52 protein-coding genes, 1 tRNA gene, 3 rRNA genes and 1 riboswitch (2 of these 57 only partly in view) are annotated in these 57,671 nt (G+C 29.6%); of the genes, 5 read left to right on the top strand and 51 right to left on the bottom strand.

The genetic code is table 11. The features are described 5' to 3' along the window. The 23 genes from cobK to JNUCC81_RS01430 all read right to left on the bottom strand — a co-directional run. A protein-coding gene (gene cobK / locus JNUCC81_RS01540) for a precorrin-6A reductase (protein ID WP_454095013.1) crosses the window boundary here: on the bottom strand, positions 1–147 show its start. The gene continues 603 nt to the left of window position 1, outside the view; the window shows 147 of its 750 coding nt (coding positions 1–147); it begins with the start codon at positions 145–147; its stop codon lies beyond the left edge, outside the window. Further along, positions 144–869, bottom strand: a complete 726-nt coding sequence (gene cobJ, locus JNUCC81_RS01535; protein WP_454095012.1) for a precorrin-3B C(17)-methyltransferase — start codon at positions 867–869, stop codon at positions 144–146. Before cobJ ends, cobK begins: the two co-directional genes overlap by 4 nt. Further along, positions 866–1,948, bottom strand: a complete 1,083-nt coding sequence (cbiG, locus tag JNUCC81_RS01530; protein ID WP_454095011.1) for a cobalt-precorrin 5A hydrolase — start codon at positions 1,946–1,948, stop codon at positions 866–868. The genes cobJ and cbiG overlap by 4 nt, the downstream gene beginning before the upstream one ends. Beyond that, positions 1,932–2,684, bottom strand: a complete 753-nt coding sequence (locus JNUCC81_RS01525; protein WP_208333607.1) for a cobalt-precorrin-4 methyltransferase — start codon at positions 2,682–2,684, stop codon at positions 1,932–1,934. Before JNUCC81_RS01525 ends, cbiG begins: the two co-directional genes overlap by 17 nt. After that, entirely contained in the window at positions 2,677–3,249 is a 573-nt protein-coding gene (locus JNUCC81_RS01520; protein WP_454095010.1) for a decarboxylating cobalt-precorrin-6B (C(15))-methyltransferase, read from the bottom strand. Before JNUCC81_RS01520 ends, JNUCC81_RS01525 begins: the two co-directional genes overlap by 8 nt. Next, a complete protein-coding gene (locus JNUCC81_RS01515; RefSeq protein ID WP_454095009.1) occupies positions 3,239–3,847 on the bottom strand; it encodes a cobalt-precorrin-7 (C(5))-methyltransferase in 609 nt (202 codons plus the stop codon). Before JNUCC81_RS01515 ends, JNUCC81_RS01520 begins: the two co-directional genes overlap by 11 nt. After that, entirely contained in the window at positions 3,844–4,989 is a 1,146-nt protein-coding gene (gene cbiD / locus JNUCC81_RS01510) for a cobalt-precorrin-5B (C(1))-methyltransferase CbiD (RefSeq protein ID WP_454095008.1), read from the bottom strand. Before cbiD ends, JNUCC81_RS01515 begins: the two co-directional genes overlap by 4 nt. 9 nt (positions 4,990–4,998) lie before the next feature. Further along, positions 4,999–5,631, bottom strand: a complete 633-nt coding sequence (locus JNUCC81_RS01505; protein ID WP_454095007.1) for a cobalt-precorrin-8 methylmutase — start codon at positions 5,629–5,631, stop codon at positions 4,999–5,001. Beyond that, the gene (locus JNUCC81_RS01500) at positions 5,607–6,506 is read right to left on the bottom strand and encodes a GHMP family kinase ATP-binding protein (RefSeq protein ID WP_454095006.1); all 900 of its coding nucleotides are present in this window, start codon (positions 6,504–6,506) and stop codon (positions 5,607–5,609) included. The genes JNUCC81_RS01505 and JNUCC81_RS01500 overlap by 25 nt, the downstream gene beginning before the upstream one ends. A 1-nt stretch (position 6,507) precedes the next feature. Then, positions 6,508–7,578 (bottom strand): pyridoxal phosphate-dependent aminotransferase, encoded by a 1,071-nt coding sequence (locus tag JNUCC81_RS01495; protein ID WP_454095005.1) that lies wholly within the window; start codon positions 7,576–7,578, stop codon positions 6,508–6,510. Between the two features lie 15 nt (positions 7,579–7,593). After that, on the bottom strand, positions 7,594–8,541 hold the full coding sequence (gene cbiB / locus JNUCC81_RS01490) for an adenosylcobinamide-phosphate synthase CbiB (protein WP_454095004.1): 948 nt from the start codon (positions 8,539–8,541) through the stop codon (positions 7,594–7,596). A gap of 1 nt (position 8,542) precedes the next feature. Further along, entirely contained in the window at positions 8,543–9,907 is a 1,365-nt protein-coding gene (locus tag JNUCC81_RS01485) for a cobyrinate a,c-diamide synthase (protein ID WP_454095003.1), read from the bottom strand. A gap of 25 nt (positions 9,908–9,932) precedes the next feature. Next, complete coding sequence (locus JNUCC81_RS01480) at positions 9,933–11,447, bottom strand: cobyric acid synthase (protein WP_454095002.1); 1,515 nt, start codon at positions 11,445–11,447, stop codon at positions 9,933–9,935. A 154-nt stretch (positions 11,448–11,601) separates the two neighbouring features. Then, positions 11,602–11,778: riboswitch (cobalamin riboswitch) on the bottom strand. 12 nt (positions 11,779–11,790) lie between these two features. Beyond that, positions 11,791–12,393 (bottom strand): histidine phosphatase family protein, encoded by a 603-nt coding sequence (locus tag JNUCC81_RS01475; protein WP_454095001.1) that lies wholly within the window; start codon positions 12,391–12,393, stop codon positions 11,791–11,793. A gap of 19 nt (positions 12,394–12,412) precedes the next feature. Then, positions 12,413–13,177: an adenosylcobinamide-GDP ribazoletransferase gene (gene cobS / locus JNUCC81_RS01470; protein ID WP_454095000.1), complete on the bottom strand. Its 765-nt coding sequence runs from the start codon at positions 13,175–13,177 to the stop codon at positions 12,413–12,415. Between the two features lie 3 nt (positions 13,178–13,180). After that, complete coding sequence (cobU, locus tag JNUCC81_RS01465; protein WP_454094999.1) at positions 13,181–13,741, bottom strand: bifunctional adenosylcobinamide kinase/adenosylcobinamide-phosphate guanylyltransferase; 561 nt, start codon at positions 13,739–13,741, stop codon at positions 13,181–13,183. A 14-nt stretch (positions 13,742–13,755) separates the two neighbouring features. Continuing rightward, complete coding sequence (cobT, locus tag JNUCC81_RS01460; protein ID WP_454094998.1) at positions 13,756–14,808, bottom strand: nicotinate-nucleotide--dimethylbenzimidazole phosphoribosyltransferase; 1,053 nt, start codon at positions 14,806–14,808, stop codon at positions 13,756–13,758. A gap of 207 nt (positions 14,809–15,015) precedes the next feature. Continuing rightward, positions 15,016–16,311: a glutamate-1-semialdehyde 2,1-aminomutase gene (gene hemL / locus JNUCC81_RS01455; RefSeq protein ID WP_454094997.1), complete on the bottom strand. Its 1,296-nt coding sequence runs from the start codon at positions 16,309–16,311 to the stop codon at positions 15,016–15,018. A gap of 19 nt (positions 16,312–16,330) precedes the next feature. Continuing rightward, the gene (gene hemA / locus JNUCC81_RS01450) at positions 16,331–17,566 is read right to left on the bottom strand and encodes a glutamyl-tRNA reductase (RefSeq protein WP_454094996.1); all 1,236 of its coding nucleotides are present in this window, start codon (positions 17,564–17,566) and stop codon (positions 16,331–16,333) included. A 177-nt stretch (positions 17,567–17,743) separates the two neighbouring features. Then, a 5S ribosomal RNA gene (gene rrf / locus JNUCC81_RS01445) occupies positions 17,744–17,860 on the bottom strand. Positions 17,861–17,869: 9 nt separating this feature from the next. Then, a tRNA-Gly gene (locus tag JNUCC81_RS01440) sits at positions 17,870–17,943 on the bottom strand. Positions 17,944–17,997: 54 nt separating this feature from the next. After that, positions 17,998–20,899, bottom strand: a 23S ribosomal RNA gene (locus JNUCC81_RS01435). A gap of 303 nt (positions 20,900–21,202) precedes the next feature. Continuing rightward, positions 21,203–22,705, bottom strand: a 16S ribosomal RNA gene (locus tag JNUCC81_RS01430). The 16S, 23S and 5S rRNA genes sit together here with 1 tRNA gene alongside, the layout of an rRNA operon. Positions 22,706–23,189: 484 nt before the next feature. Here JNUCC81_RS01430 and trhA point away from each other — a divergent pair. Continuing rightward, a complete protein-coding gene (gene trhA, locus JNUCC81_RS01425) occupies positions 23,190–23,837 on the top strand; it encodes a PAQR family membrane homeostasis protein TrhA (protein ID WP_454094995.1) in 648 nt (215 codons plus the stop codon). Positions 23,838–23,883: 46 nt separating this feature from the next. Here the strand turns inward: trhA and JNUCC81_RS01420 are convergent, their stop codons facing one another. The 8 genes from JNUCC81_RS01420 to JNUCC81_RS01385 all read right to left on the bottom strand — a co-directional run bounded on the left by JNUCC81_RS01420 (position 23,884) and on the right by JNUCC81_RS01385 (position 33,231). After that, positions 23,884–25,302 carry a sensor histidine kinase gene (locus JNUCC81_RS01420; RefSeq protein ID WP_454094994.1) on the bottom strand — a complete coding sequence of 473 codons (1,419 nt, stop codon included), beginning with the start codon at positions 25,300–25,302 and terminating at the stop codon, positions 23,884–23,886. 18 nt (positions 25,303–25,320) lie between these two features. Then, positions 25,321–26,037 carry a response regulator transcription factor gene (locus tag JNUCC81_RS01415; RefSeq protein ID WP_454094993.1) on the bottom strand — a complete coding sequence of 239 codons (717 nt, stop codon included), beginning with the start codon at positions 26,035–26,037 and terminating at the stop codon, positions 25,321–25,323. Positions 26,038–26,209: 172 nt separating this feature from the next. Continuing rightward, positions 26,210–26,965, bottom strand: a complete 756-nt coding sequence (locus JNUCC81_RS01410; RefSeq protein WP_454094992.1) for a hypothetical protein — start codon at positions 26,963–26,965, stop codon at positions 26,210–26,212. A gap of 2 nt (positions 26,966–26,967) precedes the next feature. Then, positions 26,968–27,855: an ABC transporter ATP-binding protein gene (locus JNUCC81_RS01405; protein WP_454094991.1), complete on the bottom strand. Its 888-nt coding sequence runs from the start codon at positions 27,853–27,855 to the stop codon at positions 26,968–26,970. Positions 27,856–27,877: 22 nt separating this feature from the next. After that, positions 27,878–28,906 (bottom strand): hypothetical protein, encoded by a 1,029-nt coding sequence (locus JNUCC81_RS01400; RefSeq protein WP_454094990.1) that lies wholly within the window; start codon positions 28,904–28,906, stop codon positions 27,878–27,880. A 174-nt stretch (positions 28,907–29,080) separates the two neighbouring features. Continuing rightward, on the bottom strand, positions 29,081–30,265 hold the full coding sequence (locus JNUCC81_RS01395) for a hypothetical protein (protein WP_454094989.1): 1,185 nt from the start codon (positions 30,263–30,265) through the stop codon (positions 29,081–29,083). A gap of 216 nt (positions 30,266–30,481) precedes the next feature. Then, entirely contained in the window at positions 30,482–32,851 is a 2,370-nt protein-coding gene (locus tag JNUCC81_RS01390; RefSeq protein ID WP_454094988.1) for a heavy metal translocating P-type ATPase, read from the bottom strand. An 11-nt stretch (positions 32,852–32,862) separates the two neighbouring features. Further along, the gene (locus JNUCC81_RS01385; protein ID WP_208334757.1) at positions 32,863–33,231 is read right to left on the bottom strand and encodes an ArsR/SmtB family transcription factor; all 369 of its coding nucleotides are present in this window, start codon (positions 33,229–33,231) and stop codon (positions 32,863–32,865) included. A 201-nt stretch (positions 33,232–33,432) separates the two neighbouring features. On the opposite strand from JNUCC81_RS01385, the gene JNUCC81_RS01380 reads away from it, so the two are divergent. Beyond that, positions 33,433–33,972, top strand: coding sequence for a hypothetical protein (locus JNUCC81_RS01380; protein ID WP_454094987.1), 540 nt, complete (start codon positions 33,433–33,435; stop codon positions 33,970–33,972). A 239-nt stretch (positions 33,973–34,211) separates the two neighbouring features. Here JNUCC81_RS01380 and JNUCC81_RS01375 read toward each other — a convergent pair whose 3' ends face one another. After that, positions 34,212–35,294, bottom strand: coding sequence for a hypothetical protein (locus JNUCC81_RS01375; protein WP_454094986.1), 1,083 nt, complete (start codon positions 35,292–35,294; stop codon positions 34,212–34,214). Positions 35,295–35,572: 278 nt separating this feature from the next. Here JNUCC81_RS01375 and JNUCC81_RS01370 point away from each other — a divergent pair, with 278 nt between their 5' ends. Both JNUCC81_RS01370 and JNUCC81_RS01365 read left to right on the top strand, forming a co-directional pair. Further along, positions 35,573–36,301 (top strand): HAD family hydrolase, encoded by a 729-nt coding sequence (locus tag JNUCC81_RS01370; protein WP_454094985.1) that lies wholly within the window; start codon positions 35,573–35,575, stop codon positions 36,299–36,301. 73 nt (positions 36,302–36,374) lie between these two features. After that, on the top strand, positions 36,375–37,148 hold the full coding sequence (locus JNUCC81_RS01365) for a hypothetical protein (protein ID WP_454094984.1): 774 nt from the start codon (positions 36,375–36,377) through the stop codon (positions 37,146–37,148). 48 nt (positions 37,149–37,196) lie between these two features. Here the strand turns inward: JNUCC81_RS01365 and JNUCC81_RS01360 are convergent, their stop codons facing one another. The 16 genes from JNUCC81_RS01360 to splB all read right to left on the bottom strand — a co-directional run bounded on the left by JNUCC81_RS01360 (position 37,197) and on the right by splB (position 50,786). Then, the gene (locus JNUCC81_RS01360; RefSeq protein WP_454094983.1) at positions 37,197–37,688 is read right to left on the bottom strand and encodes a hypothetical protein; all 492 of its coding nucleotides are present in this window, start codon (positions 37,686–37,688) and stop codon (positions 37,197–37,199) included. Positions 37,689–37,695: 7 nt separating this feature from the next. After that, positions 37,696–38,139, bottom strand: coding sequence for a hypothetical protein (locus tag JNUCC81_RS01355; protein WP_454094982.1), 444 nt, complete (start codon positions 38,137–38,139; stop codon positions 37,696–37,698). Next, positions 38,132–38,968, bottom strand: a complete 837-nt coding sequence (locus JNUCC81_RS01350) for a DUF5685 family protein (protein WP_454094981.1) — start codon at positions 38,966–38,968, stop codon at positions 38,132–38,134. The genes JNUCC81_RS01355 and JNUCC81_RS01350 overlap by 8 nt, the downstream gene beginning before the upstream one ends. A 61-nt stretch (positions 38,969–39,029) precedes the next feature. Continuing rightward, positions 39,030–39,536 carry a metallophosphoesterase family protein gene (locus JNUCC81_RS01345; protein WP_454094980.1) on the bottom strand — a complete coding sequence of 169 codons (507 nt, stop codon included), beginning with the start codon at positions 39,534–39,536 and terminating at the stop codon, positions 39,030–39,032. Between the two features lie 98 nt (positions 39,537–39,634). Next, the gene (gene bioF / locus JNUCC81_RS01340; RefSeq protein WP_454094979.1) at positions 39,635–40,786 is read right to left on the bottom strand and encodes an 8-amino-7-oxononanoate synthase; all 1,152 of its coding nucleotides are present in this window, start codon (positions 40,784–40,786) and stop codon (positions 39,635–39,637) included. 62 nt (positions 40,787–40,848) lie between these two features. Further along, positions 40,849–41,613 (bottom strand): 6-carboxyhexanoate--CoA ligase, encoded by a 765-nt coding sequence (locus JNUCC81_RS01335; RefSeq protein ID WP_454094978.1) that lies wholly within the window; start codon positions 41,611–41,613, stop codon positions 40,849–40,851. A 26-nt stretch (positions 41,614–41,639) separates the two neighbouring features. Further along, positions 41,640–42,143 carry a hypothetical protein gene (locus JNUCC81_RS01330; RefSeq protein WP_208334535.1) on the bottom strand — a complete coding sequence of 168 codons (504 nt, stop codon included), beginning with the start codon at positions 42,141–42,143 and terminating at the stop codon, positions 41,640–41,642. Positions 42,144–42,167: 24 nt separating this feature from the next. Continuing rightward, positions 42,168–43,526 (bottom strand): adenosylmethionine--8-amino-7-oxononanoate transaminase, encoded by a 1,359-nt coding sequence (gene bioA / locus JNUCC81_RS01325; protein ID WP_454094977.1) that lies wholly within the window; start codon positions 43,524–43,526, stop codon positions 42,168–42,170. A gap of 12 nt (positions 43,527–43,538) precedes the next feature. Continuing rightward, positions 43,539–44,240, bottom strand: coding sequence for a dethiobiotin synthase (gene bioD / locus JNUCC81_RS01320; RefSeq protein WP_454094976.1), 702 nt, complete (start codon positions 44,238–44,240; stop codon positions 43,539–43,541). Between the two features lie 68 nt (positions 44,241–44,308). Then, positions 44,309–45,259: a biotin synthase BioB gene (gene bioB / locus JNUCC81_RS01315; protein ID WP_454094975.1), complete on the bottom strand. Its 951-nt coding sequence runs from the start codon at positions 45,257–45,259 to the stop codon at positions 44,309–44,311. A gap of 143 nt (positions 45,260–45,402) precedes the next feature. Next, on the bottom strand, positions 45,403–45,666 hold the full coding sequence (locus tag JNUCC81_RS01310; protein ID WP_454094974.1) for a hypothetical protein: 264 nt from the start codon (positions 45,664–45,666) through the stop codon (positions 45,403–45,405). A gap of 297 nt (positions 45,667–45,963) precedes the next feature. After that, positions 45,964–46,395, bottom strand: a complete 432-nt coding sequence (locus tag JNUCC81_RS01305) for a hypothetical protein (RefSeq protein WP_208334531.1) — start codon at positions 46,393–46,395, stop codon at positions 45,964–45,966. A gap of 82 nt (positions 46,396–46,477) precedes the next feature. Next, positions 46,478–47,179 (bottom strand): DUF4367 domain-containing protein, encoded by a 702-nt coding sequence (locus JNUCC81_RS01300; protein ID WP_454094973.1) that lies wholly within the window; start codon positions 47,177–47,179, stop codon positions 46,478–46,480. After that, positions 47,172–47,714 carry an RNA polymerase sigma factor gene (locus JNUCC81_RS01295; protein WP_208334529.1) on the bottom strand — a complete coding sequence of 181 codons (543 nt, stop codon included), beginning with the start codon at positions 47,712–47,714 and terminating at the stop codon, positions 47,172–47,174. Before JNUCC81_RS01295 ends, JNUCC81_RS01300 begins: the two co-directional genes overlap by 8 nt. A 136-nt stretch (positions 47,715–47,850) precedes the next feature. Beyond that, a complete protein-coding gene (locus JNUCC81_RS01290) occupies positions 47,851–49,617 on the bottom strand; it encodes a sensor domain-containing diguanylate cyclase/phosphohydrolase (protein WP_454094972.1) in 1,767 nt (588 codons plus the stop codon). Positions 49,618–49,754: 137 nt separating this feature from the next. Continuing rightward, a complete protein-coding gene (splB, locus tag JNUCC81_RS01285; RefSeq protein WP_454094971.1) occupies positions 49,755–50,786 on the bottom strand; it encodes a spore photoproduct lyase in 1,032 nt (343 codons plus the stop codon). 168 nt (positions 50,787–50,954) lie between these two features. On the opposite strand from splB, the gene JNUCC81_RS01280 reads away from it, so the two are divergent. Then, complete coding sequence (locus JNUCC81_RS01280; RefSeq protein ID WP_454094970.1) at positions 50,955–51,227, top strand: hypothetical protein; 273 nt, start codon at positions 50,955–50,957, stop codon at positions 51,225–51,227. 43 nt (positions 51,228–51,270) lie between these two features. Here the strand turns inward: JNUCC81_RS01280 and JNUCC81_RS01275 are convergent, their stop codons facing one another. The 3 genes from JNUCC81_RS01275 to purD form a co-directional block, all read right to left on the bottom strand. After that, the gene (locus JNUCC81_RS01275) at positions 51,271–52,557 is read right to left on the bottom strand and encodes a conjugated bile salt MFS transporter (RefSeq protein ID WP_454094969.1); all 1,287 of its coding nucleotides are present in this window, start codon (positions 52,555–52,557) and stop codon (positions 51,271–51,273) included. A 238-nt stretch (positions 52,558–52,795) separates the two neighbouring features. Next, the gene (locus JNUCC81_RS01270) at positions 52,796–56,599 is read right to left on the bottom strand and encodes a phosphoribosylformylglycinamidine synthase (protein ID WP_454094968.1); all 3,804 of its coding nucleotides are present in this window, start codon (positions 56,597–56,599) and stop codon (positions 52,796–52,798) included. Between the two features lie 35 nt (positions 56,600–56,634). After that, on the bottom strand, positions 56,635–57,671 hold the 3' portion of the coding sequence (gene purD / locus JNUCC81_RS01265; protein ID WP_454094967.1) for a phosphoribosylamine--glycine ligase. 220 nt of this gene lie beyond the right edge of the window; the window shows 1,037 of its 1,257 coding nt (coding positions 221–1,257); its start codon lies off the right edge, out of view; its stop codon occupies positions 56,635–56,637.

Raw genomic sequence — 57,671 nt, 5'->3', positions numbered from 1 at the left:
CCCTACTATTACTTCTTTTGCGATTTTTCTAGCAAGGTCTTCTCCATAATTAGTTGTAACTGAGAGAATATAATCTAAATTACTGCATTTATTTATTTTGTCACATATTTCTAAACTGTCGCTTGTTCCACCAAAAACTAAAATCATACTGTATATCCTCTTGGTGTTATCATTAAGTCTTCCTGTATAAATGTAGATTTATTTCCGATTATAACCATAGTAGTCATGTCTACTCTTTCAAAATCCATAGTATCAAAAGTGCAAACAAATTTTTCTTCTTTTTCTCTTCCTACATCTTTAACTATTCCAACTGGAGTATTTCCACCTTTAAATTCACCCATTATTTCAAATGCTTTAGCTAAGTGCTCGCTTCTTCCCTTGCTTCTTGGGTTATATAAACAAATAACGAAATCAGCTTCAGCTGCTAATCTTAATCTTTTTTCTATAACTTCCCATGGAGTTAATAAGTCACTTAAACTTATATGGCAAAAATCATGCATTATTGGTGCTCCAAGTATTGCAGCTGCACCTATACTTGCAGTAACCCCTGGAACAACTTTAACTTCTACTTTTTGATCTTCTTTAGAAGTAAGCTCAAGTATAAGTCCTGCCATTCCGTATATTCCTGCATCTCCACTACTTATAACTGCAACTTTTTTACCAGTTTTAGCTATTTCAACTGCTTGCTTGCATCTGTCTATTTCTTGTCTCATACCATTTTGTACTACTTCTTTACCATCTATAAATTCAGTTATTAAATTTATATAAGTTTTATATCCTACAATAACTTCAGCATCTTCCATAGCTTTTATAGCTTCTAAAGTCATCATTTCTTTACTTCCTGGTCCTATTCCTATTACATATATCATAGTTTTAATCTCCCTACCGAAAATGTTATTCCTTTATATTTATGTTTTTCTATTATGAAATTTCCATCACTTAGTATATGCGCTACCGGCTCTGCTACACAGTAAACACCAACGTTTTTCTTTACGAATTCTGATTTATCAAATAAATAATCCACTTTTGAAATTTCATCTTTAGAAAAAGTTTTAAACTCCACATCTAAATCCTTTGATAAATCAATAATTGCTTTTTCATCCTTTTTTACATCAATACTTCCAATTACTTTTAATGATTTTATGTCAATATTATTATTATCAAAAAAATCAACGAATGACTCTTTAAGTAAATTGCTGCAAGTATCCCTTCTACAACCTACACCTAAAACAGAATCTTTAGGTATAACTTTTATAAATTTATCTTTATCTAATGTTTTTAAACTAATATTATCAATACTATTTTTATTGCTTATAATTACTACTTTTTCAAAACCATTAGCTTCATTTAAATTATTTAATATTTTGAATCCTCTAGTATCAACTATGTAATCTCCATCAATATAAATTCCAACATCTTGATTATTTACAAGCATAGAATTTACATCTTTTACATTTTCTCTAAAATCGTCAATATGAGCATTTAATTTTTTAGCTATCATATCTAATGAAGATTTTTGATTTACATCAGTAGCTGTTGTTATAACAGGGTTGGCTCCTATTAAATTACTTATATTATTAGTTAATTCATTAGCCCCACCCATATGCCCACTTAGTAAGCTGATTATGTTTTTTCCTTTTTCATCAGTTACTAAAATTGCAGGGTCGCTAAACTTATTAACTATATAAGGTGCTATAACTCTAACCACAATTCCAGTAGCCATTATAAATAGTATAGATTGGTAGTTAATAAATAAATCTCCAACTAACTCACTTACCTTTTTTTCTACTAAAAATAGACTTGGATTAGTACTATCATTACTAAGATTATTTTTTTTATTTTTAACTATATATACGTGGCTATCTGGTAATTTTTCATTTATCTTAAGTGCTAGATTTTTACCATTTTCAGTTATACAAACTATGGCAATTTTAGCCTCTGTACTCATGTTTGAAATCCTTATCATATAATTTTGAGTTATTGTATTCTTTGCCTAAAAATCTTCCAACTAGTATTAAAGCTGTTTTTCTTATATTATTTTCTTTTACTTTAACTGCTATATCTTCTAATGTTCCTTTTACTATCTTTTCATCATCCCAAGTTGCTTTATATACAACAGCTATTGGAGTATCCATTGGGTATCCACCAGTATTAAGTCTTTCAACAACTTTTTCTATATCTTGAACTGATAAGAATATTGCCATTGAAGTCTGGTGAGCTGCATAAGACTCTATTGATTCCTTTGATGGTACAGGAGTTCTTCCTTCCATTCTTGTTATTATCACACTTTGAGATATTTCTGGAACTGTATACTCTACTCCTAGTGCTGAAGCTGCTCCTAAGAATGAACTAACACCTGGAGTACAATCATAGTCGATTCCTAATTTATATAAGTCTTCAACTTGTTCTCTTATTGAACCATATATCGAAAAGTCTCCTGTTTGTAATCTTACAACAGACTTATTTTCCTTAATTCCTTTTTCCATAACCTCTATTATTTCTTGTAAATCCATGTGAGCACTATTATGTATCTCGCAACCTTCCTTACAGTACTCTAAAAGCTCTGGGTTAACTAAAGATCCAGCATATATAACTACATCTGCATTACTTAAAAGCTTGTATCCTTTTAATGTTATTAATTCTTTATCTCCTGGCCCTGCTCCTACAAAATGTACTTTATTTATCATCTTCATCTACCCCTTTTTCACAAGATATTATGTATATTGGGTTTAGAGGTTTAAAATACTCTCCTCTTCCCAGTTTTTCTAGCTTAGATACATTTAGTACCGAAACATCTATATTTTTAAATCCATATTCTCTTAGTAACTTAAGAGTTTCATTAAATGTTTCTACTATTATAAAGTTTGCTACTAGCCTTCCGCCATCAACTAACTTTTCTTTTGACCAAATTAATATTTCACTTAAGTTATTACCTGTGCCACCTAAAAAGATTGCATCAACTTGTCCGTCTATCTCAACCGGCGCATAACCTTTTATAACTTCTACATTTTTTAATCCAAACTTTTCAACATTTTGATGTACTAAATCTAGCGCATCATCATGTCTTTCTATTGATATAACATCTAAATTTGGATAATTATAAGCTGCTTCTACTGTTACACTTCCTGTTCCTGCACCTACATCTATAAACCTTTTTGAATTAACTAAATCTAGTTTCATTATAGATATTGCTCTAACTTCTTCTTTTGTTATAGGTACTTTTCCTGTTATAAAATCACTATTTTTCATCTAATATCACCACCACACTCATGTCAAATTTATCAATATTTAATATATCCTCGGGTGTTCCCATTGTTATCTTCTCGTTATCATAAGATAAATTTTCTCCTACAACAACAGTTCTTTCTAAATTTCTATTTATTATCTCTTTACTTATTTCTTTAGGTCCTATTTTGCTATCTGTAACCATACATACTTTTTTATGAGAAAGTATATAATCAAAATCAGGTACTTTTCCGTGGCTACTAGTAATATATAAATCATTCATATCAACATAAATCTTAGAAAATATATATTGAAGTGAGCTTATTCCTGATACTATGTTCAAGTTTTCATTATCTATATTTTTAGATAGGTATCTTCCTATTCCATATATTAACGGATCACCTGAAGCTATTACAGATATTTGTTTATCACTATTGTTATTTATATACTCTAATATTTCTTTCAGATTAGATGCCATTTCTATGGTTTCACCTTTGAAGTTTTTGATAGTTTCTAAATTTCTTTTACCTCCAATTAGTACATCAGAGTTTGAAATTAACTTTTCACCTAATTTTGTTATATAGCCTTCATTTCCAGGACCTAGTCCTATTATGTTTATCATCTAAATACCTCCACTAGTGAAGTAGCATTATCTGATTGTCCAAGTAGTGTTCTATCCATCTTAAACATCATAACTTCAACATCTATTTCTTCATCTAATAGATATTGATCTATTTTTGCCTTACATTTATTACTTATTAGATTGTATATATCTTTATATTCACTTTCATCTATAAGCTCAACTGCACCTTCTGCAGTTACACATTCATTTATTTGCTCTAAAAACTCATATGGAGCTTTCATCATAGCTAAGTTTGCTATCATTATTTCATTTCTAGCATCAGCTACTTTACTATGAGTATTAAATATACCTGCAGATATTTTTATATATTTACCTATATGACCTGCCATAAGTATTTTTTTATAACCAATTCTTTGAGCTTCTTTTAACATATATCCTATAAAGTTACTTGTCCTAACTACATATTTCATATCTAGACCAAGATTTTCTTTTATAAATTTTTCTCCATGATTTCCAGGAACTAAAATTATTTTATCTAAACCTTGTTCTTTCTTCATTTGAAGTTCTATAGATAATGATTTTTTCCAACCATCATCACTCATAGGTTCTACTATTCCGGTTGTACCAAGAATTGATATTCCACCTACTATGCCTAATCTTGGATTAAAAGTTTTTTTAGCTATTTCTACTCCTTCTGGAGCAAATATTGTGATTTTTAGAGATTTATCTTCTCCTATAATTGACCTTGAATCACTGCCTATAACTTTCCTTACTTCTGTATGTATCATCTTCATAGGAACTGGGTTAATTGCAGCTTTTCCAACTTCTACACTTAATCCCTTTTTAGTCACTACACCTACTCCTACTCCACCGCCTACTACTATATCCCTATCTTCTCTGTCTATAAATTCGGCTTTAGCATAAATATGCATAGTATGAGTAGCATCTATATCATCTCCTCCATCTTTTTCAATGGAACATTCTACGTAATCACTACAAATATTAACGTTGTGTACTTTTAATGATAGAGGTATTCCCTTAGGTGTATCTATATTTATAGTTTCTATTTCATTTTTTGTAAGTAGCATATGTGTTGCAGCTTTTGATGCTGCTGCTGCACAAGAACCTGTTGTATACCCTCTTCTGTACTTTTTTCCATCAATATATACATACTCTTCCATATCTATTTCCTACATAGAGTATAAAATGGCATTTACTATAGCTGCTGCTAAATTACTACCACCTTTTCTACCTTTAGATATTATGTATGGTATATTAGTATTTTCTAATTCATCTTTAGATTCTTCCGCACCTACAAATCCAACTGGAACTCCTATAACTGCATCTGCTTCTAGTTTCTCGTCTCTTATCATTTCCATAACTTTATATAAAGCTGTTGGAGCATTTCCAAGAACAAATATTTTTCTTCCAGGCTTTCTAGCTGCTATTTCAACAGCTGCCATAGAGCGAGTTGTTCCCATCTCTTTTGCTAAAGCAGCAGTTTCTTCATCAGCTACTAAGCACTTGTATTTGCATCCTAGTGAATCTAATCTTTTTTTATTTATTCCACTTAAAGCCATATTTGTATCTGTATATATAGTTGCATTATTTTTAAGTGCATCTATTAAATTTTCTACTGCCGTTTCTGATATTTTTAATATATCTAAGTATTCAAAATCAGCTGTTGTGTGTATACATCTTTTTATAATTTTTTCTTCAATAGCACCTTTAAACTCATAACCAGGTCTAATATCGTCTATTATTTCTTGAATCATTTCCATACTTCTTTCTTCTATTTTCATAGGATTTTTGATGTATTCCATTCTAATTCCCTCCTAATTCCACCGTCTATTATATTTGATGTATAAATTTTTTTATAAAATGAATCTATATTATTTTCTTTAAATAATTCTATTAATCTTTTATCATTCATACTTTGGTCCAGTAATATTCCAACAACTGTCCCGCTATGAGCAATATTTACTCCATAAGATCCATAGTTTTGAGATATTTCTATAATTTCTTTTAAGCCATCTTTTTTATCTATATTTTCATTGGCTAAGCTACTAAGTGTAGCTGCCTTTCCTACTAAGCTTAAATTATTATTTTTTATACCTTCTTCTAGCATATAAAATGCTTCACTTATAATATCTTTGTTTTGGATTTTAATATTTTTGTAATTTGGAGTATTTCTAATTTTCATAGTATCTAATGTTTTATCGGGCTCTAATATTACCACTTTAGAATTTTTAATATTACCTAAGTATTTAATTACTTCTCCATTTAGTGGGTTAAATACCACATTTTTTTCTATATATGTAGAATCTGTTGGCTCTATTGTTGATGCTATATATGATATTTCTTCACTAGTTAAACTCTTTTTTATAAGACTTAATGTAGCTACTATCGTTGCTCCAATATCAGCTGTAGAACTTGCCATACCTTTTCCTATTGGTATCTCGCTTTTTATGTTTAATGATATATTTCGGCTTTCTTTTATAGGTAAAACGAATCTTTCAAACACTTTTTCTATAGCACATCTTGATTTACTTGGCCCAATATTTATATTATTTAACCTTTCTTCAACCTCTACTTTTGAATACATATCTATAGCATATGAGCTTAAATATTCTTCTTTTTCTAAGATACCTTGAACAAATTCTCCACAAGATGCTGGGCATATTCCATAAGATTTCATACTAATCACCTAATATTTTCTTCATGTGCTTTATAAGAATAGTATTTTCCTCATGAGACTTTATTGCAACCCTTATAAAACTATTATCTAATTCTATAAAGTTTGATGCATCTCTTATTAAAATACTCGCTTCTTTAAATAGTTGATCTTTTAATTCATTTGCTTTTCTATTTTTCAATTTAATTAAAACAAAATTTGTATCTGTATCATACACTACTATGTTATTTATAATTTTTAATTCATCTAACATATACTTTCTTTCTTTTATATAATAGTTTTTACTATCTCCTATATACTTTTTATCATTAAATATATAATTAGATAAATTATCTGCAAATGAATTTATTGTCCATGGTTCTTTATAATTATAAATTTTATCTATTATTTTTTTATTACTAGTTAGTCCATAACCTAATCTTAAGCCTGGCATTCCAAAGAATTTAGTAACCGCTTTAAGAATAAATATATTTTCATATCTTTCTATGTATTTAACTAAACTATATTTATCTTCATCTCCTACAAACTCCATAAATGTTTCATCAACTATTAGTATTTTTTGATTTTCAATCATTAAATTTAATAAATCAGTTAAATTTTGAACTTTTCCATTTGGGTTATTTGGATTACATATAAATAAACTATCAAATTTATCTATATTTTCTTTTATAATATTTATATCAATTTCAAAATTATTTTCTTTATCTAAGCTTATATTTACAACTTCTAAATCATTTAATCTTGCACTTCTTCCATACTCTGAAAATGTAGGATTTAATATAGCTAACCTACTATCGATACTCTTCATTAATAAGTAAATAATTTCAGTTGCTCCATTTCCAGGTATTATAAACTCTGGTTTAACTCCTATATATTTAGATATATTGCTTCTTAAATTTGTATAATTTATATCTGGATAACTTCTACATTCCTTTAGTCCTTCTAAAATATAACTTTCTAGTCCTTGTATTACTTTTGGATTTATATTTGAACTAAAATCTATTATTTCTTTTGGATCTTTATTATACATATTTGCCATATCACAAACATTGGCTCCATGTCCTAAATCTTTCATTTACATCCCCCTAAACTAGCATATTACCTTCCATAGTATAGAAAATACTACTAATGAAGTAATTGACGATGCATACATTATTTTATTAGTTCTTACTATATCATCTATTTCTATTTCTCTAAGTTTATCTCCTATTGTTGGCTTATAAACAGCTTTTCCAAAATAGATATTAGTTCCACCTAGCTGTATGCCTAAAGCTCCTGCAACAGATCCTTCTGAATAAGCACAATTGGGGCTTTTATGATTTTTTCTATCTCTAATTGCTATCTTAAAACAATTTTTATAGTTATAAGATAATATTAAGCTACCTATAGTCATTAGTAATACTGAAATCCTAGCAGGTATATAATTTGCAATATCATCTATTTTTGCTGATGCAAATCCTAGATTCATATATTTATCATTTTTATATCCAACCATAGAATCTAATGTATTTATAGCTTTATAAGCCATGGCAAGTGGTGCGCCACCTATAAATGCATAAAACATAGGAGCGATTATGCCATCAACAGTATTTTCTGCTACAGTCTCCACCGTTGCTCTAATAATTTCACTTTCATTTAAACTTGTTGTATCTCTTCCTACAATATAAGATAGCTGCACTCTGGATTTTTCTAAATCACCACTTTTAAGCACTTCATATATTTTTACAGCTTCATCTTTTAAGCACTTAGTTGCTAGTGTTGTATAAACTATAAATGAATTTACAACTATAAATATAACACTATTAAAACTACTTACCTTAACTACTAAGTAAGTTATTAAGTATGTTAATCCAACCGTGATAAACCATAATAAAAATCCACCTATCTTTAGAGCTTTATCACTTTTACATATTTTTCTTATATTATTTTCAACTGATTTTATTAATTTTCCTATATATATAACCGGATGAGGAAAAGAATATGGATCTCCAATAATTAAATCTGTTATATATCCTATAAAAATAGATAATATATTCATATTACTCATTTCCTTTTTCTAGTAAGTTTTTTATACAATTTAAATTATTGAAAAAATGTGTATGTAGATATGTAGCTAAAGTGTTACCTTTGCTATATCCACCTTCCCACTCATCTACGATTTTTTTATCTCTTTCTTTTCTCATTATGTAAGCACAATCTTCATTAGTTTCGAATATCGAATGATGGAACTCATGACCTTTTATAACTTCACCTTTTTTAGATAATATAGTATCTTCTTTTGCTGTTCCAAAACTATATCCAAATCGTCTAAGTGAAGCTGTCATTTTACTATTTCCTTTAAAAATTCCTACCATATCATATTCTTTGTTTTCTTGATCAATTAGTTTTTCTCCTAAGTACATTAATCCACCGCACTCAGCATATATAGGTATTTTTCTTTTATGAGCTTCAAGTATTGATTTTCTCATACTTATATTAGCTTCTAATTCTTTTCCAAATATTTCAGGGAATCCTCCACCTATATAAATATAATCTCCACTAGGAACTTCATTATCTTCCAATGGGCTAAAGTATTTTATATTTAGTCCTAAGTATCTAAGTAATTCTATATTTTCTCTGTAGTAAAAATTAAATGCTTTATCATAAGCTATTGCTATCGTTTTGTTTTCTACTTTAGAATTTTTTATAAAACTATCTACTTCAAAACTAGTTTCAACTTCTTCACTTTCTGAGAGTTCTAATATTCTATCTATATTTATATACTTTTCAATTTCATCTGCAAGATTGTTAAACTTTGTTTTTAAAGAATCTATTTCTACACTAGGTACTAAACCTAAATGTCTTGATTCTAGAGAAAAGTCATTGTTTGGAGGGAAATAACCAAGTACTTCAACACCACAATACTTTTCCACTGCGTTTTTTATTATTTCATAGTGTGTTTTAGTTTTTACATTATTAACTATCACACCAGCTATGTTTACATTCTTATCAAGTTCTTTATAACCAAGTACCATAGCAGCACTAGATGCTGCCATAGCTTTTCCGTTAATAACTAATATTACTGGAGACTTTAAAAGCTTTGATGTATAAGAGCTTGTACAATTATCTAAATCTATTCCTATTCCATCATACAGACCCATCACACCTTCAACTACTGATATATCTGCATCCTCTGATGAACTATTAAAAACATATTTAATTTGTTCATCATCTAACATATATGAATCTAAGTTTCTAGAGTGTCTTCCTGTTATGAATGTATGGTATGATGGATCTATATAATCGGGTCCTACCTTAAAAGGCTGGACTTTCATACTTCTTTTAGTAAGAGCTTGCATTATTCCTAATGATATTGTAGTTTTACCTACACCACTATTAGTCCCTGCTATTAATATTTTCTTCATATATTTCACCTATTTATTAATATTTTTAACTCATTATTTCGTATATCTTGTCTATATCTAAATTTTCTCTTAATAAATCAGCTAATTTATCATATTCATTTTGCTTAAATTCATTAAAAGAAGTTACATTACTATTTATTTTCTCTAATCCCTTAATTTCTCTTATATTATTTAAAAGCGCTCTCGTAAAGTTTATTTCATCAAATATTCCATGAAGATATGTACCTACTACATTCCCTTCTTGATTAACACTACCTTCTAAATAATTAACTACTTCATCTAGCTTTTTATTAATATTATTTAAATTTTTTATATCTTTAGAAATAGATGTTATTCCCATATGTATTTCGTAACCTTTTACTTTTTTACCTTCTAGATTTTTCATATATCCACTAAGACCTTCGCATATTGTTGCTTCAACTTGAGTCGTAGTTTTTTCCATTTCAAATATAGTCTCTGTATCTAAAAGTCCAATTCCATCAAACTCTTCAACTTCACCTTCTACATGGTATGGATCTTTAAGTTTTTTACCTAACATCTGATATCCACCACAGATACCAAATATTAATTTTCCTCTTTTATGTAATTCTTTTATTTGACCTTCTAATCCATTTTCTCTTATATATTTAAGGTCATCTATAGTACTCTTACTTCCTGGTATGATTACTATATCCGGATTTCCTAAAGCTTCTCCGTAGTCTACGTATCTTATGCTTACATCTTCTTGTGTCTCAAATATATTGAAGTCTGTAAAATTAGACATATGTGGAGTTCTAATTATTTCTATGTGTATATCATTTTTATTCATTTGTTTTTTAAATCTAGTTGTTACGCTATCTTCATCTTCAATCTTTATATCACTATAAGGAACTACCCCTAATACCGGAACATCTATAATATCTTCTAGCATTTTTACACCATCTATAAAAAGCTCTTTTTTACCTCTAAATTTATTAATTATAACACCTTTAACTCTTTTTCTTTCTTCATCACTTAATAAAAGCATAGTCCCTGCAATAGATGCAAAAACCCCACCTCTATCTATATCTCCAACAATTATTACAGGTGCATCTGCAATTTCTGCCATTCCCATATTTGCAATATCATGTTCTCTTAAATTTATTTCAGCTGAACTACCTGCGCCTTCCATAACCACTATATCATGATTATCGCTTAGCTCTTTAAAAATTCCTTTTAACTCTTTAGCTAATTGTGGTTTATACTTATGGTAATCTGATGATGCCATGTCCTCTCTAAGCTTTCCATTTACTATAACCTGACATCTATGATTTCCAGATGGTTTTAAAAGTATTGGGTTCATATTTGCACTTGGCTCTATACCACATGCCTCTGCTTGAAATACCTGAGCTCTTCCCATTTCTAGCCCTTCTTTAGTTATAAAAGAGTTAAGCGCCATATTTTGCGACTTAAATGGAGCAACATTATATCCATCTTGTTTAAATACTCTACATAATCCAGCTACTAAAATACTTTTTCCAACATTTGAAGCTGTACCTTGTAACATTATTTTTTTGCCCACTATTCCACTTCCTTTATTTTATAAAATTCACTTACGTTTCGGATAGATCTATTGTTTTAATTTTCATAATATTTAAAAAGTCCCAACTCTATTAGAGTTAGGACTTTTATTTTGTGTATATATTAAATAAAAATCTTTCACCCCGAAGATCTCATCAATAAATCAAAATTAGGCAGGTCTCCTGGCTCAATATCATCCTACTCCTATACCTTCCCGCCAAATTAGCAGTGGTAGTTTATAGTTTCGTCAATCTTACAGTAGCGGGGGCTGCAAAGGCTTTCAACCTTTTTCCCTATTAATCTTACTTAAGAACCTACTTTGATCTAATATTCGATTTTTAAGGCTAATTAAAGTTTGTATTATTCATGGTGTTTATTACTGCAAATCCATTTTCAACTTCTAAAATAGAAATTGAAGCATTATCAATTCTGAAATTCCAGTGATATTCATAGCTGCTAGATATTAAATGTGTGATTATATTTCTTATAGTTCCTCCGTGTGAACATATTAGAACTGTTTTATCTTTATTATTTAAAATTATTTCATCTACTTCTTTTGCTACTCTACCATATGTCATTATTAAACTTTCGCCATTTGGATATTTATAATTATACCCCTCATTTATTATCTTTTGAAATTCTTCTGGATATTTAGATTTTATTTCATCAAAAGTCATTCCTTCGAAGTCTCCAAAATTAATTTCTTTTAGGTTTTCCTTTTCTATAATGTTTATATATTTTAAATTAGATAATTCATATACCGTATCTTTTGTTCTTTTAGATGTAGTAGTATATATTTTATCTATATGTACATTTTTCAAATAATTCGTAAGTTTTTTTATTTGCTTCTTACCTTCTTCACTTACCATACTGTCTATATGACCTGATAATCTAGAGTCTTGATTATCATTAGTTAATGCATGTCTTACTAATATTAACTTCGTCAAGTAATCACCTCTTCTAAGGCTACACTATTAATAGATATATATAAAGTAAATATATAACTTCTCCAAGTTCTATACTACACCCTAATATGTCTCCTGTCACCCCATTTATTTTATTATAAATGTGTTTTTTAAATAAATTGTTAAATATAAAAATCACTATTATGGAACTTAATATCTTAAATATTAATATATTAGTTGATAAAAATAGTAATTTTGGTAAAATCACTGCTAGTAATACTGTATATATTATTGCAGTCATAAACATACCTGTTGTTGCTTTTCCTATAAATAAGTTACCCATACCATTTTCTCTAGGGCTAACTGTTTTATACATTAAATTGATTACGCCTAGCCTTGAAACTATAGGCATAAAAATTATAAGCCATAGTAATTCTTGATTTATAATGCTGTATATAAATCCTATTTTCAATAATATTAGAAATAAGATTGCTAAAAGTGAATTAGTTCCTAATCTTGAATCTTTCATTATTTCTAACATTTTTTCTTTATCTCTGTTGCTATATATAGCATCAAAGGTATCTCCAAGACCATCGATATGAAGGCCTCCTGTTAGCAAAACTGATCCTAATGTAATTATTATAGATGTTATAAATGGATCAAATACTAACATAGATGCTAGTCCAAGTAAATATAATAAAACACCTAATACAAAACCTACTAAAGGAAAATAAACTATAGATTTGTGAAAATCTTCATCAAATCCTAGGTTTACATTTATAGGTATTCTAGTTAAAAATTGAAGTATTAATATAAATCTTTTCATAAATTATCCCTTTATCTTCATAGGTATACCACTTACTACAAGGTATACTTCATCACTTTGTGATGCTATTAATTGGTTTATTCTACCTACAATATCTGTATATATACGACTAAGTTTATTAGCTGGTACTACAGCCATTCCTAATTCATTAGTTACAGCAACAAAGTATATATTTGTTTTTTTAACTTCATTTATTAATTTGTTCACTTGGTCTTTTATATAATATTCTAGGTTATTTATTTGTTCTTGGTCAGCTTCATCAATATTTATATCATATGTGAACATTAAGTTATTAACTAGTAACGTTACACAATCCATAATTACAGTATCATGATTTTTAGATAAATCTTGTATTATAGAATATATATCTTTATATATTTCATAAGTTTCCCAATTTTTTGGTCTACTTTCTTTATGTTTCTTTACTCTATCTTTCATCTCATCATCAAAAGGTATTGATGTGGCTATATATGCTGTGCTATTATTTCTATCTATACATAGTTTTTCAGCAAAATTACTTTTTCCAGATCTTGCACCGCCTGTTACTAATATAACTTTACTCATTTTTTCTCCAATCCTTAATCTCTATCTACCCAATTTACTTCATCAAATGTAGCCATATTTTTATATGTATAATTAGATGCTTCTATTATGTTAAATGCCAAAGCTGCACCACTACCTTCACCTAATCTCATATCCATATTTAGCAAAGGACTTAATTTTATTATTTCTAAAGCCTTCTCTGTTCCAGCTTCTGCTGATGTATGAGATGCTATCATATACTCTTTAGTTTTTGGATTAATTTTATACGCTAATAATGCTGCTGCATAAGATATAAATCCATCAATTACTACGGGTATTCTATTTGCAGCACATGCTAATACAACTCCAGCCATCGCACCTATTTCAAATCCACCAACTTTAGATAAAATATCAACTGCATCCTCTCTATTTGGTTTATTTAGCTCAATAGCCTTTCTAATAGTTTCCGCCTTATGTTTTAATTTTTCTTTTTTTAATCCTGCTCCTATTCCAGTAACTTCTTGAGGATCACAGTTATCTATAACAGATATTATAGCACTACTTGGCGTTGTATTGCATATACCCATTTCTCCTATTCCTATTACTTTATATCCATTCTTGATGCATTCTTCTGCAACTTCTATACCTATTTCTAAACATCTTATAGCTTCCTCTCTACTCATAGCAGGACCTTTAGCCATATTTGATGTTCCTTTTCTTATTTTATAATCAAGTATACCTTCTAGTTTATGATCACAGTTTACACCTACATCCACTGCTATTACATCTGCACCTACAAATTTACTTAATACCCCTACTCCACATATTCCTTTTGCGAAATTAGGAAATTGTAGTTGCGTTATATTTTGTGGATCTGGCGCTACACCTTCTTCATAAACACCATGATCTCCTCCAAAAGCTATTATTGCTTTTTTTGATGTGTCAAAATATTTATTTTCATATATACCTGCTAATTGCATACATAGATCTTCTATTTTTCCAAGACTTCCTGTAGGCTTTATAAGTCTATCTAGCCTTTGCTTGGCTTGACTCATAGAGCTTTTATCTAAAGAATATATATTTTTTGATATATTTTCTAGTAAACTCATATTCTACCTCCTCTAAATATATTTAGTTTATAAAAATAATTTACCTAGCCATAGGCTAGGTAATATTTTTAAATATTATATTTACCTTGTCATTATGTGCTATTGATTTAGTAAAATATGTTATAGTTTTGAATTCTACATATTATTACTATATCCTCTATTATTTACGTTAATTTTGACAATAAATTATATTTTTAGTATTAAATTTTATAAGTTATGTGATACTTTTAAAGCATTGTAAATTGCATTTAATGTATATTCTATATCTTCATCTGTATGAGCATTAGATAAGAACATAGCTTCAAATTGAGTTGGCGCAAGTAATATTCCTTGCTTTAATAATTCTTCAAAGTATTTATTAAATTTAGTCACATCACATTTTTTAACATCATCATAATTATTTATAGGCCCTTTTGCAAAGAATAAACAAACTAATGAACCAGCTCTATTTACTGTGTAATCTAATCCAAGTTTTTCTATATTAGATTTTAATCCTTCTTCTAATTTTATAGCTTTTCTTTCTAATTCTGTATATATTTGTGGATTATCTCTTAATATTTCTAAGTTCTTTTTACCCATATACATAGCTAAAGGATTTCCTGATAATGTTCCCGCTTGATACACTGGCCCAACAGGAGATACCATACTCATTATTTCCTTTGTTCCTCCGTAAGCTCCAACAGGTAATCCTGCACCTATTATCTTCCCGAAACATACCATATCTGGTTTTATTCCAAAGTATCCAACTGAACTACTATAATCCAATCTAAATCCAGTTATTACCTCATCAAATATTAAAACTGCTCCATACTCTTTAGTTATATCTCTTAATAATTGTAAGAATTCTGGTTTACCTGGAACAACTCCCATATTACCAGAAACTGTTTCAACTATTATCGCAGCTATTTCATGACCTTGTTCTTTAAATATATCTCTAACCGCATCTAAATCATTATATCTACATACTAAAGTATCTTTTACAACATCATCTGGAACACCAGGGCTTGTTGGAACTCCGTATGTAATTGTACCTGATCCAGATTTAACTAATAATGCATCTGAATGTCCATGATAACATCCTTCAAATTTTAATATTTTATTTCTCTTTGTATATGCTCTTGCTACTCTTAACGCACTCATTGTAGCTTCAGTTCCAGAATTAACCATACGAACTTGATCTATAGCAGGATACGCTTCTACGATTATCTTAGCCATATCTACCTCTATAGCAGTTGGCACTCCATAACTTGTTCCTTTTGCTACTACTTCTTCTATACCCTCCACTATTTCCCTAGGACTATGACCTAGCATAAGCGGTCCCCAAGAACATATATAATCGATATACTCATTTCCATCTACGTCATATATTCTACTTCCATGAGCTCTATCTATAAATATAGGATCTAATCCAACTGACCTAAATGCTCTAACTGGACTGTTAACTCCTCCTGGTATATATTTTGTTGCTTCTTCATATATCTTTAGTGATTTTTCATTCTTCATCTATGTTACCTCCTAAGGTCTAAACCTCAAATAATTCTTCAACTAACTTAATATATTCTTCCCTTTTCCCTTTATCTTTTATTTGCTTTAGGTTGATTATAGGTTCTCTTATAAGCCTTTTTAGTGCCGAAGTCATCATCTTATCGATTATCTTTTGTTCTCTTGAATCTAGATTTACTTTTCTAAAAATATAATCTAAAGTATCTTTTCTAATTTCAACACACTTATCATTTAAAGATTCTATCGTAGGGTCTATGTGGGTTGAGTCTAACCATTCTTCAAATTCATTTATTTTTTCATCAATAATTGATTGACATCCGATTGCTATTTTTTTTCTTTTCTCATCATTTTTGTCATGTATCTCTTTTAAATTATCTATATCATAAACTTCTACGTTATCTAATTCATTTATTTTAGGATCTACATCCCTAGGAAGTGCTATATCCATCATATATACTTTTTTATTTAGTTTTGGCATTTCATCATATTTAACTACTATATGAGGAGAAGCTGTCGCACTTATAACTATATCTACATCCTTAATTATTTTATATCTATCACCATATTCTATAGGTATAATATTTTTATAATCACTCTTTATTTCTTCGACTTTACAATGACTACGATTAGATACATAAATATTATTGATTTTTTGTTCTTCTAAATGCTTCATAGTTAACTTACTCATTTTACCTACACCAATTACTAAAGCATTTTTTCCTTCTAAGCTACCTAGTTTTTCCTCTAAGAATTTTACACCTATGTAACTTATAGATAACGGTTGTTGAGATATTTTTGTAGTACTTTTTATTTCCTTAGCTGTTGTTATTGCTTCCCTAAATAGTTTGTTAAATATTTTTTTGCTAGCACCAAGTTGCATTGAGAATTCATGAGCATCTTTTACCTGACCAAGTATTTGGTCTTCTCCTAATACTATAGAATCAAGCCCTGCTGTAACATTAAAAATATGTTCTACAGCTTCTCTATTTGTCTTAGAAAATAAATATTCTTTTATATTTGAAGCATTGAAGAAATTTTCATAGAAATCTTCTACTGTTTTAATTTTTTCATTAATATCTTTGGAATGTATATATATCTCACTTCTATTACATGTAGATAAAATAATAACTTCTTCTATATCCTTATCTAGTAGAAAATTTATTGCTTCTATTTTTTGTATATCTGTAAAAGACACGCATTCTCTTATATTTATGGGAGCTAAATTATGGTTCACCCCTACAACTCCTATATTCATAGCTAACCTCCAAACTACTTTAGTTATTAATTTCACTATTTATAGTATAACTCTACAAATTGTTTTTGTAAATTTTAACGACCTTTTTTAAGGTAAAAATTTCATTTTAAACCCTTCGTAACGAATTATTTATAAAAAAAAGCAGAAAATTTATAATTTTCTGCAATAAAAAAGATTACGTGGCTATGTCTTACTCTCCCAGGCAGTTGCCCACCAAGTACCATCAGCGCTAAAGAGCTTAACTTCTGTGTTCGGAATGGGAACAGGTGTATCCTCTTTGCTATAATAACCACATAATCTTTATGGAGCGGGTGAAGGGGATCGAACCCTCACAGCCGGCTTGGAAGGCCGGAACTCTACCATTGAGCTACACCCGCAATTTTAGAGTTAATACTCTGAAAACTGCAAACATTTATTGAATTAATCATTTATTGGTCAAGTCCTCGACCTATTAGTATCGATAAGCTAAATACATTACTGCACTTACACCTTCGACCTATCAACCAGGTAGTCTTCCTGGGGTCTTACCCTTACGGTGGGAAATCTTATCTTGAAGTTGGCTTCGCGCTTAGATGCTTTCAGCGCTTATCCATTCCGTACATAGCTACCCAGCCATGCCCTTGGCAGAACAACTGGTACACCAGAGGTACGTCCATCCCGGTCCTCTCGTACTAAGGACAGGTCTCCTCAAATTTCCTACGCCTGCGACGGATAGGGACCGAACTGTCTCACGACGTTCTGAACCCAGCTCGCGTACCACTTTAATGGGCGAACAGCCCAACCCTTGGGACCTACTACAGCCCCAGGATGTGATGAGCCGACATCGAGGTGCCAAACCTCCCCGTCGATGTGGACTCTTGGGGGAGATAAGCCTGTTATCCCCAGGGTAGCTTTTATCCGTTGAGCGATGGCCCTTCCATGCGGAACCACCGGATCACTAAGTCCGACTTTCGTCCTTGCTCGACCTGTATGTCTTGCAATCAAGCTCTCTTTTGCCTTTACACTCTTCGTACGATTTCCGACCGTACTGAGAGAACCTTTGAGCGCCTCCGTTACTCTTTGGGAGGCGACCGCCCCAGTCAAACTGCCCACCTGACGGTGTCCCAAGACCTGATTCAAGGCCTCTGGTTAGGATCCCAGTACTACAAGGGTGGTATCCCAAGGATGACTCCACACAAACTGGCGTTCATGCTTCAAAGTCTCCCACCTATCCTGTACATGTAGTACCAAGACCCAACGTCAAGCTACAGTAAAGCTCCATGGGGTCTTTCCGTCCTGTCGCAGGTACCCGGCATCTTCACCGGGATTACAATTTCACCGAGTCTATTGTTGAGACAGTGCCCAAATCGTTACGCCTTTCGTGCGGGTCGGAACTTACCCGACAAGGAATTTCGCTACCTTAGGACCGTTATAGTTACGGCCGCCGTTTACTGGGGCTTAAGTTCACTGCTTCGATTGCTCTAACAGATCCCCTTAACCTTCCAGCACCGGGCAGGCGTCAGCTCCTATACATCGTCTTGCGACTTAGCAGAAACCTGTGTTTTTGGTAAACAGTCGCTTGGGCCTATTCTCTGCGGCCATCCAAAGGATGGCACCCCTTCTCCCTAAGTTACGGGGTCATTTTGCCGAGTTCCTTAACAATAGTTCTCTCGCTGGCCTTAGGATACTCTCCTCACCCACCTGTGTCGGTTTGAGGTACGGGCGCCTTTAAACTCGATAGAGACTTTTCTTGACAGTGTGAAATCAGCTACTTCGCTACTAAATTTCGCTCCCCATCGTACCCCAGCATTATCAAGACGGATTTGCCTATCTTGACTGCCTCAGTACTTAGCCACACATAACCAACAGTGTGGTTAGCTTATCCTACTGTGTCATCCCATTTCTCAAGCGTTTATTGGCGGTACAGGAATATCAACCTGTTGTCCATCACCTACGCCTTTCGGCCTCGGCTTAGGTCCCGACTAACCCAGGGCGGACGAACCTTCCCCTGGAAACCTTGGGTTTACGGCCCGTGGGATTCTCACCCACGTCTCGCTACTCATGCCAACATTCTCACTCGTATACTGTCCACGCGTCCTTACGGTCACGCTTCAGCCTGCATACGAAGCTCCCCTACCCATCATAATGATGCCGTAGCTTCGGTAGTACGTTTTAGCCCCGGAAATTTTCGGCGCAGGATCACTCGACCAGTGAGCTATTACGCACTCTTTAAATGAGTGGCTGCTTCTAAGCCAACATCCTGGTTGTCTGTGCAATCCCACATCCTTTACCACTTAACGTACATTTAGGGACCTTAGCTGACGATCTGGGCTGTTGCCCTTTCGACTATGAATCTTATCACCCACAGTCTGACTCCCAAGTATAAGAATACGGCATTCGGAGTTTGATAGTCTTCGGTAAGTGCAATACCCCCTAGGACATTCAGTGCTCTACCTCCGCTTCTCTCAACCTTGAGGCTAGCCCTAAAGCTATTTCGGGGAGAACCAGCTATCTCCGGGCTCGATTGGAATTTCACCGCTATCCACAAGTCATCCCCGAGCTTTTCAACGCTCGTGGGTTCGGTCCTCCACGAAATTTTACTTTCGCTTCAACCTGCTCATGGATAGGTCGCCCGGTTTCGGGTCTACGTCAAGTAACTTAAGCGCCCATTTAAGACTCGCTTTCGCTACGGCTCCGCACCTTAAGTGCTTAACCTTGCTACTTAACGTAACTCGTTGGCCCGTTCTACAAAAAGTACGCGGTCACACAAATAATGTGCTCCCACAGCTTGTAAGTGCAGGGTTTCAGGTTCTATTTCACTCCCCTCCCGGGGTTCTTTTCACCTTTCCCTCACGGTACTATGCGCTATCGGTCACTAGGTAGTATTTAGGCTTGGAGGATGGTCCCTCCTGCTTCCCACAGGGTTTCACGTGTCCCGTGGTACTCTGGATCATATCTGAAGTCTTCTCGTTTTGACTACGTGGCTGTTACACTTTATAGCGGAGCTTTCCAACTCTCTTCGTCTACAATAGCCTCTTCGTTTATGATATGTCCGCAACCCCAACGAAGAAAACTTCATTGGTTTGGCCTGTTCCGCGTTCGCTCGCCGCTACTTACGGAATCGAATTTCTTTCTTTTCCTCCGGGTACTTAGATGTTTCAGTTCCCCGGGTTCCCCTCGCTAAGCTATGTATTCACTTAACGATACTTAGACATTACTCTAAGTGAGTTTCCTCATTCGGAAATCTTCGGATCAAAGTTTACGTGCAACTCCCCGAAGCTTATCGCAGCTTATCGCGTCCTTCATCGGCTCCTAGTGCCAAGGCATCCGCCCTGCACCCTTAATAACTTGACCAGTTATTAAAGTGTTTCGTCAACGAACAAACTTCGTATTCACTCAGTTTATTACGTTACTCAAAGTTGATATTTTAATGACTTATCTTGTCGTTGATTTTAGAAGTTTACTCTTCATATATATAAAATGATGTCATATCACTAAATGTTATGCAGTTTTCAAGGTACTAACGTACTTCGTCAACGATATTATTTCACATACGTTCAATAACATCCGTTACTCAAAGTAATATTTCGGGCTACGCCCTATTTTTGAGATGTTCTAATGAACTCTCAAAATTAAACAGTAGGCAATTCTCCTTAGAAAGGAGGTGATCCAGCCGCACCTTCCGATACGGCTACCTTGTTACGACTTCACCCCAGTTATTGATTTCACCTTCGACGGCCGCTTCCAAAAGGTTAGCAAACCGGCTTCGGGCGCCCCCAACTTCCGTGGTGTGACGGGCGGTGTGTACAAGACCCGGGAACGCATTCACCGCAGCATTCTGATCTGCGATTACTAGTAACTCCAGCTTCATGTAGGCGAGTTTCAGCCTACAATCCGAACTGAGAATGGCTTTAAGGGATTAGCTCCGCCTCACGACTTGGCTGCCCTCTGTACCACCCATTGTAGCACGTGTGTAGCCCTAAGCATAAGGGGCATGATGATTTGACGTCATCCCCACCTTCCTCCAGGTTATCCCTGGCAGTCCCTCTAGAGTGCCCAACTTAATGCTGGCAACTAAAGGCAAGGGTTGCGCTCGTTGCGGGACTTAACCCAACATCTCACGACACGAGCTGACGACAACCATGCACCACCTGTCACTTCTGTCCCCGAAGGGAAATCTCCGATTAGGGAGAGGTCAAAAGGATGTCAAGCTTAGGTAAGGTTCTTCGCGTTGCTTCGAATTAAACCACATGCTCCGCTACTTGTGCGGGTCCCCGTCAATTCCTTTGAGTTTCACTCTTGCGAGCGTACTTCCCAGGCGGAGTACTTAATGCGTTAGCTGCGCCACCGAAGGGGGTAACCTCCGACAGCTAGTACTCATCGTTTACGGCGTGGACTACCAGGGTATCTAATCCTGTTTGCTCCCCACGCTTTCGTGCCTCAGTGTCAGTTACAGTCCAGAGAGCCGCCTTCGCAACTGGTATTCCTCCTAATATCTACGCATTTCACCGCTACACTAGGAATTCTACTCTCCTCTCCTGCACTCAAGTTTCTCAGTTTCAAAGGCTTACTACGGTTGAGCCGTAGCCTTTCACCTCTGACTTAAGAAACCACCTACGCACCCTTTACGCCCAGTAATTCCGGATAACGCTAGCCCCCTACGTATTACCGCGGCTGCTGGCACGTAGTTAGCCGGGGCTTCCTCCTCAAGTACCGTCATTATCTTCCTTGAGGACAGAGCTTTACGACCCGAAGGCCTTCATCGCTCACGCGGCGTTGCTGCATCAGGCTTTCGCCCATTGTGCAATATTCCCCACTGCTGCCTCCCGTAGGAGTTTGGACCGTGTCTCAGTTCCAATGTGGCCGATCACCCTCTCAGGTCGGCTACTGATCGTCGCCTTGGTAAGCCGTTACCTTACCAACTAGCTAATCAGACGCGGGTCCATCCTGTACCGCCGGAGCTTTGATAAGAAAGCCATGCGACTCTCTCATGTTATCCCGTATTAGCATACCTTTCGGTATGTTATCCGTGTGTACAGGGCAGGTTACCCACGCGTTACTCACCCGTCCGCCGCTCTTTCCCGAAGGAAATCGCTCGACTTGCATGTGTTAGGCACGCCGCCAGCGTTCATCCTGAGCCAGGATCAAACTCTTAAATATAAGTTTTGACTTGGGCTCAGATACTGTTATATATCTGGCTTTGTTTGGTTGTTTCAAATTCTATAAATTAACCTACTGTTTAATTTTCAAAGTTCATTTTAAGCGACTATATCGACGCTTACTTTTTTGTTTCGTCCGTATCTCTTGGACAAGTAATACTATATCACCTAAAAAATATATCGTCAACACTTTTTTAAAACTTTTTTAAAAAGATTATTATTTTTTATATTATAAATATAAGTAAATATATCCTAAACTCTTATATTTAAGAGAATCTCCGCTTAATTTAGTTTTATTTTTATATTGTAAAAAGTTTTTAAAAAGTATATATAGATTTAAATTTTAGAGTATAATAGTAATATAGTATTAAAACCAGATACTAATTTTTTATTATAACCTGTTAGTTTATTTACTTATATGTGTATAAATACTTAAAATGTATAATATAAATTATATATTCAACTTTAATTTAGGGAGGTAAATTATGAGTAATTATCTTAGAGAACCGATTAATGGTTTTACTCATCTTGCTGGTGCAATATTATCTTTTATTGGGTTACTAGCATTAGTAATAAAAACAACATTAAATACCCCATCTACCTTAGCTCTAACAGCTGTGATAATATTCGGATTAAGTATGATTCTTTTATATGCAGCTTCTGCGACTTATCATTTGGTTATTTCTAGTGATAATGTAATAGGATTTTTAAGAAGATTAGACCATGCTATGATATTTGTTTTAATAGCAGGTTCGTATACTCCATTTTGCCTAATTGCTTTAAATGGTACTACTGGATGGATTTTATTTGGGATAATAATGGCTACTGCTGTTGCCGGAGTGTCTTTTAAGTTAATTTGGTTTAACTGTCCTAGATGGATTTCTACAGTCATATATGTTGCTATGGGATGGATTTCTATATTCCTTATTAGTCCATTATATAAGGCTTTATCATTTCAAGGGGTTTCTTTACTTGTACTCGGTGGTGTTTTTTATACTATAGGGGCTATAATATATGCAACTAAACCAAAGTTCTTAGACTTTAAACACTTAGGTTTCCATGAAATTTTCCATATATTTATAATGCTTGGAAGTTTAACTCACTTTTTCTGTGTATTTAATTATGTAATATAAAAAAAAGGAGATTTATCATTTTTGATTAATCTCCTTTTTCGTGTATTTAAAGTATTATTTCTATTTTAGTGCCAGTACCTAATTTACTTTCTACTTTTATATCTCCATTGTGAGCTTTTACAATATCTCTACTTATAGCCATACCTAAACCTGAACCTTTATGAGCATGACCTGTGTTAGTTCCTCTATAATATCGTTCAAAAATATACTTAAGGTCTTCTTCCGATATTCCTTTTCCGTTATCCTCAATAATTATATGCGTCTTTTTATCCAATATAATATTTATTTTTATACTTACATTTTCATTATTATGAATAATAGAGTTATATATAATATTGTTTATTACTCTCTTCATAAGTAATTCATCTATCTTTAATACTATATTATCTTCTTCAGAATCAAAATCTATATCTACATGACTATATTTAGGATCATTAAGAATATCTATAATACATCCTCTAACCAAAGATACTATATTCTTTTCTTCTCTGTATATATTTGAATATCCATCTTTTAGCTTCATAGTTAAATTTAAATCATCTACTAATTCTTTTATATAATCAGCCTTACTATCTATAATTTCTGCGTATTGAGCTACCTCATCTACCTCTATATCATAGTCACTAGACATTAATTCTGCATATCCTTTTATAGATGCTAAAGGTGTTTTTATATCATGAGATATATTTGCTACCCACTCATTTCTCATAGATTCAATTTTCTTACGTTCTCTCTCGTTCTCTTTTAATGTATCTGCTAAATTATTCAATTTATTAAATACAGGTTTATATATACCTTTTTCCTTATAATATGATTCATAGTTTCCACCAGCTAGGTCTTCAACTCCACCAATTATACTTTTTACAGGTTTAGTTAAAGACTTACTAAATATATACCCTATTATCGTAGCCACTATTACATCTACTACTATAATAGATAATATTACTTTTGATATTATTTCTCCTATGGAATCGGAATCAGTAGTTATATTTATTTTATCTACCTTAGTCATAGGAAATCCAATTAGATATGTATATGAATAATTATTTATATTTTTTTCAGCGGCCATAACTGTAGATTCATTGCCTTCTACGCCTGAATACTTATATGTATTTATTAACTGTACAGGTGTATATTTATCTTGGATTTTTTCCGGTGTATTATATTTATAAATTACTTTTCCATCATTATCTAATATTTGTATCCACGCTGTAGCTTTTTTTAACACATCTTTACCATTATCGTTAATAAAAATATTATTTATATCATCTGTATCATTAAAAATATTTATGTTAAAATCTCTAACAAATTTCTCCACATTATTAAATCCACTATAATCATTTTTTTGTGAATCTGAGCTTATCATTACAGATATTAAAATAGCTATAATTATATTTATTTGAACAACTATCATAGCTACTAATACAGTTGATAAAAGATATCTTAAAGTTAATTTCCATTTCATAATAAATCACCTTACTTCTTATTCTTTTATTATAAACTTATACCCAAGTCCTTTTACATTTAATATGTACTTAGGTTTTGAAGGATTTTCTTCAACTTTTTCTCTTAATCTTCTTATATGAACCATTATAGTGTTATCATAGCCTATAAAGTCATCATCCCATACTTCATCACAAAACTTTTCTTTGCTTATTATCTGATTTTTGTGTTTTACCATATATATAAACATTTTCAATTCTTTCGGTTTTAGTTCTAGAAATTCACCATTTTTTTTCACTTCTAAAGTCTGCTCATTTACTTCAAATGGTCCCATTTTTATAGTGTCATTATTATTTTCTTCTATATTAAATTGCTTTTTGCTCCTTCTAAGCTGGATTTTAACCCTAAGTGCTAATTCTTTTAAACTAAACGGCTTTGTTATATAGTCATCTGCTCCTAAAGATAGACCTACTAACTTATCTAATTCTTCTCCCTTTGCTGATAAAAATAGTACTGGTATATCAGACGTTTGTCTTATTTTTTTACATATATCGTATCCTTCAATATCTGGAAGCATAATATCTAATATTGCTAAATCTGGTTTTTCTATTTCAAACAATTCTAGCCCTTTTTTTCCACTTTCAGCCGTATATATATTTTCAAAACCTTCTTTATTAAGTGCCATTTTTATTAAATTTAATATTTCTACTTCATCATCCACTACTAATATTTTACTTTTTCTTATTAAAGACTCCACTTTAATCCCTCCTTTTATAAAATTTAATGTACTTATCTTTTACTCTACATCCTTTTCTAAATTTAGTTTATACCATGTATTTCATAATTTAAATTATAAAATAATAAAAAGAAAAGCATAACAAATGTTTTACTTTTCTTTTTATTATTTCTAAATTATATATATTTATAAATTATCTTTCACTTAAAAACTTTTTCTTAGCTAATTTATAGAATAATACTATTGTTACTATACTGAATATACAAAATACTATCCATGAATATGATGGTAAAGCGAATCTTATAATAGGAACTGCATACATACTAAATATAGGTATCACTATAAGACTATTAACTGTTCTTCTCATCCCCATAAAATAAGGTATAGCCATAAATGCTCCGCCTACTAAAAACGGAACTATAGCATTTTTACTAATAGATGATAAGAATAAACCTAATGCTGCTAACATAAATGAACCTAAAATTATTGTAGCAGTCATTATTAATATCATTTGCATTACTGTCACATTAGATCCACTATTTCCAAAGTACCATAAATTCTTTAATGGAGTATCTAAACCTTTAAAATTTAAAGATAATAGTGCTCTTAATACCATTGTATATAATATTGCAAGGTTTACTATACTAGCACTTACTCCAGCTGCTATAAATTTACTTATAACTAACTGTTTCTTTCCATTTTTAGTAGCTTTTATTAGTCCATCCATGTTTGAGTTATATTCTATAATAAAACTTCCTGAAAACATCATAAACATAGTTAATCCCATAAATGGAGCAAGACCAAACCATTTAGAAAATAAGTTTGCATATGTTTCATTAACATCAAAATTATAAGTAGAGCTATATGCTAGAAATATTGTTAACATCCAAACAAAAATCACACCAGTCTTAAAATTCTTTTTAATCTCTGCTTTAATAACTGAAAACATAATTATACCTCCCTTGCATCTTCTAACTCAAAGTAGAACATGTAAACATCTTCAAACCTTGGCTCTGTTAACTTTGTATTCTCATATAATGGCGCTTTATCACTTATTATTCTTAATTGAGTATCTTCAACACCACGATTTATATTTACTACTTTATACTTTCTTTGAATTTCGTTTACTTCATTTTCATTGTTTGTAGTTATTGTATATACTTTGCCTTTCATATCTTCTAATATTTCTCTATGAGTTCCTTTTAGCAACAGTTTTCCATCTTTTATCATAATAGTTTCTTTAGCTACCGATTCTATATCAGAAATTATATGAGTTGAAAGTATTACTATTGTTTCAGTTCCTATATTTGATAATAAGTTTCTAAATCTTGTTCTTTCTTGAGGGTCAAGACCAGCTGTAGGCTCATCTAATATTAATATTTTAGGATTATTAAGTAGTGCTTGTGCTATACCAACTCTTCTTTTCATACCTCCAGAAAATTTAGAAACTAATTTATTTCTTACTTCATAAAGACCTACTAACTTTAATAGTTCATCTACTCTTTTTTTAGCTTCATTATTACTCATTCCTTTAAGCGCTGCCATGTACATTAAAAACTCTCTTGCTTTAAAGTTTTTATATGCATCGAAATCTTGCGGTAAATATCCAACTAAGGCTCTATATTCATCATCTAAAGACTTTATATCTTTTTCGTTATATAATATTTTTCCGCTGCTTGGAGTTGCTATCGTTGCTAGTTGCTTCATTAAAGTTGATTTACCAGCTCCATTAGGACCTAATAAACCATATACTCCACTATTTAAAGTTAAACTTATACTTTCATTTGCACTTTTGTGGCTATATGTTTTAGTTAAATTTACAATTTCTAATTTATTCATTTTTATTTCCTCCATTTTTTATTTATCTATTTAATACTTTCTTGAATACGTAAATATTTAGTAGTATCCCAGATATAATTATTAATCCTAATACGCTTAAACAAGTTATAACTAAATCGAAGTTCATTGAAAATAATTTAATTTGTCCCATATATGCAGTAGATATAAAACTATTTTTTGAAAGTATATCTATAAAACTACATTGGCGTATTATCATCACTAACTCATACGGTAAAAATTGTAAAAATACTAATACTTTACCCATTGCTATAAATAAAATTGAACAAGATATAGATTGTATTGAGTTTTTTGTTATAAACGAGAATAGGCTTGAGAATATTGATATTGCTATAAATACTAAAGATATTACTCCTATCTCAGAGAATATATATTGAGCAATACTCATTTCTCTAACTAAACTTGCTATACTAGATATCCTATATGCTTGTAAGCCTCCATTTACAGGCGCTCCATATTGAATATATGTTGTTATAAAAGTTACAATTAAATAAATTGCATAAACAACAATTGGTATAATTAGCGATATTAAAAGCTTTGAGTTTAAAGCTTTATATTTATTTTTAGATGATAAAATTATACAATCTACATTTGATAATCTTTCATCTGTATATAAATTTGAAGAAAGTGTAACTATTATAGCTACAATAAGTAGTGTAGCTAAAGGAAACGTAGCTCTACTTTCAAATACTTGATAGAAGGTTACGTTTTTATACTTCTCACCATTATCTTTATTTAGCTTTTCTTTTGACATTTGGCTAATTTGCTTTTCATTTTCATCTTTCAGTCCATGAGTATTCTTATTAGCAATTGACTTTATCTCATCTACTTTATTATTTAATTTATCTTGTGCTATTATATCTCCTGGCCTTTTATCAACTATATATTCTTTTTTACTTTCATCGTAATATTCATTTTCAGTTTCTAACATAGGCTTTACAAACCCAAGTTGTATAAATAAAAGTCCCATAAGAATAAGTGCTATTATTGAGCTTTTACTTTTAACTATTTTTTTTAATTCCCATCCTAACATGTTCGCTCTCCTCTCTTGTGATTACAAATTTATTATATATATCTAGATTTACATCATCATAAATTTAAACTTAAATAAACCTTACAATTTTTTTATTATAAAAATTTTATCAAAATAAATACTTAAATAAATAAAGGCAAAGCTGTTTAACATAGCTTTGCCTTGTTTATATATTCAATTTTTATTATTTACTAGATTAACCATTTTTTGCCCTCTTTCTAATAGCTCATTATAATTATTTTCTTCTTCTATCTGTTTTATCTTATCCTCTGCAATATCCTTATTCGAAATGCCAAAATATTTATTTAATATTTCGTATTGAGTATCTCCATTTTTTTCCTTACTATCTTCTATCTCTTCTTTCCAATTAATATTTACCTTATCCATTATTAATCCTAAAGCAGATCCTGTCTCATACTTTATTGGTCTTTCTAAATAAGATGGCGATTGTGCTATTCCATCTGCAACAAAATTAAAAGCATGTGAGAAAGTAACGTAATATGGCTTTTCTTTATTTGCAAGAACTCTTAATTTTCCACCTGTTAAATTACTGTATTTATATTCTATATATCTGGCAGTACCTTCTATTGCTTCTGTATTTGTCTCTGCTATTAATTGTGGCCATTTTTCATATCTATAAGTACGTAAAGTTGTCCATTGCTTTAGATACTTCTTAACTTCTTCTTTATTATTTACTTCCATACACTTGTCTAAGAGCTTAAATTCTAATCCCATTAAAGCATAGTTTTCTTTATTTACTGGATAATTTTCTATATATTCTCCATCATTTTTATCATATGTCCAATCTTTTTGATTATATGTATGGAATGATTCATGTAATAAGAATGAAGAAAAATCAAAATATAAATCTGGATTTTCCATCATTTTAGGATGATACTTAAAATAAAATATACTTTGGCCATTAATATCTACAGTTCCAAAATTTGAAGGTATCAAAGTTAAAATCATGCTTGTATCAAACTTACTTATTCTATAAACTTCTGGTAAATTTAAAGATTTAGGCATGTTCATTTTCTTTGCAAGTATGCTTTTTTCAATTCCTTTTACATTAACTGCATAGGCATGCTTTCTTATAATCCCTTTATCTTTATTAGTTCTTATTAAAACTATAGGTTTTTCATTGAATTTATACTTATCACTCCATAATTTATCACTGTTTTCATTGAATTGTTTATATATACTTGATAGCTGTATAAACATTTCTTTATCTACAGAATCAAATTCTTCATATTTAGTCTTGTATAATTTATTTAATCCAATATCACTTACTATAGCTATTACTAACAAAGCTATAGTAGATAAAATTATTATAAGTGCCTTACTAGATTTTTTCTTCATTAACGTTTCTCTTCTCCTTTTGTAATTTATTCTTGAAAATTATTTATTTTATAATAAACTTTTAATATCTATCCTTTGTTTCTATTATATATAGATAAATTTAAATTATTATAAACTTAATCTTAAATAAACCTTACAATTTTTATTTTTCTTAATTAATATATAAGATATACTTTAAATAAAAAAACGAACTCAATTGAGTTCGTTTTTTTATTCCTATCTCATAGCTCTCATTGCATTTAATACTGCTATTAATGCAACACCGACATCTGCAAATATAGCTTCCCACATAGTAGCAACTCCACCTGCTCCTAGTACTAAAACTATAGCTTTTACAGCTAATGCAAATATTATATTTTGCCATACTATTTTATTAGTTTTACTTGCTATTTCTATTGCTTTAGAAATTTTACTTGGTTCATCTGTCATTAAGACTACATCCGCAGCTTCTATGGCTGCATCTGAACCTAATCCTCCCATAGCTATACCTATATCAGCTCTAGCTAATACTGGAGCATCATTTATTCCATCTCCAACAAATATTACTTTCTCTTTTTCTGATTTACCTTTATATATCTCTTCTAACTTATCTACCTTTTCATTAGGAAGTAGGTTTGAGTATACTTTATCTACTCCAAGTTCTTTCGCTATAGAGTTAGCTACTTTTTCATTATCACCAGTTAACATTACAACATCTTTTATTCCTAGTGATTTTAGATTTTTTATAGCTTTTTCACTATCTTCTTTTACTTCATCTGATATTACTATATATCCTCTGTATGCTTGATTAACAGCTATATAAACTACTGTACCAACTTCTTTAGCTGGTGAATAGAATATATTTTCTTTTTTCATTAATTTTTCATTTCCTGCTAAAATAAGTTCATCATTATAGTTTATTCTTATTCCATAAGCTGCAATCTCTTCATAACTACTTATTTTATCTAAATCTATTTTTTTATCATAATAGTTTAATATTGACTTTGCTATTGGATGATTAGAATTTGCCTCTGCAAAAGCAGCATATTCTAATAATTGTTCTTCAGATATTCCAACTGCATTAACCTTAGTTACGTTAAATACACCTTTTGTAAGTGTTCCTGTTTTATCAAATACAACTGTATCAACATTTCTAAGTGCTTCTAAATAATTACTTCCTTTTATTAGTATACCGTTCTTAGATGCAAATCCTATTCCACTAAAGAAACTAAGTGGTATAGATAAAACTAATGCACATGGACAAGATACAACTAAGAATACTAATCCTCTATATAACCATTCGCTAAATGTAGCCCCTGGTATTATCATTGGAGGTACAACTGCCACTAAGATAGCTCCTATAACCACTGCTGGTGTATAGTACTTTGAGAACTTAGTTATAAAGTTTTCAGTTTTAGATTTTTTACTACTTGCGTTTTCAACTAAATCTAATATTTTAGAAACTGTTGATTCTTCAAATCCTTTAGTAACTTCTATCGTTAATAAAGCGTTCTTATTTATAAATCCTGATAATACATCTTCTCCTTTTGATACTTCTCTTAATACGGATTCTCCTGTAAGTGCAGATGTATCTACCATTGAATATCCATCTATTACTATACCATCTAGCGGAACTTTTTCTCCTGGTTTTACAACTATTATATCGCCTATTTTAACTTCTTCAGGAGAAACTACTTTAAGTTCTGCCCCTTCTTTTAAGTTTGCATAATCTGGTCTTATCTCCATAAGTGATGTTATAGATTTTCTAGATTTTCCTACTGCTATACCTTGTAAGAATTCTCCTAATTGATAGAAAAGCATAACTCCTACTGCTTCTGGCAATTCACCTATAACTAATGCTCCAACTGTAGCAATAGACATTAAGAAGTTTTCATCAAACATTTGACCTCTTATAGCATTTTTTGTAGCCTTTAGTAAAACTTCTCCACCTACTATTACATATGCTATTATAAACATTGCATCTGCAAGTTTACTTTCAAATCCAGTTGCAATTTGATATATCCCAAATATATATACTAATGTTCCTATTACTAGCTTTATTATATCTTTTTTATTTGAATCATTCTTTTCTTTTTTAACTTCTGATTTTTTAATATTATCATTTTCATTTTTTATTTGTATATCTAAACCAGGTTCTGTTGCATTAACAATTCCTACTATTTTATTTATAGTTTCTTTTTCATCAAAAGATTTTTTTATATTTACTATAAGTTTTTTATTTATAAAGTTTAAATTTGAAGAATCTATTTCTTCTAACTTAGATACTTTTTCGTTTATAACTTCCGCACAATGTGCACAGTTAAGTCCACCTAAAATAATCTCTCTTTTTACTTTTTTTAAATCTCCTAATACTTGTATATTTAAGCCTGGCTCTGTTTTATCTATTATATCTATAATATTGGATATAATTTTTTCTTCATCATAAGAATCTATTATATTTACTGTAAGTTTTTTATTTATAAAGTTTAAGTTTGAAGATTCAACTTCTTCTAACTTAGATACTTTTTCTCCTATTACCTCTGCACAGTGCGCACAGTTAAGTCCCCCAAGAATAATTTCTTTTTTTATTAAACTGCAAGCTCCCATATATATACCTCCTATCTCTTATATGTCTCTTTAATATGGTTCAATCCACAATCAAATATTTGACTTATATGACTATCATCTAAGGAATAATAAACTGTCTTCCCTTCTTTTCTAAACTTTACTAATCTAGCTTGCTTTAAAACTCTAAGCTGATGAGATATTGCCGATTGAGTCATACCTAACAAATCCGCTATATCGCATACACACATTTCATTTGCAAATAGTGCATATAATATTTTTACTCTTGTTGTATCTCCAAAAACTTTAAATAATTCTGCTAAATCATATAGCATCTCTTCTTGAGGCATCGTACTTTTAACTTCTTTTACTACCTCATCATGTATGTCTGTACAATTGCATGTATCTATATCTTTTGTCATAGTTTTTTTCCTCCAATTTTCATTTCAATATATGAATAACTGTTCATATATTCATTATATGACTTATGTCCAATTTTTGCAACTAAAATTATTTAATTTAAAATAACTTATAAAGTACACATAATAAGTTTTTTTCTAATATATATATTATTAGAGCTAATTATAAAAGTTTTACTTATAGTATTTTAGGAGGAATGATGAATGATGAATTTTGATATGTTTTCAAGTAAACAAAACGATGATATGGATCCTAATTATATATACCCTAAACCTTATATAGATCCTATGATGTATATAAACCCTTATACAATGAATGGTATGCCATTTCAAAATAATCAAATGGATCCTAACATGGCTAATAGTGGGTATATGACTTATATGAACCCTTGCATGAATAATTCTATGATGGGCCAATGCCCTAATCCAGAAAATGATAATGATTTTGACTACGAAGATATGAACGATTTCTATATGGATATGACAAATCCTATGCAGTGTATGCCTAACAACATGATGCCTCAAAATATGCCTATGATGAATGGTATGATGATGCCTCCAGGTATGCCTATGATGAATGGCATGATGATGCCTCCAGGTATGCCTATGATGAATGGTATGATGATGCCACAGGGTATGCCTATGATGAATGGTATGATGATGCCATGGATGATGTCACCTTATATGATGATGCCTGGCATGCCTCAAATACACATGGAGGAATTTGACGAGGAAGAAATGTAAATTTTTTTATAATATGTGTTATAAAATTTTTATATTTGTCTACAATATAAATGTATTCCTCATAATATTCCCCCAATATTATAAATACAAAATAAAGTCATGACTAGTTTAAGTTCATGACTTTATTTTTATATAAGGAAATTTTAATTTCCAATATATTATATTTTATCAACAGACTCAGTCGTTTGAGCAACGTGTTGGAGAAGCATTTGAGCGACATGAACGAAGTGAATTTTTATTTAGTCTAGGAAATCATAAAAATCATTTGATCCAGATTCTACAAAATCATATAATACATTTTCCTCAAAGTATAATTCTTCTTGGCGCTCAATATATTCATTATAATTACACTCTAGTATTTTAGTTATATACTTTCTACAATTATCACTATATGTTCCAACAAAGAAATCATCTTCTATTTGATAATAGATTGCTTTTATATCATTATTGATAACATATACGTTTTCTTTGACATGCTTATTATTAAAGTTAAATCTAGTAAAGAATACTCCATCTTCCATATCACTTTTAAGTAAGAATGGATTATCAATATAAAACTTTTCTAAAAACGCTTCTTTATTTTTTAATTTATATATACTTATATATTCTGGCTTAGATATTTCATCAAAAACTTCAAAATCATATACAGGTTCCTTATCTGTAACAAGTATAGAATTTATTTTAAACTTTCCATTATCTTTACATATACTAAAAGCTATTTTGGAGAAATAATATCCGTCATTATCTTCATACAACGCTTCACTTATATATTTTCCTTTTCCTTTGCTAGTTACTTTATTTTTTAATAGGGTTCCATTTATATTAGTTATATGCATATTAGATATTTCTTCGCTTCCTGAAAAATATCTTAAACTTTCCCTATCCCAAGCAATAAACCTCATAGTCATATAGTTTATAAATTCTACTTCATCATTTATTTCTTTACATATTATTGGATACATCTGCTCAATATTTAGGTCAGATTCATAATTTTCTATTATATCTATATATTCTTCAATGTCTCCAGGAAGTGGTTTTTCATAATAAGAGTTTTTCTTTCCAAAATATTTGATTAAAAATAACGCCTCTTTTTCAGATATTTTTATCCTATCTGAACCTAATCCGCCCATTAATCGCTCTTCTTCTCTATAAGCTTCATCTTTAGTTGGATTTTTTAGGCTAACATAATCTGATAGTCCTAGTCCTTCTGCATCTAATAAAAAATATTGATATAAATTCCCTTTATCTTTTTTCCATACTATTAAAAGCCCCATACTTCCCATAAGCCTTGAATTTGTTATCTTTGCAAAATTGAATTCCATAAATTCACATCCTTATCTTTTATATCTCTATATTTGAGTTTAACATATAAACTTAGACAAAATTTATTATTTATTACTTTTTACTTTTATTTATATTCTATTCTATGTAAAACCATAATTAATTGTAATAAATGTATATGTTTTTGAATATGATATAAACTAATTATATTTTAATAATTTATTTTTAAATTAAATAATTTAAAATTATTTAATTTAAGTTTACAACTTATACATAATTTATAATATAATGAAATAAATGCTTAATCGAGGTGATATTTATGGGAAACATTGCAGCTTTTTTTGATATAGACGGTACTCTTTATAGAGACTCTCTTATGGTTGAACATTTTAAAAAATTAATTAAATACGATATAATCGACCAAAAGGTATGGTTTGAACATGCTAGAGATACTTTCATGGATTGGGATAAAAGACAAGGAAATTACGATGATTACTTAGACGATGTATGTGAACTATATGTAAAATCTTTAATAGGTCTTGATAAAACTTGTATAGATTTTACTAGTGATCAAGTAATAAAACTAAAGTCCGACAGAGTTTATAAATATACTCGTTCAAGAATAAAATGGCATTTAGATAATGGTCATATAGTAATATTTATATCTGGAAGTCCTAATTTTTTAGTTGAAAAAATGGCTAAAAAATATAATGTTACAGATTTTATTGGAAGTGACTATATGTTTGAAAATGAAACATTTAATGGAACAGTTATACCAATGTGGGACTCTAAAAGTAAAAACACGGCTATAAATGATTTTGTAGATAAATATAACGTAGATTTATCAAAATCATTCGCTTATGGAGATACTAACGGTGATATAAATATGCTTAGAAGAGTAGGTAATCCAATTGCGATAAATCCTACAAAAGAGCTTTTAAACCATATTTCAAGTGATGTTAATATATCAAAACATACTCAAATAATTGTTGAGAGAAAAGATATAGTTTATTCTTTATCTCCAAACGTTAATGTACTTGATATATAATTTTAAAATTATAGTATATAGCTATTGAAATTATATTTCTTAGGCTTTTACTTGTTTTAAAGGGAGGTTAAAAATGCAAGTTAACGAAAATTTATCTAATATGTCTCTAGATGAGGCTATAGATAAACTTAGTAAAAGTGTCTATCTTGAATCACCTGATATTTGGATAGACCTTACTGATAAAATTAATGACCATATTTTCGATGAGATGGTACTTTTCTTTGCAACTAAATATGATGTTTTACCTATTTTAAAGCATGCTGTAGAAAGTAAATTTATAGATTTAAATTTACCATCTAAAAATACGACATATAAAAATATAGGTGAACATCTAATGTCTGTTGCTATTCAGAGTAATAACATTGATATTCATAATTATCTTAAAAGATTATTAGGTCAAGATGATGATGAAATTCTTATAGAAGAAGTTAAAATAGAAAGTAATGAAAATAATAACGATGTGTCTTATAGACCTAAATTTATATGTCCTAGTTGTAATGTAAATATATTTGAATCTGGCTATAAAGCATCAGAAGATATAATTTATAAATTTTCATTAGAGAAAAATAAACTAATTGAGACTTCAAGAAATTTACTTGATAAAACAGTTTGTTGTAATTGCAATAATATTATAAAAGATATATCTATAAATCAACTTAAAAATATTTGTACGGTTCAAAATTGTAGCAAGTGCTCTGCTGATTTAACAAGTGTAGGAATTATAGATAAATCAAAGATGGTATATGATAAAGAATCTAATAAATTTAATTCTAAATCAACATCTTTCCACTGTGCTAATTGTGATAATCTAATAAACAAAACTCAAGAAGAATACTTTGGGCTTTAATTATATAAAAATCGCTTTGTTCAATTATTATTGAGCAAAGCGATTTTTTTAGAAATTTTTAATATTTTTTCTTAATTTATGATTGTAATAATCTATAAATGAGCTATACACATTATCATAAATTACAAAAGCTATTTCAAATCCAGTTATTGTTATTATATTTATAGGCATATATATAAATTGTTTAAGTGTTAAATACAAAACTATCATTATAATATTTGCAAATAATAATTTTAATATATATTCAATATATATTGGTAAATCTCTTTCTACCATATATTTTATAAGCCCATATACTCCAAATGTAGTCGTATATAAAATCCATTGGAATTTATTAGTCATAACTATAAATCCTAAAATTATAGATCCTATATAAAAAATAACACCACTTTTAGGTCCAAATTCCATTATTATTATTGAAATTGGTAAAGATGCTAGACCCATAATAAACAATGTATTTATAGGTATTATATTTATAAGAATTAATAAAATTATATTTAAAGCTAATAATATTCCTCCAAAAGCTACTTTTTTACTCATATTTCACCTAAAAACAGCTTACTAGGTCGCCACCAAAGCATTCGCAACAAGTATCTAAGCACCATAACTTACCACAATCTTCGCAACAATCTCCACCACAACAGCATAAATCATCACAACAACAACAGCAGCAACATCCATCCAAATCATTACGTCTTCTTCTATTATATCTATATGATCTATCTCTGTAATCATCTCTATAAAAAACATAATTATCTAGTGCTTTTTTATACTCTAAATTTTCTGGATCCATCGTATTTGCTTTGTTTATACTATTTTCACCCTCTTCATAGTAACCTAAATTCATAGCAGATATTCCATTTAAGTAATACCAGTTAGCACATTTTTCACCTATATTTCTTAAAAAATTGTAAGCCTTATCAAATTCATTATTGTCCATAAGTTTTCTAATAGTCATAAAATTATCATTCTTATAAGTATTGCTATACATTAGTTTCACACCCTTTTTTTAATATATTTTGGTATCTAAGATATACTCCTGAATAAACTATATTTTCTATTATATTTGTATTAACCTTTAAGTTTAAATTATCTACACTTCTAGCAAGCATTCCTAAAGACATACTTATAAGTTTATCTGCCTTTTCTCTTAGTTCTTCTCTTTTGTCTATGTACTCTATAAATGGATTATATCTTCCTTTTTCATAGTCTTTATCTAAATCTTCATATGCATCTAATATATAAATATACTTACCTACATTAAATCCAATTTTCCTTAAATCTTTCTCAAACTCATCTTCTTTATATGCAAATATTTCTCCCATAAGATTTCCGAAAGTATTAGATACTAAATCTATATTTAGATTTTGTTCTTGTTCTAGATTATATAGTATTTCTAATTGGTTCTTTATAAATTCAGCTTTTTGAGGATATTTTTCATAAGCAAGTTTTAATTTCCCCTTATATATATTATATGCTAATTTATCCTTTATGCCTTTATCATCTCTTAAGTTATCTTCTAATTTATAATATGTAAGAAGTACATTCATACTTGCTGCATATTCTGTAATATCATTTATTATCTTCTTTTTCTTTTTAAATGGATTTGCGATACAACCTTCTTCTATTACATTAGGCTTTGGTCTATATACTGATGTTAATACTAATATTAAAAATGTTATATCATAATTTAATGAAAGTCTTGATATTTCTCCATGGTTATCTTTTAAGTACTTACATAATCCACAGTAATATCCTCTATAATGTTCGTACTCTCTAAAAGTTAAATCCATCTTATTTACTTTTACATATCCAAACATATTTATTCCTTTCTACTATTTTTATATTCTAAAGCTACTATCTTTTTACTAAATATTAATTCTATATAGTTATAAATTTTACCATAAAATTTTTAAATTTAACTATATTATTTGTTAAATCTTCATTATATTCATCATATGTGCTTTCATCACTTATAACAAGCTTTGCCATAGTTGTTGGTAACTTAAACCTCTTAGGTCCAACTGATCCAGGGTTTATATATAGTATATTATCTTTATCATATATATTACTTTTATGTGAATGCCCATATACAACTATATCAATATTTTCTTTTTTTAAATCTATACTTACTTTATTTATGTCATGAACCAAATATATACATTTGCCCATTACCTCTATAATTTTTTCATTTAATATAGTTTTGTTATCTATATTCTTATCTATATTTCCTAATATTGCCTCAGTTTTAGCAATTTTATTTAAATTTTCTATTATATCTAATTTTCCTATATCACCTGAATGAAGTATTAAGTTACAGCCTTTTAAGTTATTTATAACTTCTTCTCTCAATAATCCATGTGTATCTGATATTAATCCTATAATCATAGTTTATCTCCTAATTTTTATTTCATATATATATTATATCCATAATTTGCTTAATAATAAAACTCCTATGAACTTATATAATGTCCATAGGAGTTTTATTATATTTCTAATTTATATTTAATATCTTTTATTTTATCTAATACAAAGTCTAAATCTTTAAAATCATGTGTTGCCATAAGTGTTAATCTAAGTATAGCTTTTCCTCTTTTTACTGTCGGATACCTTATAGCCGGAATATATATCCCCTCTTCTAGTAACATTTTACTAAATTCAAGTGCTAGCTCTTCTTTTCCTATTAATATTGGTATTATTGGACTTTCACTATTTATATCAAATCCTATATTCCTTAATCTTTCACATATATAATCAATGTTTTTATGAAGCTTTTCTACCAAATTTGGATTCGTATCTATTATCTCTACACTTTTAATAGCTCCATTTATAACTGCTGGTGAAAGTGCTGTTGAAAAAATAAAACTTCTAGCTTTATTTTTTATATAATCGATTATATCCTTGTTTGCACATACAAATCCACCTTCACTACCTATTGCTTTACTTAAAGTCCCAATTATAATATCTGGTTTACAATTGAAATATTCACTACTACCTCTTCCAGTTTTTCCTATAACTCCAGTTGCATGGGCATCATCAACTAAAGTAAGTAGTTTATATTTTTTTGCTATTTCAATAATCTCTGGGAGTTTAGCAATATCTCCATCCATACTAAATACACTGTCAGTTACTATCATTGCGTATTTAGGATTATTAGACTTTATTTTATTTTCTAAATCATTCATATCATTATGCTTATATACAATAGTCTTAGCTTTAGAAAGCCTGCACCCATCAATTATACTAGCATGATTTAATTCATCGCTAAATATATAGTAATTTTCATCACATATAGCTGAGATTACACCTACATTGGCCATATATCCAGTATTAAAAATAAGTGTGTCTTCAGTATTTTTAAATTTAGATATTTCTTCTTCTAATTTTTTATGTAAATCATAACTTCCTGTCGTTAGTCTTGATCCACCTGATCCTAATCCATATTTATTTATAGCTTCTATTGAAGCCTTTTTTACTTCTTCATTATTACAAAGTCCTAAATAGTTATTAGATGACATTAAAAGTACATCTTTTCCATCAATAGTTGTAAATTTGTCTTGAGGCTTACTTAGGTACTTCATTTCTCTATATAAATTACTTTCTTTTATATTTTTTAGCTTGTCTTTTATATTATTCATGGCTTAATTTTCTCCTAGCAGATAATATCTATAAAATAGAAAAGGACCTATACCAGCCCTTTTTATATTCCATTTTGAATAAATTTTTTGTATGATAAATTTCTATTAATCTTAATATCATTTTTTATAACTACCTTTGATTTTTCAATGTAATCTATGCAGTTTTTCAGATTAGAAATCGATGAGTCATATAGAAATACTCTTCCTCCATTTTCATTCCCCAATTCTTTTAGATGAGGAAATCTTACATACCCATACTCTTTCGATGCTACATATCCAGCTGTATAATTTGGGTCATCTGAATAACATACTTCTCCTATTATATATGGACAGTTTACTACCTTACTAGCAAGAGCTAATGCCTCTATAAAGTGCACATTATATTTAGTTTCCTTCGTTAAATGATTTATATTAGAATCTTCAAAATCCATATATGTTGCTCTTATACCTCTTTGCTTATCTGGTTCTAACCTCTCCATAGTATTAATATCTAGTAAAATTGCGCCTCTCATATTTGATAAATCTCTTAATAAATTAATTATATTTTGAGACTTTTCTTTATTTATTCCTAGTTTCATTAGCATAGTTTTAGCTGCGTCTAATCCTTCTATATAATTACTTACATCTACAGTAGTTACATCTAAAGGATTTATAGTTTCTAATTCACTTTCTTTTACTTTTTCTATTTTTATATTTATAAAGTCAGATTTACCCTTTGAGTGCAATAATGCTCTTTTTAAAAGTAAATTAACTGCCTCTTCTATATTCTCTTCCTTAATTATCTTTTCAGCTCCTGATATATGATTATCATCCTTTGATGATCTCATTTTTATACTGTATAATCCCATAATATTTATCCCATCTCCATATAATTTAAATAATTATTGTATGGTGTTTTTTTGACTATATTTTTTATTACTTTATAAATAAAATAAGATGATAATAAGGTATAAACCATACCTGGAAATGCAGCTATAATTAGCGCCTTTAAAGGAGTACCTACTATAAAATGCATAACTATTCTACCTACAATTGTTCCTATAGGCCCAGCTAATGAAATTATTAAAATTCCCGTTCCTAGATAACTTATTATACCTCCAGCTATAATTCTAAATACCATTGCTACAACTACATTTAGTATCGTGTGAGTTCCCATGATTAAATTTATAAAACTTGCTATTATCCCAGAAGTTATATACTTTTTAAACCCAAATGTAGCACATATACCGATTGCTATTGGTGCTGACATTTGAAATTCTGTCCCAGGAATTAATCCCGGTAATTTAAATGTTCCTGATATGGCAATTATGATTGATAATAAAGCTATTAATGTTATTTCTTTAGTTTTACTATTCATACTTTTACCTCTTCTAATTAATAATTATTTAAATTCATTAAAATATTCTATTATACTATCTCTAGCTACATCTACCATAAAATCAATTTCTTCTTCACTTATAACATAAGGTGGCATAAAGTAAATTATATTTCCTAATGCCCTTAAAAGTACTCCTTTTTTTAATGCCTTTTGGTATATTTTATATCCTACTCTTTTTTCACCTTCAAAAGGTTCCTTAGTTTCTTTATTTTTAACTAATTCAATAGCTCCAATCATTCCTAATTGTCTATACTCTCCTACATAAGGTATATCCTTAAGAACGCTTTCTACCTTTTCTCTTAGATATTTACTCTTTATTTTATTTTTATTTATTATATCTTCATCTTCAAATATTTTTAATGTTTCAACTGCAACACTACATCCTAAAGGGTTACCTGAATAACTGTGACTATGTAAAAAAGCCTTCATAGTATTATAGTCATCATAAAATGCATCGTAAATCTTATCACTCATTAGGACCAGAGAAAGCGGCATATATCCAGCTGTCAGCCCCTTTGATAAACACATTATATCTGGTGAAATTTGTGCATGATTACATGCAAACATCTTACCAGTTCTTCCAAAACCAACTGCTATCTCATCAGCAATTAAATTGATATCATATTTATCACAAAGTTCTCTTAGCTTAACTAAATACTTTGAAGAGTATATTTTCATACCAGCCGCACACTGTACCAGCGGCTCTATTATTATTGCACTTACCTCATCATGGACTACTTTTATTTTTTCTTCCATATTTACAAAACACTCTGCATTACAAGTATCTCTTTCTTTATTAAATTTACATCTAAAACAGTCTGGACCTTCAACTTTTATAGAATCTAGTAATATTGGCTTATAAACTTTGCTATATAAATCAACATCTCCCATAGATAATGCTCCTATTGTCTCACCGTGATATGCATCTGATATATTTACAAACCTAGTTTTATTAGTTTCACCTATTTGTTGGTGGTATTGAAAACTTAATTTCAATGCTATTTCTATTGCAGAAGATCCATTATCGCCGAAGAATACCTTTTTAAGTCTATCTGGGGATATAGAAATCATCTTCTCACATAGGTCAATAGCTGGCTTATGAGTAAAGTTAGCAAATATTACGTGCTCTAAGGTATTTGCTTGTTTATAAAGTGCATCATTTATTCTTTGATTTGAATGGCCAAATAAATTTACCCACCATGATGATACTGCATCTAAATATGTATTTCCATCTATATCCTCAAGATAAACACCTTTACCTTTTTCAATCACTATAGGCGGAAATTTCTCATAGTCTTTCATTTGAGAACAGGGATGCCAAACATATTTTAAATCTTTTTCTTGAAGCTTTTTCATACTCATATCATTACTCCTTTAATTAAATAGGTTTAATATTTTTTCTAGGCATAAACTTCTATATTCGTTTTTTATGTTATTAATATTTGGCTTTTTAATATTTCTAATAGTTTGTATCACTTTTAAATTTGTTAGCTTTTCTATCATCTGTATATTATCTTTTTCATAAAACTTATCATTGTATCCATTTATAATAATTCCTTTAGAGTTTATATTATTTTGCTTTAAAAACTCATTTGTGAGTACTGTATGATTTATAGTTCCAACACCAGCACTCGCTACTATTACAACATCAAGATTTAAATCTTTTATTAAGTCATATACAAAATACTTATCTTCTATTAAAGGAACTACTATACCTCCAGCGCCCTCGACTACTACATAGTCATACTTACTTATAAGATTATTATATTGATTTATTATCTTTTCCTTTGAAATATCTAGATTCTCAATCTTTGCTGCTAAATGAGGTGAAACCTCCTCCTTTAAGCAGTACGTATTCATCTCATAGTAATTATTTTTAATATCACATACTTCTTTTACATACTTTATATCTGGTGGAATCAATTTATCATTTTCTTCTAAAATTCCTCCACTTTGGATCGGCTTAAAAGCTATTGCATTGTATCCACGTTCTCTTAATTTATAAACCAAACCTCCTGTAACAAAAGTTTTACCCACATCAGTATCTGTTCCTATTACAAAAATCCCTTTACCCATAAAGCACCTCTTTTTAGTAAACCTAATACTTATAAAAAGTTTACTGTGTATTTAAAAAAATATTACTATTATATTTCAAATCCAAGATTTCTTATCATTTTTACATCTTCAGTTATTCCACTTCCACAAGTTGTAAGCATATCACCCGTTATAGTTGCATTTGCTCCACCTTCAAAAGCTTTCTTTCCGTTCTCGGTTAAAAGATTCCTTCCTCCTGCTAATCTTATTTGGCTATCAGGATTTATAAACCTAAATATAGCTACAGTTTTTAAAAACTCTTCTTCACTTACTTTTTTAGCATCTCCTATTGTAGTACCTTCAACAAAATTCAGCATATTTAGTGGTATTGATTTTATATTTAGTTCTCTTAAATCAAAGGCCATATCTATTCTATCTTCCTCAGACTCTCCAAGGCCTATGATTCCTCCACTACAGACTTCAATACCCGCTTTTTGAGCTGCTTTTATAGTGGCTATTTTTTCATCATATGTATGAGTACTGCATATGTTTTTAAAGTGGTTTCTTGAAGTTTCTAAATTATTATGATATCTTTCTACTCCCACATTTTTAAGCTTTATCATATCTTCTTCGTCTAATAAACCATGTGATGCACATGTTTTTATACCTACTTCATTTTTTATTGATTCATAAGATTTACAGACTGTATCTACTTCATTCTTGCTTAGTCTTTTTCCTGATGTTACTATTGAGTATCTTTTAACTTCTTTATCATGATTATACCTTGCATCTTTTATAAACTCGTCTTTAGTCAGTAAAGGATAAACATCTATATTAGTTTTATGATAAGCTGATTGAGCGCAAAATTTACAATCCTCACTGCACTTACCACTTTTCCCGTTAACTATACAGCATAAATCAAACTTATTTCCTAAGAAGTATCTTCTTATTTCATTTGCATATTTTGCTAACGTACTTAGATCATATTTTAATAACTCATTAGCTTCTTCTTTATTTATTAAGTAACCATTTTTTATGTCTTCAACTATTTTTTTTATCATTTTAAATTCTCCTATTTTTGTATGCTTTTATAACTTCAGTTTACTTTTAAAACTTCTTTTCGTCAACCTGAATATATAATTAAGTTTACTAAAAACATAAAAAAAGCACTTTTACGTTTTATATTGCAAAAGTGCTTTTTCAACTATAATATAATTTTATTTATATCTCCGTCAGCATTCTCTATTGTTACAGCATCTAATCCTTTATACTCTTTAAATAACCACTTTATATCTTGCATCGCTTGACTTACTTGTTTACTATTTAGATTGTTGATGAAGTACTCTCGTCTCATATCTTCGTACTGTTTATCTGTTAGAAAATTTCTAATAAATGTGAAAGCAAATAGATTAGGGATATTACTATCAGCTCCCTTTCTATATCCTTTTTTTCTTACATACATTCTCATTATATATCCTCCAAAAGTTGATTATATTAATCCTATTAAAAGTATATATAATTTACATATTTTATATTACTAAGGTTTTTTATTGTTTTATCTTAAATTAATCTCAATGTAAAAATCCTTAATAAAGTGAATTTAATTTCGTCATTATGATAAAAAATAATACAATCTAATTCTATGATTTTAGTTGTTTCATTGTTATAAATTACCATTTAATAGGTATTTCTTATAAATAAAAAAGAAACTTTACTCTATTATAAAGTTCCTTTTTTATTTATAGTTTCTTTATTTTAATATATTCTAATATTTTACTACATTACTAGTTATATCTTGTCTTTCTGAAGAACTGTTAACATATGCTTCAAGTGTTGTTAACAATCTATATGAATATCCTTTTCTTACTGAATAAGTTTTAGATAACATGCAAGCTTTACTATTTGATGTTGTTGTCCATGCTTGTATAGTCTTCCATCTTCCATCTACATATTGCTGTAACCTAACTGTTAGACCAGTCTTAGTTACCATACTTTGTCCTGTCACAGTTGAAGATACATTTGCAACTCCATTTGATATAGATAACCTAGAACTACCAGTATCTATATATTTGAATCTAGCATCATGAGATTCTATATCCCCTCCTATAATTTCACTTGCAAAAGTCTTTGTTGCCCCTAAGTTTAATGTTAATAAAGAAAGCATTAAACCAAAACAAACTAATTTTTTTAAACGCATAAAAATCCCCTCCTAATGTCATTGTACATATATAACGATATTGAAAGTCATTTTGTGACATTTTTTTATAAATTTTTATTTTTTATTTTATACTTTCTGCAATCCTTATAATTTCTTTCTTTTTATCAGCTATTTTTGAATTCTGCATAGAATGAAAATTTATATTATACAGTTTTTCATCGTCATGCCATATTAATTTGTTCATAGTATCTTTTGCATAATACTCTGCTTCTATATTGTTTACTAATACTATATCTTTATGTATATCCTCTGTGTCATTAACTATATGAACATCATTAATTTTATAATTTTGATAAGTTATTTCCTCTCCATGATTATTTTTGTAAATTATTATTACTTCATTAGGTCCCTCTAACCTTTCAATCTCTTTAAATCCTTCAGGCAAGTATTTAGGAACTTTAATTTCAAAACTGTCTTCACCAATATCTACAGTAGTTGAAAATACATATGATGTAAATTTATCATATACCTCTTTTACAACATCAAAAAATTGATTTCTTAATGCTTCTACACTCATTGTTAATGTAAATAGCCCTATAGTAGTAACAACTAGTATCGCTGCTATACTTTTTGAATATTTGTATATTTTATTCACTACCGGATTTCGTTTTTCATACTTAATCAGTTTATTCATTTTTCCATTGAACTTATCAGAAAAATCATGATTTAATTCATCTTCATTCGGTAGTTGATCTAGCAAATAGTTTTCGACATTTTCACAACTCCTATAAAGCATTTCATCTGTAATTTCAAATTTACTCAATATTATACACCTGCATTTCTTTTAAAATACTTTTTAGTTTTTCCTTTCCTCTAGATATTCTTTTTCTTACATTATCAGGTTTTATTTTAAGAATATTCCCTATTTCATTATCGGAAAAATGGTGACTAAACTTTAACAATATGACTTGACGATACTTTTCAGGCAACTTAGAAATTGCTATTTCTAATTCCCCAAGCTCACTTGACTCGATATGTTCAGTATTATTAATTGATATTTCATTTTCAAGTAAATCTATTTTTTCTCTCTCTCTTTTATTTTTTCTATATATATCAATAGAAATATTCTTTACTATAATAACGATTAAACCTTTCGTTTTGTGACTTTTAATATCATCTATTTTATTAAAATTATCAATAATTCTTAAAAATGCCATATGTACTGCGTCTTCAGCTAAGTGATTATCTTTTAAAATATCATTAGCAACATAAAACATTGTTTGTCTGTATGTGTTGTATAATAGTTCAAACTTTGAGATATCTTCGTCGCAATCTATTAAATTTAAATATATCAACATACTTTACTCTCCCTTAAATTGATTATATATAATGTTTTACCCTTTTTTTTTACATAAAAATCCCCCTTAAAGCAATATTTTTAAAGTTTGTTTACTTATATCTACTTTAAGAGGTTTCACCTAAAATAAATCTATATTAATCTTCACTTTCTAATATTTCTATAAATATCTTAGCTATATTAGGATCAAATTGAGTGCCACTACACCTTTTTATTTCTTCTATTGCCTCTGATTTAGTTTTTACAGCATTATAACCTCTGTCACTAGTCATTGCATCATAAGAATCTACTATATTTACTATTCTAGATGTAATAGGTATTTCTTCTTTACTTAGACCTAAAGGATATCCTAAGCCATCATATCTTTCATGATGAGCTAATACTCCTTTTGATACATGAGATAACTCTCCTGATGCCTGTAATATTCTATATCCTTTTTCCGTATGAGTTTTTATAATATCATATTCTTCTTTTGTTAATTTTCCAGGTTTCAATAGTATTTCTTCACTAATTCCAATCTTTCCAATATCATGAAGTTTTGTAACCAAAGCTAGTTCATCCAATTGAGATGTAGTAAGTCTTAATACCTTTCCTATTTGACGTGCATAGTTTACTAATCTTCGTGTGTGTTGTTCTGTCTCTACATTCTTTTCATTTAATGATTGGTTTAGTGAAAAAATTATAGAACTTCTTATACTTCTTTCTTGAAGAAACTTTTGTCTATATAACTTTTCTTCAGCCTCTTTCAAGTTCTCATATATACTTTCTTCTAAAGAATGTTTAATTGATGATCCTAGAGATATGCTCATTTCAATTAATTTAAAATCAGATTTTTTGCAACCGTCTACTATGTTATTTATAACTTGCTCACACCTATCTTCATCACAATTTGGCATAAGTATAATAAATTCATCTCCACCCCATCTAAAAATAAAATCATTTTTACAAGTTACTGCTCTTAAGATACTAGTAATCTTTTTTAGTAGCTTATCCCCTTCTAAATGACCAAATGTATCATTAACAAATTTTAGTCCATTTACATCTCCCATTATGACTCCAATCGGAAGATATTTTGAGCTATTTAGTTCTTCTTTTTTTTCTTCAAAACAAGCCCTATTATAAGCACCGGTTAAACTATCTGTATAACTTAATTTTGTCAATTTTTCCTTTAGCTCTATTGTATCTGTAACATCTGTAGATAAAGCTACAATTCCCCAAACTTCTCCATCCTCATTAATTACAGGTACTTTTATTGTTTCTTCAATCCGATTTTCACCTGCTTGTGTGGTAATTTTACGCACGTCTCTTATCATTTTTTTAGATTCCATAGCTTCTAAGTCTTGCTTCATATATTTTAAGGCTAAACTATTTGAAATAGACTCTACTTCAAAATCATTTTTCCCTATCATACTTCTTATACCTAACTTTTTATAATGATCTGACCATTTTTTATTGTAACCTACATATCTACAATCTTTATCTTTATAAAAAATATAGTTCGGCAATGTATCTATTATAGTACGTAATATATTTTCCCTCTCTTCTAACTGCATTTGTTTAGATTTAACTTCTGTAATATCTACTAAAACACCAAATACACCCATTAATTTATTATCTTCATCAAAGTAAGGACTTATGTAGCACTGGCTTTCTATACCACCAGCTTTGAACTCAAATTTTGACATTTCTCCACTTTTCAAAACATCATCTATTTTCTGATCACATACTGATTTTATAGTACATTTATCACATACTTCGAGCTTTATACTTTTATAATCCTTTACTTCTAGATTGTATAAATTTTTAAAAGCTTGATTAATGAAAATAAAGTTTTTATTTAAATCCTTAACCCACATTGTAAATGGCATATTATCTAAAACAAATTTAGTAATTTCATTTATCATTTATATACATCCCCATATCTTTTGAGTAATACTATTATTATAAAATATGAAATTTATTATTTCTATAGGTAATACTTAGTTATTTTAGTTCTAATGTTACTCAAAGAGCTACAATTTTGTTCTAGTACGTTAATTTTTTATATAATATATTTTATTTCAAAGTTAGTAAACGTACTCTCTATTTCAGTTTTAAAAAATTCTTTCATATCATTTAAATCTTCCTTTTCATATACATATTTTCCATATCCAAATTGACCATATTTAAACTTTCTACTTTCATCATCCATAGGCAATACAGTCTCTGGAAATATTTCTAATATTCTATTTTTAGCTTTAGTTGTATATCTATGAGAAATAACTTCAAATAAAATTTTATCACTGAAGTGTTCTGGCAATTTATATTTTATACTTTTTATTAAATTTGAGTATTCTTCTTTCCAGCCATCATATAGGAAGACTGGAGCTATTATAAATCCAATCTGATATCCAGCATTAGCTAACTTTACAGCAGCTTCAATTCTTTTATTTATAGAAGCTGTATAATGTTCATATGTCTGTATTACTTTATCTGTATTTATGCTAAATCTTATTTCAGTATGGTTGTTATGATCTATTCCGATAAGTTCATCTATATCATTATATTTTGTTACAAATCTAAATCTTGCGTATTCCTCTTTAGCAAAAAACTCGATTGCCTTTTTTAATGAATGAGTATATGGCTCAACCGGTATAGGATCTGAAGTTGCAGCTCCTTCAAATATAGTTATGCTTGGTTTTCTTTCTTCTATATATTTTTTAGCTTGAATTAGTATATCGTCTACATTGGCAAATACCCTCACAAATGGTTTATCTCCTAATTGAGTATTTAGATAGCAATACTCACATCTTCCCATACATCCACTTACTAATGGCAATTGATAATGTGCAGAAGGTTTACAACTTTGAAATTTTAAACTTTTTTTTATTCCAACTACTAAAGTTTGCTTTCCTTCTTTGTATTGTTCGTTTAGATTTTCTCCTGGTATATAACCTTTTATATGATTTGATGAAATCTTTATTATATCAGTTTCCTTATTTTCTTTAACTTTATTATAAATATTTTTACCTACATCTGTTTCCAATGTATTTTTTTCAAATATTACCCTTTTAGGTTTAAACAAATTTTCCACCTCATTTATACTAAATTATTTACTCTTATTTTCTTTATTTTAGGCGTATATATTCTAATTTTTAAAATTTATATATTATTTTAAATTCAATGAATAAATTTACTATTTGTTTAATATGATTTATTAAAGGAAACAAGCTTTATAATAATTTACCAAGGGGGGATAAAAATGTTAAACGTATCAAGTAGAGATTTAAATGAAAAAACTAGATTTGTAAGAGCTAGAGGTTACATTCCAGCTATAATTTATAGTTCTAAATTAGATAAAAGTGTTCCTATAGAAGTATATAAAACTGATTTTAAAAGATTAGTTGAGTCTAATAATCATAAAGGTTTTATTGAATTAAATTTAAATGGTGATTTATATAACTGCACAATTACAGATGTACAAATAGATGGAATTAAAGATGAATGTTTACATATAGATTTTAAATTAGTTTAAATAAATAAAAAAACTATCTCAAATTTTGAGATAGTTTTTTTATTTATTTTTGTAATTTTGCTATCCTATCTTTATTCAATTCAGACATTCTTTTTATTACTGATAATACCATTACATATCCTATTATTATTGATACTAACATAGCTGGCCATGCAACTATATATCCCATACTATCAACAATTATACCAAATAATGTTGAACCACAAGCAAATCCTATTGCAAAGAATATATTACTTACCGCTAATATCGTCCCAAAATCTTTTTTTCCAAATAAGGAACCTGCTAAATAAGAAGGTGCTATCATATAAGCAAATACTGAAAGTCCTTTACTTGTAGCAAAAACATATGCTAGTATTGGCACTTGAGGTGAAAGTATTAAACATATACATGCTAAAGACGCCAATATAAATCCTATAATCATAGTTTTAATCATTCCAATTTTGTCAAATAGCATACCACCTATAATATTTCCTAATAAAGAAGCAAGTGCAAATAACGATCCTACCATAGCTAAAGAAGACGGTTCAAAACCTATAAATCTCAAGTATGCTGGGTATTGAACAGCTAGTGCTGATACATATATACCTATAAATATAAATCCGACTGCATAAATCCAATATGATGCCATACTTTTAACTTCGCCAAATGTATATCCCCAGTCCACAGAAATATGTGTTTTTTCTTTTATTTTAGCCTTATTTGCTTTACTTTTTATAGTCTCACTTTCATCTTCAGGCATTCTTATTAATAATAAAGATGTCGCTACTCCTACTATTAAAGATAGTATAGAAAACCATAAATAAGCTTTACCATAACCGTAGTTAGCTAATATACGAACTACAGCTTGTTGTAAAAATATATTCCCTATAGATCCACCTGCAAATGCTAACCCCATAGCTTTACCTTTTGTATCATCATCAAACCATGCTGTTATTAAAAGAGGTACTCCTATAGAAGATATAGCAATTGTACCAATTTGAGATACTGAATAACCTAAATAAAACATCCATAGTTCATGAGAAAATGCCAGTAATAATATTCCTCCACCAGAAAGTATAGATCCTATTACAAATATTAGCTTAGCTGGGTATTTATTAAATCCCTTCCCTATTAAAGGTGATGCTATAGAAGATGCTATAGTACCTATTGTAAACATTAAAGAAAATTGTGCAAGTGTAAAACCTTCACCTTCTACTACATAACTTATAAATTGAGGATGTATATTAGATGCCACTCCGAAAGGTATTGCCTGTATAATCATACATCCAATAACTACTAACCATCCAAACATAAACCTATTTTCTCTACTTTGATTTCTTATTTCGATCATGTTTATAACTCCTTTTCAATTTAAAAATTTAAATTTTCAGGTAGATTTTTTTGCCTGGCTTTATTAATAAATATTTTTAAAATAATTAATGTAAAATATTTTAATACAAGAATCTATAGTAGTTATACTTTGATTAAATTGTAAAATTTATTCTATATACATAATTTTTAAATTTTTTATATATTCTAAAAAATATATAAAAAGGCTGAACTATAAATATAGCTCAGCTTTTTATTTATTATTTAAAGTATTTAACTCCTGCTTCAAATATTTTTTGATCTTTTTCACCAATAATATTTTTCATTACATTTTCTCCGATTCTCTCAGAGTGACCCATCTTACCAAATATTCTACCATCTAAACTAGTTATACCTTCTACTCCATAGAATGAACCATTTGGATTGAATTCTATATCATATGTTGCTTTATTTTCAAAGTCAACATATTGAGTTGCTATTTGACCGCTCTCAATTAGACTTCTCATAACTTCTTCACTGGCTACAAATCTACCTTCTCCATGAGATATAGCTATATTATGAATATCTCCTACCTCAGTATTAGCTAACCATGGAGATTTATTTGATGATATTTTAGTTCTAACAATTTTAGATTGGTGTCTTCCTATATTGTTATAAGTAAGAGTTGGTGCATTTTCATCAGCTTCTCTAATTTCACCATATGGTAGTAATCCAAGTTTTATAAGAGCTTGGAATCCATTACATATACCCAGCATAAGTCCATCTTTATTATTTAAAAATTCACTTACAGCTTCAGCTACCTTAGGGTTTCTAAATACAGTTGCTATGAATTTACCTGAGCCATCTGGCTCATCCCCTGCGCTAAATCCTCCAGGTAACATTATTATTTGTGAGTTTTTAATTTCTTTAACTATTGAATCAATAGATTCATTTATATCATTTTCACTTAAATTTTTAAATACTCTTATATTACTTTCCGCTCCTGCTTTTTCAAAAGCCTTAGATAAATCATATTCACAGTTTGTTCCAGGGAATGTTGGTATAAATACTCTCGGTTTAGCTATACTTATAGATGATTTTTTAGATTCTCCTTGTGATACATAATTTATAGTTTCAATTTTTTCTGTTATTGTATCTGCCTTAGTTGGAAAGATAGATTCAAGGGTACTACAATGTGCTTTATATAATTCATTTAGGCTTATATTTTCATTATTTATAACTATTGAACCACTATCACTTGTTGTTCCAAGTACAATATAATCATATCCATCTAATATACTTAAATCATCATCCGCTAATTCTAAAACTATATTTCCATAGCCTAGACTAAATAGATTATCTGCATTTTCAAATACAAATCCAATTTTATTACCAAATGCCATCTTACTTATTGCTTCACATATTCCACCATACCCTAATGCATATGTTGATAATACCTGGCTTTTGTGTATAAGTTCATTTACTTTCGATAAATTTTTCTTTAACTTATCAAAGTTAATCACATCATTTTCTAATCTATCTGTGTATAACATAACAACTTTTGAGTTACATTTCTTAAATTCTGGTGAAACTACATATTTTGCATCCACAGTATCCACAGCGAATGATACTAATGTTGGTGGTACATCTATATCTTTAAATGTACCAGACATACTATCTTTTCCGCCTATTGCAGGTATTTCAAGCTTATTTTGAGCATAATATGCCCCTAAAAGAGCTGCAAATGGTTTACCCCATTTACTTGGATTATCCCCAAGTTTTTCAAAATATTCTTGTAATGTAAGTCTTATATTTTTATAATTACCCCCAATAGCCACAACTTTACACACAGATTCAACCACTGCATATAAAGCACCGTGGAATGGACTCCATTTACATATCTTCGGATTATATCCATATGTCATTATAGTAGAAGTATTTGTTTCTCCGTTAAGAACTGGTATTTTTGCAACCATTCCTTGAGATGGAGTTGCTTGATATTTTCCTCCAAATGGAATAAGAACTGTACCTGCTCCTATACTACTATCAAATTTTTCTATCAATCCTTTTTGAGAGCAAACATTTAAATCTGATAATACATTTATAAATTTATCTTTAATACTCAATTCTAAATCTATTGCTACTTCTTTAAATTCATTATTTTTTTCATTGGACTTAAAGTACTTATTATTTTCATCAACTTTCTCTACATGTATTTTTGTAGTTTGTTTAACTCCATTAGTTTCTAAAAATTCTCTTTTTATATTTACAATAGCTTTATCATTCCAAAACATTCTCATATATCCACTATTTGTTACAGTCGCTACATGAGTCGCTTCTAAATTTTCTTCCTTAGCTAAATTTATAAATTCTTCTTTATTTTCTTTAGTAATAACTACAGCCATACGCTCTTGAGATTCAGATATTGCTATTTCAGTTCCATCAAGACCTTCATACTTTTTAGGAACTACGTTTAAATTAATATCTAAACTGTCTGCAACTTCACCTATAGCAACACATACTCCACCTGCTCCAAAGTCATTACATCTTTTTATCATTTGTGCTACTTCTTTATTTCTAAAAAATCTTTGTATCTTTCTTTCATTAGGTGCATCACCTTTTTGTACTTCTGCACTACAAGTAAGTATAGATTCCTCACTATGTTCTTTTGAAGAACCTGTAGCTCCTCCACAACCATCTCTTCCTGTTTTACCTCCAAGTAAAACCACTATATCTCCATTTTTAGGTACTTCTCTTATTACATTCTCTTTAGGTACTGCTGCAATTACTGCTCCTATTTCCATTCTCTTTGCAACAAAATCTTCATCATAAACTTCTGAAACTTGTCCTGTAGCTAAACCTATTTGATTTCCATATGAACTGTATCCATTAGCAGCTTCAGTAGTTATTTTTCGTTGCATAAGCTTACCTGATAATGTATTTTCTAATGTAGTTCTTGGGTCTGCACTTCCCGTTACTCTCATAGCTTGGTATACGTAACTTCTACCTGATAATGGATCTCTTATAGCCCCACCTAAACAAGTTGCCGCTCCACCAAAAGGTTCTATTTCTGTTGGATGGTTATGTGTCTCATTTTTAAACATTACTAGGTATTTTTCTATTTTCCCATCAATTTCAACATCAACGTTTATACTACAAGCATTTATTTCTTCACTTACATCTAAGTCTTCTAACTTTCCATCTTTTCTTAATTCTTTCATCGCTATAGTTGCTATATCCATTAAGCATATATCTTTTTGTCTATCTTCATATACATTTTTTCTAGAGTTAAGGTACATTTCATATGTATCCTTAATTATATCTGTATATTTTCCAGATTCTATTTTAACATCTTCTATTTGAGTCATAAAAGTTGTGTGTCTACAATGATCTGACCAATATGTGTCTAATACTTTTATTTCTGTTATAGTAGGATTTCTCTTTTCTATATTTTTAAAATATTCTTGTATATGATTTAAATCTCCTAGTGTCATAGCAAGTCCTTGATTACTTAAAAAGCTTTCAAGACCATCCTTAGTTAAATCTATAAATCCATCCAAAATCTCAACTTCTGTAGGTATTTCTGTTTCCATTTTTAAGGTTTTAGGTTTTTCTAAGGATGCTTCTCTACTGTCTACTGGATTTATACAGTATTTTTTTATATCTTCAAATTGTTCATTAGTTATATTTCCACTTAGTATATATACTTTAGCTGTATTTATTATAGGTCTTATACCTTGATTTACTATTTGAATACATTGAGCAGCCCAATCTCCTCTTTGATCATATTGACCAGGTAAATACTCTATTGAGAATACTCTTTCGCTTTTATCTATATCTAGTGTTTCATGATAAACTACATCTAAATTCGGCTCTGAAAATATTGTATTGCATGCATTTTCATATACACTATCATCTATACCTTCTATATCATATCTGTTTAAAATTCTTATATTGTCTATGCTATCTATATGCAAACTTTGAGTTAAATCTTTTTTTAAAGCTCTAGCTTCAAGGTCAAATCCCTTTCTTTTTTCTACTAATACTCTTTTAACATCTGACTCTAAACTTATAGCTTTTAACATATCAGTTCTCCCTTTTAGAAAAATTAATTTTACTACTATTGATTAATCATTCCTATATCCGTTCTAAAATGCATTCCTTCAAAATCTATTTTTTTAATATTTTCATATACTTTTTTAGCTGCATCTTCAACACTCTTGGCTTTAGCTGTTATACCTATTACCCTGCCACCATTAGTTACTATATTATTGTTTAATATCTTTGTTCCACTATGGAAAACTACTATATCCTTATCTAAATTTTCAAGTCCTGTGATAACTCTCCCCTTTTCATAATTATCAGGATATCCTCCAGATGTAAGCATTACACAAACAGATTCTTCATCTTTGTAATTTATAGATATATCTTTTAATTTGTTGTCTATTATAGCTTCCATTATTTCACTTAAATCAGTTTCCAATCTAAATAAAACAGACTGTGTTTCAGGGTCTCCAAATCTTACATTATATTCAAGGACTTTAGCTCCATCCTTTGTTATCATAAATCCAACAAATAATATTCCTTTATAATTTAAATTATCTTTTTTAAACCCTTCTAGCGTTTTATACAATATTTCATCTACTTCTTTAGATAATTCTTCATTATAAATTTCGCTAGGAGAGAATGTTCCCATTCCGCCAGTATTAGGACCTTGTTCATTGTTGTATACTTTCTTATGATCTTTTGCACTTACCATCGGAACTATCGTGTCCTTATCTACAAATGCAAGTATTGAAGTCTCTATCCCTTGCAGAAACTCTTCTACAACTATTTTTTCTCCAGCATCTCCAAACTTCCTATCACTCATCATCTCTTTTAATGTAGAAATTGCTTCTTCTCTATTTTGTGGTATTACAACACCTTTTCCTGCAGCTAATCCATCAGCCTTTATAACAACAGGGTATCCAAAATTATCTATTCCATTTATAGCATCTTCTATATTTGCGTACTCTTTATATTTTGCTGTTGGTATATTATGTCTTACCATAAATTCTTTTGAAAAAGCCTTACTTCCCTCAAGCCTAGAACATTCTTTATTAGGTCCAAATATTTTAAGACCTTCTTTCTCAAATTCATCTACAATACCTTTAACTA

The organism is Faecalimicrobium sp. JNUCC 81 (assembly GCF_053667625.1).
Note: the sequence above shows the minus strand (reverse complement) of the source record. Positions and strands in the feature narration are given on the sequence as shown.

Coding starts and splice junctions, on each gene's coding strand:
- cobJ (WP_454095012.1), bottom strand. CDS start 869: ATGATATATGTAATAGGAATAGGACCAGGAAGTAAAGAAATGATGACT.
- cbiG (WP_454095011.1), bottom strand. CDS start 1,948: ATGAGTACAGAGGCTAAAATTGCCATAGTTTGTATAACTGAAAATGGT.
- JNUCC81_RS01520 (WP_454095010.1), bottom strand. CDS start 3,249: ATGAAAAATAGTGATTTTATAACAGGAAAAGTACCTATAACAAAAGAA.
- JNUCC81_RS01515 (WP_454095009.1), bottom strand. CDS start 3,847: ATGATAAACATAATAGGACTAGGTCCTGGAAATGAAGGCTATATAACA.
- cbiD (WP_454095008.1), bottom strand. CDS start 4,989: ATGGAAGAGTATGTATATATTGATGGAAAAAAGTACAGAAGAGGGTAT.
- JNUCC81_RS01505 (WP_454095007.1), bottom strand. CDS start 5,631: ATGGAATACATCAAAAATCCTATGAAAATAGAAGAAAGAAGTATGGAA.
- JNUCC81_RS01500 (WP_454095006.1), bottom strand. CDS start 6,506: ATGAAATCTTATGGAATATGCCCAGCATCTTGTGGAGAATTTGTTCAA.
- JNUCC81_RS01495 (WP_454095005.1), bottom strand. CDS start 7,578: ATGAAAGATTTAGGACATGGAGCCAATGTTTGTGATATGGCAAATATG.
- cbiB (WP_454095004.1), bottom strand. CDS start 8,541: ATGAATATATTATCTATTTTTATAGGATATATAACAGATTTAATTATT.
- JNUCC81_RS01485 (WP_454095003.1), bottom strand. CDS start 9,907: ATGAAGAAAATATTAATAGCAGGGACTAATAGTGGTGTAGGTAAAACT.
- cobS (WP_454095000.1), bottom strand. CDS start 13,177: ATGAAAAGATTTATATTAATACTTCAATTTTTAACTAGAATACCTATA.
- cobU (WP_454094999.1), bottom strand. CDS start 13,741: ATGAGTAAAGTTATATTAGTAACAGGCGGTGCAAGATCTGGAAAAAGT.
- cobT (WP_454094998.1), bottom strand. CDS start 14,808: ATGAGTTTACTAGAAAATATATCAAAAAATATATATTCTTTAGATAAA.
- hemL (WP_454094997.1), bottom strand. CDS start 16,311: ATGAAGAATGAAAAATCACTAAAGATATATGAAGAAGCAACAAAATAT.
- hemA (WP_454094996.1), bottom strand. CDS start 17,566: ATGAATATAGGAGTTGTAGGGGTGAACCATAATTTAGCTCCCATAAAT.
- trhA (WP_454094995.1), top strand. CDS start 23,190: ATGAGTAATTATCTTAGAGAACCGATTAATGGTTTTACTCATCTTGCT.
- JNUCC81_RS01420 (WP_454094994.1), bottom strand. CDS start 25,302: ATGAAATGGAAATTAACTTTAAGATATCTTTTATCAACTGTATTAGTA.
- JNUCC81_RS01410 (WP_454094992.1), bottom strand. CDS start 26,965: ATGTTTTCAGTTATTAAAGCAGAGATTAAAAAGAATTTTAAGACTGGT.
- JNUCC81_RS01405 (WP_454094991.1), bottom strand. CDS start 27,855: ATGAATAAATTAGAAATTGTAAATTTAACTAAAACATATAGCCACAAA.
- JNUCC81_RS01400 (WP_454094990.1), bottom strand. CDS start 28,906: ATGTTAGGATGGGAATTAAAAAAAATAGTTAAAAGTAAAAGCTCAATA.
- JNUCC81_RS01395 (WP_454094989.1), bottom strand. CDS start 30,265: ATGAAGAAAAAATCTAGTAAGGCACTTATAATAATTTTATCTACTATA.
- JNUCC81_RS01390 (WP_454094988.1), bottom strand. CDS start 32,851: ATGGGAGCTTGCAGTTTAATAAAAAAAGAAATTATTCTTGGGGGACTT.
- JNUCC81_RS01385 (WP_208334757.1), bottom strand. CDS start 33,231: ATGACAAAAGATATAGATACATGCAATTGTACAGACATACATGATGAG.
- JNUCC81_RS01380 (WP_454094987.1), top strand. CDS start 33,433: ATGATGAATTTTGATATGTTTTCAAGTAAACAAAACGATGATATGGAT.
- JNUCC81_RS01375 (WP_454094986.1), bottom strand. CDS start 35,294: ATGGAATTCAATTTTGCAAAGATAACAAATTCAAGGCTTATGGGAAGT.
- JNUCC81_RS01370 (WP_454094985.1), top strand. CDS start 35,573: ATGGGAAACATTGCAGCTTTTTTTGATATAGACGGTACTCTTTATAGA.
- JNUCC81_RS01365 (WP_454094984.1), top strand. CDS start 36,375: ATGCAAGTTAACGAAAATTTATCTAATATGTCTCTAGATGAGGCTATA.
- JNUCC81_RS01360 (WP_454094983.1), bottom strand. CDS start 37,688: ATGAGTAAAAAAGTAGCTTTTGGAGGAATATTATTAGCTTTAAATATA.
- JNUCC81_RS01355 (WP_454094982.1), bottom strand. CDS start 38,139: ATGTATAGCAATACTTATAAGAATGATAATTTTATGACTATTAGAAAA.
- JNUCC81_RS01350 (WP_454094981.1), bottom strand. CDS start 38,968: ATGTTTGGATATGTAAAAGTAAATAAGATGGATTTAACTTTTAGAGAG.
- JNUCC81_RS01345 (WP_454094980.1), bottom strand. CDS start 39,536: ATGATTATAGGATTAATATCAGATACACATGGATTATTGAGAGAAGAA.
- bioF (WP_454094979.1), bottom strand. CDS start 40,786: ATGAATAATATAAAAGACAAGCTAAAAAATATAAAAGAAAGTAATTTA.
- JNUCC81_RS01335 (WP_454094978.1), bottom strand. CDS start 41,613: ATGAGATCATCAAAGGATGATAATCATATATCAGGAGCTGAAAAGATA.
- JNUCC81_RS01330 (WP_208334535.1), bottom strand. CDS start 42,143: ATGAATAGTAAAACTAAAGAAATAACATTAATAGCTTTATTATCAATC.
- bioA (WP_454094977.1), bottom strand. CDS start 43,526: ATGAGTATGAAAAAGCTTCAAGAAAAAGATTTAAAATATGTTTGGCAT.
- bioD (WP_454094976.1), bottom strand. CDS start 44,240: ATGGGTAAAGGGATTTTTGTAATAGGAACAGATACTGATGTGGGTAAA.
- bioB (WP_454094975.1), bottom strand. CDS start 45,259: ATGATAAAAAAAATAGTTGAAGACATAAAAAATGGTTACTTAATAAAT.
- JNUCC81_RS01310 (WP_454094974.1), bottom strand. CDS start 45,666: ATGAGAATGTATGTAAGAAAAAAAGGATATAGAAAGGGAGCTGATAGT.
- JNUCC81_RS01305 (WP_208334531.1), bottom strand. CDS start 46,395: ATGCGTTTAAAAAAATTAGTTTGTTTTGGTTTAATGCTTTCTTTATTA.
- JNUCC81_RS01295 (WP_208334529.1), bottom strand. CDS start 47,714: ATGTTGATATATTTAAATTTAATAGATTGCGACGAAGATATCTCAAAG.
- JNUCC81_RS01290 (WP_454094972.1), bottom strand. CDS start 49,617: ATGATAAATGAAATTACTAAATTTGTTTTAGATAATATGCCATTTACA.
- JNUCC81_RS01280 (WP_454094970.1), top strand. CDS start 50,955: ATGTTAAACGTATCAAGTAGAGATTTAAATGAAAAAACTAGATTTGTA.
- JNUCC81_RS01275 (WP_454094969.1), bottom strand. CDS start 52,557: ATGATCGAAATAAGAAATCAAAGTAGAGAAAATAGGTTTATGTTTGGA.
- JNUCC81_RS01270 (WP_454094968.1), bottom strand. CDS start 56,599: ATGTTAAAAGCTATAAGTTTAGAGTCAGATGTTAAAAGAGTATTAGTA.